Annotated in this window: 53 protein-coding genes and 4 pseudogenes (1 of these 57 only partly in view); 35 read left to right on the top strand and 22 right to left on the bottom strand. The window is 70.4% G+C overall.

Annotation, left to right across the window (positions count from 1 at the left end):
* Both OG393_RS26880 and OG393_RS26885 read left to right on the top strand, forming a co-directional pair.
* Window positions 1–320: the 3' portion of a hypothetical protein gene (locus tag OG393_RS26880; protein ID WP_327378562.1), read on the top strand. It extends 253 nt beyond the left edge of the window; 320 of the gene's 573 nt are visible here — the last part of the coding sequence; its start codon lies beyond the left edge, outside the window; the stop codon is at window positions 318–320.
* Window positions 310–2007 (top strand): annotated as a pseudogene (locus OG393_RS26885) (relaxase/mobilization nuclease domain-containing protein). Before OG393_RS26880 ends, OG393_RS26885 begins: the two are co-directional and overlap by 11 nt.
* A 49-nt stretch (window positions 2008–2056) precedes the next feature.
* Here the strand turns inward: OG393_RS26885 and OG393_RS26890 are convergent.
* Complete coding sequence (locus OG393_RS26890; protein ID WP_199570992.1) at window positions 2057–2590, bottom strand: SMI1/KNR4 family protein; 534 nt, start codon at window positions 2588–2590, stop codon at window positions 2057–2059.
* Window positions 2591–2680: 90 nt separating this feature from the next.
* Between OG393_RS26890 and OG393_RS26895 the strand changes: the two genes are divergently transcribed.
* Window positions 2681–3184 (top strand): hypothetical protein, encoded by a 504-nt coding sequence (locus tag OG393_RS26895; RefSeq protein WP_234392680.1) that lies wholly within the window; start codon window positions 2681–2683, stop codon window positions 3182–3184.
* 66 nt (window positions 3185–3250) lie between these two features.
* On the opposite strand, the gene OG393_RS26900 is transcribed toward OG393_RS26895, so the two are convergent.
* The 4 genes from OG393_RS26900 to OG393_RS26915 form a co-directional block, all read right to left on the bottom strand.
* Complete coding sequence (locus OG393_RS26900) at window positions 3251–3796, bottom strand: HAD domain-containing protein (protein WP_327377276.1); 546 nt, start codon at window positions 3794–3796, stop codon at window positions 3251–3253.
* A 34-nt stretch (window positions 3797–3830) separates the two neighbouring features.
* Complete coding sequence (locus OG393_RS26905) at window positions 3831–4523, bottom strand: class I SAM-dependent methyltransferase (protein WP_327377277.1); 693 nt, start codon at window positions 4521–4523, stop codon at window positions 3831–3833.
* A gap of 1 nt (window position 4524) precedes the next feature.
* The gene (locus OG393_RS26910) at window positions 4525–5436 is read right to left on the bottom strand and encodes a phosphotransferase family protein (protein ID WP_327377278.1); all 912 of its coding nucleotides are present in this window, start codon (window positions 5434–5436) and stop codon (window positions 4525–4527) included.
* Between the two features lie 77 nt (window positions 5437–5513).
* A complete protein-coding gene (locus tag OG393_RS26915; protein ID WP_327377279.1) occupies window positions 5514–6263 on the bottom strand; it encodes a hypothetical protein in 750 nt (249 codons plus the stop codon).
* Between the two features lie 224 nt (window positions 6264–6487).
* Between OG393_RS26915 and OG393_RS26920 the strand changes: the two genes are divergently transcribed.
* Window positions 6488–7843, top strand: a complete 1356-nt coding sequence (locus OG393_RS26920; protein ID WP_015036116.1) for a hypothetical protein — start codon at window positions 6488–6490, stop codon at window positions 7841–7843.
* 1 nt (window position 7844) lies between these two features.
* A complete protein-coding gene (locus OG393_RS26925; RefSeq protein ID WP_327377280.1) occupies window positions 7845–8375 on the top strand; it encodes an NUDIX domain-containing protein in 531 nt (176 codons plus the stop codon).
* Window positions 8376–8833: 458 nt separating this feature from the next.
* Here the strand turns inward: OG393_RS26925 and OG393_RS26930 are convergent, their stop codons facing one another.
* The 4 genes and pseudogenes from OG393_RS26930 to OG393_RS26945 form a co-directional block, all read right to left on the bottom strand.
* Window positions 8834–11350 carry an ATP-binding protein gene (locus OG393_RS26930; protein WP_327377281.1) on the bottom strand — a complete coding sequence of 839 codons (2517 nt, stop codon included), beginning with the start codon at window positions 11348–11350 and terminating at the stop codon, window positions 8834–8836.
* A 415-nt stretch (window positions 11351–11765) separates the two neighbouring features.
* Window positions 11766–12751: pseudogene (locus OG393_RS26935) on the bottom strand (IS5 family transposase).
* A 224-nt stretch (window positions 12752–12975) separates the two neighbouring features.
* Window positions 12976–13647: a response regulator transcription factor gene (locus tag OG393_RS26940; RefSeq protein WP_327377282.1), complete on the bottom strand. Its 672-nt coding sequence runs from the start codon at window positions 13645–13647 to the stop codon at window positions 12976–12978.
* 10 nt (window positions 13648–13657) lie between these two features.
* A complete protein-coding gene (locus OG393_RS26945; RefSeq protein ID WP_327377283.1) occupies window positions 13658–14560 on the bottom strand; it encodes a RecB family exonuclease in 903 nt (300 codons plus the stop codon).
* On the opposite strand from OG393_RS26945, the gene OG393_RS26950 reads away from it, so the two are divergent.
* From OG393_RS26950 to OG393_RS26960, 3 genes are all read left to right on the top strand, one after another.
* The gene (locus tag OG393_RS26950) at window positions 14484–15974 is read left to right on the top strand and encodes a site-2 protease family protein (protein ID WP_442817365.1); all 1491 of its coding nucleotides are present in this window, start codon (window positions 14484–14486) and stop codon (window positions 15972–15974) included. The two genes, OG393_RS26945 and OG393_RS26950, sit on opposite strands and share 77 nt — an antisense overlap.
* Window positions 15975–15995: 21 nt before the next feature.
* Window positions 15996–16883 (top strand): tRNA (adenine-N1)-methyltransferase, encoded by an 888-nt coding sequence (locus OG393_RS26955; RefSeq protein WP_019884997.1) that lies wholly within the window; start codon window positions 15996–15998, stop codon window positions 16881–16883.
* Between the two features lie 232 nt (window positions 16884–17115).
* Window positions 17116–17697 (top strand): hypothetical protein, encoded by a 582-nt coding sequence (locus OG393_RS26960; protein WP_327377285.1) that lies wholly within the window; start codon window positions 17116–17118, stop codon window positions 17695–17697.
* Window positions 17698–17754: 57 nt separating this feature from the next.
* Here the strand turns inward: OG393_RS26960 and OG393_RS26965 are convergent, their stop codons facing one another.
* Window positions 17755–18066 carry a ferredoxin gene (locus OG393_RS26965; protein ID WP_327377286.1) on the bottom strand — a complete coding sequence of 104 codons (312 nt, stop codon included), beginning with the start codon at window positions 18064–18066 and terminating at the stop codon, window positions 17755–17757.
* 241 nt (window positions 18067–18307) lie between these two features.
* Here OG393_RS26965 and arc point away from each other — a divergent pair, with 241 nt between their 5' ends.
* From arc to prcA, 5 genes are all read left to right on the top strand, one after another.
* Window positions 18308–20074 (top strand): proteasome ATPase, encoded by a 1767-nt coding sequence (arc, locus tag OG393_RS26970; protein ID WP_327377287.1) that lies wholly within the window; start codon window positions 18308–18310, stop codon window positions 20072–20074.
* Between the two features lie 224 nt (window positions 20075–20298).
* Window positions 20299–21810, top strand: coding sequence for a depupylase/deamidase Dop (dop, locus tag OG393_RS26975; protein ID WP_327377288.1), 1512 nt, complete (start codon window positions 20299–20301; stop codon window positions 21808–21810).
* A gap of 143 nt (window positions 21811–21953) precedes the next feature.
* Window positions 21954–22166 carry a ubiquitin-like protein Pup gene (locus tag OG393_RS26980; RefSeq protein ID WP_327377289.1) on the top strand — a complete coding sequence of 71 codons (213 nt, stop codon included), beginning with the start codon at window positions 21954–21956 and terminating at the stop codon, window positions 22164–22166.
* 264 nt (window positions 22167–22430) lie between these two features.
* The gene (gene prcB / locus OG393_RS26985; RefSeq protein WP_327377290.1) at window positions 22431–23270 is read left to right on the top strand and encodes a proteasome subunit beta; all 840 of its coding nucleotides are present in this window, start codon (window positions 22431–22433) and stop codon (window positions 23268–23270) included.
* A gap of 69 nt (window positions 23271–23339) precedes the next feature.
* Complete coding sequence (gene prcA / locus OG393_RS26990; RefSeq protein ID WP_327377291.1) at window positions 23340–24101, top strand: proteasome subunit alpha; 762 nt, start codon at window positions 23340–23342, stop codon at window positions 24099–24101.
* 261 nt (window positions 24102–24362) lie between these two features.
* On the opposite strand, the gene OG393_RS26995 is transcribed toward prcA, so the two are convergent.
* A complete protein-coding gene (locus tag OG393_RS26995; protein ID WP_327377292.1) occupies window positions 24363–25382 on the bottom strand; it encodes a LacI family DNA-binding transcriptional regulator in 1020 nt (339 codons plus the stop codon).
* A gap of 134 nt (window positions 25383–25516) precedes the next feature.
* Between OG393_RS26995 and OG393_RS27000 the strand changes: the two genes are divergently transcribed.
* The 12 genes and pseudogenes from OG393_RS27000 to OG393_RS27060 all read left to right on the top strand — a co-directional run.
* Window positions 25517–26839, top strand: a complete 1323-nt coding sequence (locus tag OG393_RS27000; protein WP_327377293.1) for an MFS transporter — start codon at window positions 25517–25519, stop codon at window positions 26837–26839.
* A 9-nt stretch (window positions 26840–26848) separates the two neighbouring features.
* Window positions 26849–28210, top strand: a complete 1362-nt coding sequence (pafA, locus tag OG393_RS27005; protein WP_327377294.1) for a Pup--protein ligase — start codon at window positions 26849–26851, stop codon at window positions 28208–28210.
* 145 nt (window positions 28211–28355) lie between these two features.
* Complete coding sequence (locus tag OG393_RS27010) at window positions 28356–29294, top strand: FKBP-type peptidyl-prolyl cis-trans isomerase (protein WP_327377295.1); 939 nt, start codon at window positions 28356–28358, stop codon at window positions 29292–29294.
* 43 nt (window positions 29295–29337) lie between these two features.
* Window positions 29338–29709: an FKBP-type peptidyl-prolyl cis-trans isomerase gene (locus OG393_RS27015; RefSeq protein ID WP_327377296.1), complete on the top strand. Its 372-nt coding sequence runs from the start codon at window positions 29338–29340 to the stop codon at window positions 29707–29709.
* Window positions 29710–29848: 139 nt separating this feature from the next.
* The gene (locus OG393_RS27020; RefSeq protein WP_327377297.1) at window positions 29849–30805 is read left to right on the top strand and encodes a helix-turn-helix transcriptional regulator; all 957 of its coding nucleotides are present in this window, start codon (window positions 29849–29851) and stop codon (window positions 30803–30805) included.
* 13 nt (window positions 30806–30818) lie between these two features.
* Window positions 30819–31787 (top strand): helix-turn-helix transcriptional regulator, encoded by a 969-nt coding sequence (locus OG393_RS27025; RefSeq protein WP_327377298.1) that lies wholly within the window; start codon window positions 30819–30821, stop codon window positions 31785–31787.
* 127 nt (window positions 31788–31914) lie between these two features.
* Window positions 31915–32178, top strand: coding sequence for a hypothetical protein (locus OG393_RS27030; protein WP_327377299.1), 264 nt, complete (start codon window positions 31915–31917; stop codon window positions 32176–32178).
* Window positions 32179–32268: 90 nt separating this feature from the next.
* Window positions 32269–32466 (top strand): hypothetical protein, encoded by a 198-nt coding sequence (locus tag OG393_RS27035; RefSeq protein WP_327377300.1) that lies wholly within the window; start codon window positions 32269–32271, stop codon window positions 32464–32466.
* 184 nt (window positions 32467–32650) lie between these two features.
* On the top strand, window positions 32651–32935 hold the full coding sequence (tatA, locus tag OG393_RS27040) for a Sec-independent protein translocase subunit TatA (RefSeq protein ID WP_327377301.1): 285 nt from the start codon (window positions 32651–32653) through the stop codon (window positions 32933–32935).
* A 105-nt stretch (window positions 32936–33040) separates the two neighbouring features.
* Entirely contained in the window at window positions 33041–33943 is a 903-nt protein-coding gene (gene tatC, locus OG393_RS27045; protein WP_327378563.1) for a twin-arginine translocase subunit TatC, read from the top strand.
* Between the two features lie 318 nt (window positions 33944–34261).
* Window positions 34262–37090, top strand: a complete 2829-nt coding sequence (locus OG393_RS27055; protein WP_327377302.1) for a DEAD/DEAH box helicase — start codon at window positions 34262–34264, stop codon at window positions 37088–37090.
* A 267-nt stretch (window positions 37091–37357) separates the two neighbouring features.
* Window positions 37358–38725: pseudogene (locus OG393_RS27060) on the top strand (cytochrome P450); the annotation flags it as partial.
* A 201-nt stretch (window positions 38726–38926) separates the two neighbouring features.
* On the opposite strand, the gene OG393_RS27065 reads toward OG393_RS27060, so the two are convergent.
* The 3 genes from OG393_RS27065 to OG393_RS27075 form a co-directional block, all read right to left on the bottom strand.
* A complete protein-coding gene (locus OG393_RS27065) occupies window positions 38927–39850 on the bottom strand; it encodes an ADP-ribosylglycohydrolase family protein (protein WP_327377303.1) in 924 nt (307 codons plus the stop codon).
* Between the two features lie 75 nt (window positions 39851–39925).
* Complete coding sequence (locus OG393_RS27070; RefSeq protein ID WP_327377304.1) at window positions 39926–40411, bottom strand: ABA4-like family protein; 486 nt, start codon at window positions 40409–40411, stop codon at window positions 39926–39928.
* Window positions 40408–41367: a hypothetical protein gene (locus tag OG393_RS27075; RefSeq protein WP_327377305.1), complete on the bottom strand. Its 960-nt coding sequence runs from the start codon at window positions 41365–41367 to the stop codon at window positions 40408–40410. The genes OG393_RS27070 and OG393_RS27075 overlap by 4 nt, the downstream gene beginning before the upstream one ends.
* A gap of 127 nt (window positions 41368–41494) precedes the next feature.
* On the opposite strand from OG393_RS27075, the gene OG393_RS27080 reads away from it, so the two are divergent.
* Window positions 41495–42127: a MerR family transcriptional regulator gene (locus OG393_RS27080; RefSeq protein ID WP_327377306.1), complete on the top strand. Its 633-nt coding sequence runs from the start codon at window positions 41495–41497 to the stop codon at window positions 42125–42127.
* Window positions 42128–42318: 191 nt separating this feature from the next.
* Here OG393_RS27080 and OG393_RS27085 read toward each other — a convergent pair whose 3' ends face one another.
* Together OG393_RS27085 and OG393_RS27090 are read right to left on the bottom strand one after the other, a co-directional pair.
* Window positions 42319–43155 carry a siderophore-interacting protein gene (locus OG393_RS27085; RefSeq protein ID WP_327377307.1) on the bottom strand — a complete coding sequence of 279 codons (837 nt, stop codon included), beginning with the start codon at window positions 43153–43155 and terminating at the stop codon, window positions 42319–42321.
* A gap of 48 nt (window positions 43156–43203) precedes the next feature.
* Window positions 43204–44109, bottom strand: a complete 906-nt coding sequence (locus OG393_RS27090; protein WP_327378564.1) for a 5'-3' exonuclease — start codon at window positions 44107–44109, stop codon at window positions 43204–43206.
* 24 nt (window positions 44110–44133) lie between these two features.
* Here OG393_RS27090 and OG393_RS27095 point away from each other — a divergent pair, with 24 nt between their 5' ends.
* From OG393_RS27095 to OG393_RS27105, 3 genes are all read left to right on the top strand, one after another.
* Window positions 44134–44484 (top strand): hypothetical protein, encoded by a 351-nt coding sequence (locus OG393_RS27095; RefSeq protein WP_327377308.1) that lies wholly within the window; start codon window positions 44134–44136, stop codon window positions 44482–44484.
* Window positions 44485–44654: 170 nt separating this feature from the next.
* On the top strand, window positions 44655–45230 hold the full coding sequence (locus OG393_RS27100) for a helix-turn-helix domain-containing protein (protein ID WP_327377309.1): 576 nt from the start codon (window positions 44655–44657) through the stop codon (window positions 45228–45230).
* Window positions 45227–45946, top strand: a complete 720-nt coding sequence (locus tag OG393_RS27105; RefSeq protein ID WP_327377310.1) for a helical backbone metal receptor — start codon at window positions 45227–45229, stop codon at window positions 45944–45946. The genes OG393_RS27100 and OG393_RS27105 overlap by 4 nt, the downstream gene beginning before the upstream one ends.
* Here the strand turns inward: OG393_RS27105 and OG393_RS27110 are convergent.
* Window positions 45873–47030 (bottom strand): TDT family transporter, encoded by a 1158-nt coding sequence (locus OG393_RS27110; RefSeq protein ID WP_327377311.1) that lies wholly within the window; start codon window positions 47028–47030, stop codon window positions 45873–45875. The genes OG393_RS27105 and OG393_RS27110 overlap by 74 nt on opposite strands.
* A gap of 70 nt (window positions 47031–47100) precedes the next feature.
* Here OG393_RS27110 and OG393_RS27115 point away from each other — a divergent pair, with 70 nt between their 5' ends.
* Complete coding sequence (locus tag OG393_RS27115; RefSeq protein WP_327377312.1) at window positions 47101–48030, top strand: LysR family transcriptional regulator; 930 nt, start codon at window positions 47101–47103, stop codon at window positions 48028–48030.
* A 91-nt stretch (window positions 48031–48121) separates the two neighbouring features.
* On the opposite strand, the gene OG393_RS27120 is transcribed toward OG393_RS27115, so the two are convergent.
* On the bottom strand, window positions 48122–48739 hold the full coding sequence (locus tag OG393_RS27120; RefSeq protein ID WP_327377313.1) for a LysE family translocator: 618 nt from the start codon (window positions 48737–48739) through the stop codon (window positions 48122–48124).
* 111 nt (window positions 48740–48850) lie between these two features.
* Here OG393_RS27120 and OG393_RS27125 point away from each other — a divergent pair, with 111 nt between their 5' ends.
* Complete coding sequence (locus OG393_RS27125) at window positions 48851–49303, top strand: Lrp/AsnC family transcriptional regulator (protein ID WP_327377314.1); 453 nt, start codon at window positions 48851–48853, stop codon at window positions 49301–49303.
* Between the two features lie 90 nt (window positions 49304–49393).
* On the opposite strand, the gene OG393_RS27130 is transcribed toward OG393_RS27125, so the two are convergent.
* The 3 genes from OG393_RS27130 to OG393_RS27140 all read right to left on the bottom strand — a co-directional run bounded on the left by OG393_RS27130 (window position 49394) and on the right by OG393_RS27140 (window position 52440).
* Window positions 49394–50080 carry a gamma-glutamyl-gamma-aminobutyrate hydrolase family protein gene (locus OG393_RS27130; protein WP_327377315.1) on the bottom strand — a complete coding sequence of 229 codons (687 nt, stop codon included), beginning with the start codon at window positions 50078–50080 and terminating at the stop codon, window positions 49394–49396.
* Window positions 50081–50121: 41 nt separating this feature from the next.
* Window positions 50122–51570, bottom strand: a complete 1449-nt coding sequence (eat, locus tag OG393_RS27135; protein ID WP_327377316.1) for an ethanolamine permease — start codon at window positions 51568–51570, stop codon at window positions 50122–50124.
* Between the two features lie 120 nt (window positions 51571–51690).
* A complete protein-coding gene (locus tag OG393_RS27140) occupies window positions 51691–52440 on the bottom strand; it encodes a FadR/GntR family transcriptional regulator (RefSeq protein ID WP_442817366.1) in 750 nt (249 codons plus the stop codon).
* Window positions 52441–52518: 78 nt separating this feature from the next.
* Between OG393_RS27140 and OG393_RS27145 the strand changes: the two genes are divergently transcribed.
* The 4 genes and pseudogenes from OG393_RS27145 to OG393_RS27160 all read left to right on the top strand — a co-directional run.
* Entirely contained in the window at window positions 52519–53889 is a 1371-nt protein-coding gene (locus OG393_RS27145; protein WP_327377317.1) for a glutamine synthetase family protein, read from the top strand.
* An 8-nt stretch (window positions 53890–53897) separates the two neighbouring features.
* Window positions 53898–55262: an aldehyde dehydrogenase family protein gene (locus OG393_RS27150; RefSeq protein ID WP_327377318.1), complete on the top strand. Its 1365-nt coding sequence runs from the start codon at window positions 53898–53900 to the stop codon at window positions 55260–55262.
* Between the two features lie 5 nt (window positions 55263–55267).
* Complete coding sequence (locus tag OG393_RS27155) at window positions 55268–56050, top strand: 3-oxoacyl-ACP reductase (protein ID WP_442817367.1); 783 nt, start codon at window positions 55268–55270, stop codon at window positions 56048–56050.
* Between the two features lie 93 nt (window positions 56051–56143).
* A pseudogene (locus OG393_RS27160) lies at window positions 56144–56239 on the top strand (DUF2510 domain-containing protein); the annotation flags it as partial.
* Between the two features lie 184 nt (window positions 56240–56423).
* On the opposite strand, the gene OG393_RS27165 reads toward OG393_RS27160, so the two are convergent.
* Window positions 56424–57626, bottom strand: coding sequence for an amino acid deaminase/aldolase (locus OG393_RS27165; protein ID WP_327377320.1), 1203 nt, complete (start codon window positions 57624–57626; stop codon window positions 56424–56426).
* Window positions 57627–57671 lie beyond the last annotated feature (45 nt).

Below are 57671 nucleotides of genomic sequence, written 5' to 3' on the forward strand. Positions count from 1 at the left end.
TCAGCGCCGCCGCTCACCAGCGCGGCCAGAAGTTCGCCGGATTCGTCGGGGACGCCGCCCTCGCCGTGGCCCTCGGCAAGGCAGGGCTGGTCGGCAGCCCGGAGGACGATCCCGTCCGCCCGCTGATCGAGGCCATCGAGGCACACACGGTCGCGCTGAACCGCATCGGCGGCAACCTCAACCAGATCACCGCAGCCATCCACCGAGGAACAGTGCCCGAGCGTGCCGAGGCGGTGCTGGACCGCGTCGAGCAAGCAGCCGACTCCAGCTACCGACTGATAGACCAGCTCCTGGCGGAAGGCACCGCGCATGGTTCCTGACGTCTCCACCGGCTCCGACACCCGCGGACTGATCGTCTACCTCTTCGGCCCAGGCCGCCGCGACGAACACACCGACCCGCACATCGTCGCCGCCTGGGACATGGCCGGCGCCCCCGACCCCGGCCGCGACCCGACAGCCACCTACACCCAGCTCGCCAAGCGCCTCGACCACCACGTCGACCTGCGCACCCGCGAACTGGGCGGCAAGAAACCACCCCAGCACGTCTGGCACTGCCCGGTCCGCACCGCGCCCGGCGACCGCTACCTCACCGACGCCGAGTGGGCCGAGGTCGCCCGCCGCATCGTTCACGCCGCTGGCATTGCCCCCGAAGGCGACGAGAAGGCATGTCGGTGGATCGCGGTGCGCCACGCCGACGACCACATCCACATCATGGCCACCACCGTCCGCGCCGACGGACGCCGCCCCCGCACCCACCGTGACGGACAGCAGGCCCAGGCGGAGTGCCGCAAGATCGAGGCGGAGTTCGGTCTGCGCCGCCTGAAGTCCGGCGACCTCACCGCGCCCCGCACCCCCACCGGCGCCGAACGCGCCTAGGCCGAACGCCAAGGCCAGACGGTCACAGCACGGCAGTGGCTCCGTGAGCAGGCGTACGCGGTCGCCGCCGCCGTACAAACCGAAGCCGACTACTTCACCGTGCTGCAGTCCCTCGGCATCAAGGTCAAAACGCGCCTCGGCCCCGAGACAGGCGACGTCATCGGCTACAGCCTCGCCGCCCCCGGCGACACCAACGCGGCCGGCGAACCCGTCTGGTACGGCGGCTCGAAACTCGCCCCCGACCTCTCCATCAACCGCCTACGCGAACGCCTCCCCGACCAGGGTCTGGCCGACCGCCCCCGGTATGTGGCGGACCTCGCCGATCCATGGCGCCACACCACCACCGCCATACACGCGGCACGCACCGTCCTCGACTCCGGTGACGATGCAGCCGCCCAGGGCCACCTGGCCGCCTTCGGCGACGCCCTGTACAACATCGCCAACGCCGCGACCGGCCCACACCGGGCGGAGTTGCGGGCGGCAGCAGTGGCGTTCAACCGCGCCCGCCGCTCCGCCACCCGCGCCGATCACCAGGCCGCCACCGCCCTGCGCAAGGCCGCCAAGGAACTCGCCTACGCCTCCAACGAGCCGGGCGGACTCGCCATCGCCCTGCTCTTCGCTACCGTGCACCTGGCCCGCGCCGCCGCCAAGTGGCACGAACAGCGCGGCCACGAACAGCAGGCCGCCACGGCCGAAGAAGCCCTCCGCCACCTCCAGGCGGGCTACCAGCAGGCCGCCACCCCCGTCCTGGCGGACCTGGCCCGCCGCGCACCACGAGCCGCAACCGCCCGTCGCTTCGAGCAGGACGTTCGCGTGGCCCTCCCCGACCACGCCGACCGGATCCTCGCCGACCCCGCTTGGGCCGCCCTGACCACAACCCTCGCCCACGCCGAGACCGCCGGCCACAACCCCCGACGCCTCCTGGCCGAGCTGGGCGCCCAGCGAGAGCTCGACAGCGCCGAGCGCCCTGCGGAGGTCCTCAACTGGCGCATCACGGCTCAGCCGAACCGGCGCACGCAAGCAGCTCGCAGGCGAAGCACCACCAGCGGCACCTCGGTTATGTCCGCCACGCCACACCCTCCGGCCACACCAGTGGCCATGAGGCCCGAAGAGCGCAGTCGGCACCGCTGACCCCGCCCCGATGCCCCGCCACGCCTCGTGGCGGGGCGTCGGGTCCGGCTCAACGGCAGAGCTTCATGATGGTGTCGTCGAAGTCGGGAAACTCCTGTGTGGCCTGCGCGATGATCGCCGTTGCCGACGCGCGGCGGTCCGGGGCGAATTGCTCCGCGATGGCCGCCAGGTCGCGATTGGCCTGGGGAGCCCAATCCGGCTCGGGCTCGTATGAGGTGGCTGCTTCCCACGGGCCGAAGCCGTCAGCTAGCAGCCACAAGAAGGCACCCAGGTCGCGAGCGACAACGCCTGTCTCCCCCTCGGAGCCCAGGAAGACAACGGGCTGCTCTACCAGTTCCCGACCTTCACGGACCAGCCATAGCGCTGCGTACCCGCCGGTGCCGTCCTGGCCAAAAACGCGGAAGTCGTCGCCGTTCAGCTCGCCGTTGCCGGTCCACGCGCGGAACCACTCAGTGGTCTCATCGGCGGTCAGGAAGGACTCGTAAGGTTCGAAGTCGACACCATCCTCGCCAATGCACTCGAGCCTGACTGCCATGGCAGCGGCGAGCGCGGCGGGGAACTGGCGATCTCCGTTCACGGTCATGCGAACAGAGTAGCGATCGGCTTGGGCTGCCAAGCTGCTGATAGTGCTGGCGGATCTCCAGCCGAGGCACGCGTGGGGCATGCTGTCACGGTGAGTGAATCCTCAAACGAGTGGCAGGCTTGGTTGAACAGTCTGGACGCGCGTGGAAGGGCGGCAGCGGAGTCGCTGCGCGCCCGATTCGAAGCACTCGGCGCAGCCGATGCTGGCGACTGGGCCAAGTCGGAGATCTGTGAGGACCTTCCACACCTCGCGCGGTTCATGCTGCTGCGAAGTCTGTGGCGCGGTCCGATCGGCGGTTGGGCCGATCCGGATGCCATCGATCAGCTTCCTGTTGCCCAGCGGCTCCTTGCTGCTGGGGCGAACAAGGAGGATCTCGTTCGCCTGGCGCGAGCGGTCGCCTATGAGGCAGTGATCGCAACACTCGACGAGCTCGACACCGGGAGTGATGTGAACGTATCGGGCATCGATGTCGGCTGGCTCGTCATGGAGTCAGCCGAAGACGGCGCCCCGACTGGTCGAGCCCTCTCGGGCCTGCACGAAGATCTCTTGGCCATGGACCCGAGTGGGCGCGATGGAGCGGACTTGTGGCAGTAGCCCTGGTGCAGGGCCCGCAGCGCACCCTGATGCCCTCGCTGCTCGTGGCAGCGAGGGCATCAGTCGTCAGGCGGCGCGGGCTGTGCGTAACTGCGCGACCCACCTCGTGACCTCGGTCAGGTGCTCGGGCTGTAGACCGAGGTGCGGGGCGGGCTGAATGAGGAGGGTTGCCGTTCCCTTCGCAGTGCGTTCCACCGCCCATTCATGGTCGAGGCTGGTGAAGTCGTCGTCTATCCAGACGGCGGGGGCGTCGCCCAGCCATGCGTCGACGTGGTCGCGTTTCCACAGGTAGCCGTTGGGGTGGCTGGTGGTGATCTGCGGACGCGGGAGATCGACGTACGGCAGGGTCGGAAGGTCGAGGAGCGGGCCGATAAGGGCGGTGGCGTCCTGGCGCCAGCTGGTGCACCAGGCCGGGGTGACCAGGCCGGTGCGGATCACGTCCATGAGCAGGTGGCCGTGGTCGGGGTTGAGCCAGACGGTGACCGGGTTGTCGGCGCTCCGGCCGGTGGGGACGACGTCGTGACGGGCGTGGGTGGCCGGGGTCGAGCCGTCCGCGTTGGGGAAGGGTATGAGGACGCCGTCGATGTCGAGGAGCAGGTAGGGCGGGCGCATCGGTTCCTCCAAGGGAAGCCGGGCGAATGGCTGATCAGAGTTTGCGGGCGCGGATCAGCAGGGTGGTGGGCCAGTGGCCCATGCGGAGGTCGTGGAACTCCTGGGCTGAGGTGAGCCAGAAGCCCGCCTGACTGAGGTGCTTCTCCCACCGGTCCGTGGAGAACTCCCAGCGGGCGATGGGTAGGCGGGTGTGGTCGGGAAGGGTGACGAAGTCCCGGCGCGGACGGTCGTCGCCGGAGGGGCTACGGCCGCCGCGCTGCGGGTGCGGGACGGAGAAGACGAGCACCCGGCCGGGCGTGAGGCGTTGGGCGATGGCCGGGAGCAGGAGCTCGGGGGCGACGAGACCGATGGCTCCGAAGACGGAGTAGATTGCGTCGAACTGCTCGTCGGAGGCGTGCAGGTAGTGCAGGGCGTGGCCGGCGACGAAGGTGAGGCTGTTCAGCCGTCCGTAGTGGGAGCGGGCGCGGCGGACCTGGAGGCCGACCAGGTCGACGCCGGTGACGTGGGCGCCGTGGCGGGTGGCGAGGTGGGCGGCGTTGTGGCCGGGGCCGCAGCCGAGTTCCAGGAGTCGCTTGCCGCGCAGGTCGGGGCCGAGGATCTCGGCGCCGGGACCTTGGCCAGGTCGGGTAGTCCATTCCATCCGGGCGGGTACAGCAAGCGGTTCGGCGAGTCCGGCGGCCGTGCGCTGGGCGGCGTGGGCGTGCCAGGGGGATGCCTGGGCGAGCACGTCAGATCTCCAGGAGGTGGAGGACGTCGGTGAGGTGGCGGCGGACGGCCTTGATGTAGGCGGGGTCGGTGGCCGGGTCGTTGATCCAGCGGATGGACTGCTCCATGAACCACTCGACGGCCCACATGCGGTGCCAGCCCAGGGCCCAGTGTTCGGCGGTGAGCCCGCCGCGTCGGGCGAGGGCGTCGGGGGTGCCGCCGGCGGTGACGTACTGCTCCAGGAAGACGCGCAGGCGCACGGGGTGCGGGGGCTCGATGGTGCCGTGCCAGCTGGCGAGGTCGAGCAGGCCGGGGCCCGTGAAGGCGCGGGCGAAGTCGAGCAGCCTCCAGCCGCGCTCGCCGATGTGGAGGCTGGTGGGGTGGAACTCGGAGTGCACCCAGCCGAACGGCTCCAGCGTCGCTCCGGCCGAGCGGGCCTCGGCGGCCTGGGCGATCCGGTCGAGCGCGTCCTCGACGTCGTCGGCCCCCTGCCATCGGTCGGCCTTGCGCAGCCGTTCGAGGTGCTCCAGCGCCCGGGCCGGGAGCGTCCGCAGCCGCTCCTGGTCGAGGACGGGCAAGGGCGGAGCCGTACGGGTTCCGTGCAGGATTACGGCCGCGGCGACGCCGTCGAGGTCGTTGGCCTCGCGGACGGACGGTCCGAGGTCCTCCATGAGCATGCCGAGCCAGCCGTCCAGGACGGCGGAGGCGTGGACCTGGGGGACGGGTACGCCGAGGGTGTGGGCCAGGCGGAGGGCCTGGTCCTCGCTGTCGAAGGGCTTCTTGGCGTACTTGAAGATGGCCGTGGAGCCGTCGGGGAAGGTCACGCGCTCGACGCCGGACATGGACCACACGCGCACCTCCTCCCGTACGGCGGTGGTCTGGCCGGTCGCGGTGAGCAGGTTGTCGAGGAGTTCGGCGCTGGGGTTCGTGGTCACGTGGGGCTCCGGGGAGGGGTGGTGGCGTCCGGGGCGGGCGAGGGATGCCGGCCCGCCCCGGAGCCTGATCGGGTGGGTTAAGCGGCGGAGTTCACGCGGTGGGCGTAGACCTGCTCGATCCAGCCCGCCTTGAACGCGGCGAGGTCGTCGCGGAAGTTCGCCATCGAGGCACCGTAGGGCGCGACCACGCCGCCGGACTGGTCCGGCACGGACTGGCAGCCGTGCACGAGCCGGCCGCCGAGCGCGGCGTGCGCCTTGATGGACTCGATGCGGCGGTGCTCGTTGAACCAGCCGCCGTGGTAGACCTCGTCGAGCATCTCGCCCATCTCGTCGTCCAGGTCGAAGACGACGGAGGTGGCGGCGGGGAAGAACCAGCACGGGCCGACGTTGGAGATGTGCCCGTCCAGCTCGACCTTGTTGAGCGCCATGAGCGTGGCCGCCTCGCGCAGCATCCGCAAATGGTCAGCGGTGATCTGCGGCAGACCGAGGCCGGCCAGGTGCTCGTCGCGGAAGAGGTACGCGTACACCTCGTACGCGGTGGCCAGGACGCGGGCCGCGTCGGACGTGGACTCGCTGTGCTGCTTGATGAAGTCGAGCGCGAGCTGCTCGACCGCGCTCTCGGTCGTCTCGTCCGCGTCCAGGAGCTGGGACTTGACCAGCTCCCAGTCGGCGACGAGCCAGGTGTTCGACTCGAAGCGGAAGAAGTACTCGGCCGGGTCGATGGTGATGCGCCGGCCGTCGACCTGGATGCCGGGCAGGCGGCTCCAGCGCGGGTCGAACGCCTCGGGCAGCTCGACCGTGATGGCCGTGGTGTCGATGGTGGTCACCGTGTCTCCGTCTCTGATTGGCCGGTCTCGGGCACAGGAATGCCCGAGCCTGGTGTGGGCGTACGGAACTTCGGGGTGCCACCCGGACCCAAGGGGGAGTCTGGATCACGGTCGCGCCGTTCCGGGCGGCTGCTGATAAGTGAACCGGTGGTCACGCTCGGTGGGTACGGTGGAAGGCAGTTGAAGCGGTATACGCGGTTTACAGGTCCGGAGTGGAGGCGATCGTGGCGGCGCAGAGAGACCCCAATTCCCGTCTGCGCGACGTCATCGCGGCGGTCGACTGCACCTACGAGGCCCTCGCCAGAGACGTGCGGCGCATCGCGGCCGAGAACGGCGAGATCCTCCAGACCAACAAGTCGGCCATCTCGCACTGGGTGAACGGCACCCGCGCCCCGTCGGGCCGGGTAGGTCAGTACCTGGCCGAGGCGCTGTCCCGCCGAGCGGGACGCATGGTCTCCCAGACCGAGATCGGCCTCCAGGCCAGCGATGACGAAGCGCCGGCGGAATCCGACCCTGTCCTCGCCGCCACCGACCTGGGCCGCGCCGACGTCGAGCGCCGCCGCTTCCTCGCCATCGCGGCCTTCACCACCGCCGGCGTCGCCATGCCGCTCGGATACGACCACGAAGCCACTGCCCGCATGCTCCGCGCCCGCACCGGCACGTCCCTGGTCGGCGCGGAGGACGTGGACGTCGTACGGCAGATCACCGCGGCCTTCAGCGCCGCCGACGAGCGCCTCGGCGGCGGGCACGGCCTGACCACCGTCACCGCGTACCTCGCCGACACCGCCGCCCCCATGCTGCGCGGACGCTTCCCCAGCGAAGCCTTACGCCGGGCCGCCTTCGGCGCCGTCGCCGAACTCGCCTACCTCGCAGGATGGAAGCACCACGACCTCGGCCAAGAAGGCGCCGCCCAGCGCTACTACCAGGTCGGCTACAAGCTCGCCTGCGAAGCCGACCCCCACGGCCACGCCGCCTGGATGATGCGCGCCCTCGCCCACCAGGCCCTCAGCCTCAAGCGGCCCCACCACTGCGTCGACCTCGTCGAAGGCGCCCTCCGCACAGGTCTCGGCCACGTCGACGGCCAGACCGAAGCGCTCCTCCATATCACGCACGCCCGCGCCTACGCCGCGGTCAACGAGAACCCCTTGGCCGCGCGCGCCCTACTCGCCGCCGAGGACGCCCTCCTACGAGACGACGGCCCCCAGCCCAGCTACTCCCGCGTGAGCGGCCCCGCCGCCGGCACCGTGGCCAGCCACACCGCCCGCACCCTGACAGACCTCGCCGACCACATCGGCACGGAGCAGCAGCACCGGGACGCCCTCACACGCTGGGACCCCCAGAAGTACAAGCGCGTCCACGCCCTCACCCACGCCGACCTCGGCGACAGCCTCGCCGCCCAGGCCCGCGCCGACGAAGCCGTCGCCGCCTGGACCCAGGCCCTCGTGCTCATGGAGGGCATGACCTCCGACCGGACGCGCAAGGCGATCACCTCGATCCGTTCCACTCTGGCGATCTACCAGAGGCGCAAGGTACCCGGTGCCGCCGATCTCGCCCGCCGTGCTCGTGAGGCCCTCGCCTAACATGCCCAACAACCCGCCCGACGAAGGGAACACCGTGACCCAGCAGACCGACGACCAGCCCAAGGCCCTGAAGCCGGCGCTCGAATCCATGACCCTGCTGGTCGCCGCCGTCATCGTCCACGACAAGGCGACCAACCGCGTCGTCCTCCTCCAGCGCAGCGAGAACGCCAAGTTCGCCCAGGGCCTGTGGGACCTCCCCGTCGGCAAGAGCGAACCGGGCGAACCCATCACGGAGACGGCAGTCCGCGAGCTCTACGAGGAGACGGGCCTCACGGTGAAGCCCGAGTCCCTCAAGGTCGCCCACGTCATCCACGGCGCCTGGGGCGTCGAGGCCCCCAACGGCTTCCTCACCATCGTCTTCGCCGCCCACGACTGGTCCGGCAAACCAGAGAACCGCGAACCGCGCAAGCACGCCCAAGTCCGCTGGGTTGACGCCGACACCATCCCCGAAAACTTCGTGGACACCACCGCCAGCGCGCTCCGCCGCTATCTCTCCGACGGTCCCGAAGTATCCCTCGACGGCTGGCGCTAGACCTACCGGAGCCAATCTCCCGGTCTCGGTCCTCACGTCCGGCTCGCCGCAACAGCGGTTCTGAACGGCCAAAACCAACTCCGCACCTCTCAGAGCAGAGCGCGTTCAGTTCGAGTCCTCTGCTGTCCGCACGCCGGCTAGTGTTTCCAGTCTCTCAACAATGCTGCGCCATTCATCGATAATCACGGCTGGGGCATCCACCATGCTCGACCTGCCATGCAGAATGTCCGATGCCCGACCATAAACATGCCTAACTAGACGCACCAAGCCGACCGCTTCCAGTACATTTTCTGGAGGGACTAGGGCGATCACCATAGAGAGCCGCCCCGTCACGTTATTAATGTACAGAAGTGGATTCTCTGGCCGGCATACCCGATGGTATGCCTCGATAGTTGCCAACTCGATGCGAAGCCTCAACTCAAAAACTTCAATGCGCCGCCGAGATGCACCGTCAAGCTTCATGAGAAGACCCAGCCAGTGATCAATGCGCACCCTTCTCGCGCCTTATCGATTTCCAAGTTCAGATCCGCTTTCGCGCCATCCGATCCGTGGACTGCCTTGTTCCAACCACGCAGGTACGGTCCACAAATCCCGTTGAATTCATCGATCGGGTTTTTGCCAGCATGGGTCGCATTAATCAACCCTTCTGCGAAAGCCACCCTTTTCAAGGTGTTATCGAGCAGATCGATCGATTCGAGGTTGCGCGCCACATCCTGCCCCCGCGCCAACGAGTAGCGGACAACGCAGGAATGCAGGGCATGGTCAACCGCCTGCCTACACAGCCCTCTCACAACCTGACCTTCAGTCAAATAGGCAGTGGGAGACGACCGTGGCGCCCAAGTGACGATGTTTCGGGCATCATCCAGCAATACTCTCCACATCTCGTCCGTCGACTCGATGTCGATTTCGCCTTTCTCGACATCACGGCTCACTCTCCAAGCTTGTCCGTTTACCGCCCGAGCAAGGAGATGCTGCTTCAAGCGCTCATCATGAGTAAAAACTATCACTCGTCGCTCGGAACTGAGATCGACCAAAACCGACGCCAGACGGTCAACTCGAATCTCATCAAAAGCATGAACAGGGTCATCCAGAATCAAGAAAGAGAACGGCCCAGACTCGGCAGTAGAGAGCAACGGAGCAAGGAGAAAAGCGTTTCTCTGCCCAGCGCTCAGCATTGACAGCTGCAATTCTTGACCACTCGAATTGCTTACGCTTACATCAGCCCGGGTTGTCGTCAGGTGAATTCCGTTCAAGTAGATCCCAACATCCTCCAGCAGCTGCCTGACTCGCTTATCCGCCCTCTCCTTGAAGCGTTCAGTCCGCTCTTTGCGCAGCTTGTCGGCCAGAGTCGTAGAGCACTTCTTAGTCTCTTGCCACAGAGCGCTTTCCTTAGCTGTTTCCTGCTCCGTCCGCCACACATGCAGGAAGTTTTCAAGAGCCCCCCTGCGCTCACGAAGCCACTTACGTGTCACCTCGCTTGCTTCGACCGCCACGCCACTCGCCTCACCCCAGCCAGCGGTATTAGTGGAGTTCCTCAAGGCCAGGAATGCGTCCCGTACCTCCAATGCAGGCCGACTCCCGTGGTAACTCATTGCAGTGCGAAGGCGCTCTGCAACTGCCGCTGCACTCGCCGATGCAGTCCTGTGAGCGCCGCTTGACGAATGGATCAACTCAAGAACTTCTGCGACGTGACTCACAACAGCAGAAGCATCCCTGAGTTCACTCAATGCATCACGCATCTCTTCGTGGATTGGCGCCAGTTCAGCGTGCCGCTCCACATTCTCATGCAGAGTCTGCACCCAATTATCAACTGCCGAATTACAAACGGGGCATGCTGAGCCCGGTGCAACCTCAACAGCATCTTTGTAAAGCGCGTCCAAATGCTGAGAGATTCTCGGACTCGTCAGCTCAGGGACGCCCTCCAGCTTCTGGAATGCAGCATCCACGGACGACAGTGACAACCTCAGGCGTTCCACGTCTACACTGGTGACTTCTACCGTCGGCAAACCACCGTCTACGAGCTTGTGACTAATCAGCCAGCCCTCGATGCTGTCGGTAATTTCCGGCCAGGAGACATCTTCTATATCGACCGCCGGCTCCTTGAGACGAAATAGACGGTCAACTTCGGCGACTCGAACCTTTCCATCCCTGAGGGCGACATCGATCTTCTTCTTACTAGTAGAGGCAGCCTCACTCAGCTCGGAAACCAGCGCCTCCAGATGCGTGAAAGCCCCGCCCAGCGCGAGAAGATTGGCAATGTAACGCTGCAAATCATTGCTCTGCTGGACTCGCCTTTCCACCTCTGCGTAGGAAAAGACGGGCGGATGCCCTTCCAGTGCGTGACGCCATGTGCTTCCCATGTCAACACGGCGCACTTCCGCAGAGGAGGTCTTCCATTCGCCGTAGGCGTCGCTAACTTCACCGCCGTCGGTGAGTACGCACTTCAAGGTCAGCTCTTCACCCGTTCGTACGAGTGTGACCTCCGCCCACGATTTCGAACTGTCACGGGCCCGATTAATCTTTTCCCAGAGCGGATCGAACTTGCTTCGCCCCGTAGGCGCGGCTACCTCAGTCCACCATCCTGTCTTGCCTGACATCGCGGTACGAATCCCATCAGCAATGGTCGACTTGCCGGATCCGTTCGGGCCGTGATAAATGCTGATTCCAGGAGAAGGATCGATCGTCATGGAGAGCTCAGACGTAGTCCCCTGGAACCCACAGAGACGCAACCCCTTGATACTCCAGGCTTCGCCCTGAGTAGGATCGAGTGCGCCTGAGTTTTCACCCTGAAGTTGGTTAAGCAACGCCCGAAGGTTTTCCCATCCCGCCTTCGTCTTTGTAGCGCCGGCCTGCATCCTCGCGGCAGCTTCAGAAAGGTCGGCATAGGTGAGCAGAGAAAGCTTGTGCCCCGCACCACTGCGCTTCCTGCTCTCCGGAACTGCCGCATCAGGGGTTTGGTTGTTCATGACGGTCATGCCGACTCCACTGCATGGTGCTCGTGCCGCATGTAGGGACGTAATGCTAGCTGTGTGCCGGGGCAGAAGTATGGGGTTTTTGGAGCCCCTCAGCATCCACGACGCATTTATGCCTTTAGCTGGCTACGTTCCTATTTCTTACGTTATGACCAATATGATGCTGGTCGTTCCACTCGCCGGGTTCACATCAGACAGCGGAGGATCGCCTTGAGGGTGCGGGCGCCTGGCTCAGGATGCATCGACGTCGCTGCTATTTCGTGAGCGCTCGGAGTCCGCACACAGTCCGCAGGACACCCGATCAGGACCGTCGCACCCCATCGCCAGTCAACAGCAAAAGGCCAGGTCAGCGACCTACAGGAGAGATCCCCGCAGGTCACCGACCCGGCCCGTTACTAGGTCCTGTCTGAAGTTCGGATCATGAGGGCGGTGTGATGCTGCGGAGCCAGAGCATCGCACCGCACAGGTGCAGTCCGGCTTCGTAGCTGGTTGGGGTCTTGTCGTAGCGGGTGGCGATGCCCCGCCAGTTTCGGAGACGGTTGATGCACCGCTCGACGGTGTTTCTCTTCTTGTAGAGCGCGGAGTCGTGGCTGACGGGGCGGCCTCCCTTGCGGCCTTTCTTCTTCCGGTTGGCGGCCTGGTCCTTCTTCTCCGGGATGACGGCCTTGATGTTGCGTTTGCGCAGGTGAGCACGGTTGCTGCGGGACGAGTACGCCTTGTCGCCGGCTATGGCGTCCGGCCGGGTCCTCGGGCGCCCGACCGGCCCGCGGACCTTCACCTTCTCCAGCACCGGGACGAACTGCGGACTGTCACCGCACTGCCCGGGCGTGAGCACGAACGCCAGCGGACGGCAGCGCCGGTCAGCCGCCAGATGAATCTTGCTGGTCAGCCCACCCCTCGAACGCCCCAGGTCAGCGGCGGTCAAGCGGATCCGGTACCGTCGGCGAACCCGGCGTCGCTCCTCGCGGGCGGGGTCCTCTTCCTGCCGGTCTTGCGGCTGTTGTCCTTCCGCCGGGCCCCCTTTTCGGCCTCGACAGCCGCCTCCAGGGCTGCCAGCTGCTCCGGATCCAGGATCATCCCGGCGGCATGGTGGTGTGCCCGTGCTGTCGCCGAGTCCACGCTGACCAGCCCCAGGTCGACCTGGTCGCGGGCGGCAGCTTCCGCGATCACCATCTCCATCAGATTCTGGAAGATGCCCTGCTTCGCCCAGACCTGGAAGCGGTCGTAGGAACTCTGCCAGGGGCCGAACTCCTCCGGCAGGTCGCGCCACGGGCTGCCGGTCCGAAAGCGCCACATCGCCGCGTTGAAGTATTTCCGCAGGTCGGGGATAGGCCCGACCGCGGCGATCGGGAGATGGGGCTCAATCAGGGACCACTGCTCGTCGGTGAGATCGCCTCGCGCCATGGCCACTTGACTACCAAGGACACCCCGTCGCGCGCAGGCGATCCCACACATTCGTGATCTGGACTTCAGACAGGACCTAGGAGACCAAGAAGAACTGACCCGCCGCCCCGGCCGCCGCGCGCCCCGTCCGGAGAGCGCGGCGCCACGACGGTGGCACGCGAGAAGGGTTCGGCACGCGACGAGCGCGCCGGACCCTCCGCCGTACGTCCTCCGGGGCGGCGCCGCTACTGCGCGCCCGGCCGCACCAGGCCGCTCTCGTACGCGTACACCGCCGCCTGCACCCGGTCGCGCAGGCCCAGCTTCGTCAGCACGTGGCCCACGTGCGTCTTCACCGTCGTCTCGCTGACGAACAGATCCGCCGCGATCTCCGCGTTCGACAGCCCCCGCGCGACCAGCTTCAGCACCTCGACCTCACGCTCGGTCAGCGTGTTCAGCGTCTGCGGCACCTGTTCCTCACCCGAGGGCAGATGCGCCGAGTACTTGTCGAGCAGCCGCCGGGTGATCGACGGAGCCAGCATCGCCTCGCCCGCCGCCACCACCCGGATCGCCTGCACCAGCTCGGCGGCCGGAGCGTCCTTCAGCAGGAACCCGCTGGCCCCGGCCCGCAGAGCCTCCACGACGTACTCGTCCAGATCGAAGGTCGTCAGCACCAGCACCTTCGCCGGACCGTCGCGTCCCGGACCGGTGATCTGCCGGGTCGCCTCCACGCCGTCCATCCTCGGCATCCGGATGTCCATCAGCACCACGTCGGGCTGCAGCGCCCGCACCTGCTCCAGCGCCTGCAGGCCGTCCCCGGCCTCACCGACGACCGCGATGTCCTGCTCCGCCTCCAGAATCATCCGGAAACCGGTGCGCAGCAGCGGCTGGTCGTCGACCAGAAGGACGCGGATGGCCACAGGAACTCCTCTACGGGGCGGGCGGGACCGGCCCCATTCTGCCCTGCCCCGATTCGTCCGGCTCCGGCGGGCGTGCGGAGACGATCTCCAGCGGGTACACCGGGGGAGTGCCGCCGAACTCCGGGCACACCGCCTGGTGGTCGCACCAGCCGCACAGCTTCGTCGGCCGGGGCCGCCACTCCCCGGTCTCCGTCGCCAGCCGGATCGCCTCCCACAGCGCCAGCAGCTTCCGCTCCACCCGGAGCAGGTCGGCCTCCACCGGGTCGTACGTCAGCACGTCCCCGCTGCCCAGATAGACCAGCTGCAGGCGCCGCGGCACCACCCGCTTCAGCCGCCAGATCACCAGCGCGTAGAACTTCATCTGGAACAGGGCACCCTCGCTGTACTCCGGCCGCGGCGCCTTGCCCGTCTTGTAGTCGACGATCCGCACCTCGCCCGTCGGGGCCACGTCGACCCGGTCGATCACCCCTCGCAGCCGCAGCCCCGAATCCAGCTCCGTCTCGACGAACAGCTCGCGCTCCGCCGGCTCCAGCCGCGTCGGGTCCTCCAGCGTGAACCACCGCTCGACCAGCTGCTCCGCCTCGCCGAGCCAGTGGGCCAGACGCTCGCCCTCGGCGTCTTCCGCGAACAGCCCGGCCAGCTCCGGTCTCGACTCCAGAAGCCGGTCCCACTGCCCCGGAACCAGCGACTTCGCCCGCGGCGCCGTCCGCTCCACCGCCGGGGCGTCGAAGAGTCGCTCCAGCACCGCGTGCACCAGCGTGCCCCGGGTCGCCGCCTCGCTCGGCTTCTCCGGCAGCCTGTCGATCACCCGGAACCGGTACAGCAGGGGACACTGCATGAAGTCGCTCGCCCGCGAGGGCGACAGCGACACGGGGGCGCGGGGCCCCGCCGGCGGCTGCTCGCTCGTACTCATGACCCAGACCCTACGACCCGCCACCGACAGCGAGCGGCATACCATCGACGACAGACCCCTCACACCGCATGATCGAGACGCGACGCGGTACCGCGACGGAGCGGATCACACAGTTCGGCCACGAAAGGAACCCGTGAACCAGGACGACGAGCGCGGCGAGAACGACCGGCCGCGGTCCGGCGCATCGGAACCCGGGCCAGACGAACCGCGGCGGCCCGGCGGTCCCGCCGGCGGCGGAGGCGACAAGCCGCGACGTGCCGAGGAGCCCGGCGGCGGCATCCTCATGGGCCGGCCCTTCGGCGTGCCCGTCTACGTCGCCCCCAGCTGGTTCCTCGTCGCCGCCCTCATCACCTGGGTCTTCGGCGACCAGATCCAGCGCGTACTGCCCGACCTCGGAGCCGCCCGCTACCTGGTCTCCCTGTTCTTCGCGGTCGCCTTCTACGCGTCCGTCCTGGTCCACGAACTGGCCCACACCGTCGCCGCGCTCCGGTTCAAACTCCCCGTGCGCCGTATCCAGCTCCAGTTCTTCGGCGGCGTCTCCGAGATCGAGAAGGAGACCGAGACCCCCGGGCGTGAATTCGTGCTCGCCTTCGTCGGTCCGCTGCTCTCCCTCGTCCTCGCCGGTGTCTTCTACCTCACCCTCTACGCCGTCGAACCCGGCACCGTCCCCGGTGTCCTCCTCGGCGGCCTGATGATCTCCAACCTGATCGTGGCGGTCTTCAACCTGCTGCCCGGGCTTCCGCTGGACGGCGGCCGGATGCTGCGCGCCGTGGTCTGGAAGATCACCGGCAAGCCGATGAGCGGCACCGTCGCCGCCGCCTGGGTCGGCCGCGCGCTCGCCGTCGCCGTCCTCATCGGCCTGCCGCTGCTCACCCGCACGGGTCTCCTCGGGAACGAGACCGACGAGATCAGCGGCATGGACACCGTCACCGACGCCCTGCTGGCCGCGATCCTCGCCGCGATCATCTGGACCGGCGCCGGCAACAGCCTGCGCATGGCCCGCCTGCGCGAACACCTCCCCGAACTGGGTGCCCGCAGCCTCACCCGCCGCGCCATCCCGGTGGAACCGGCCACCCCGCTCTCCGAGGCGCTGCGCCGCGCCAACGAGGCCGGCGCCCGCGCCCTCGTCGTCGTCGACGGCCAGGGCACCCCCACCGGACTGGTCCGCGAGACCGCCATCGCCGGAGTCCCGCAGCACCGTCGCCCCTGGGTGGCCGTCAGCGGCCTGGCCCAGGACCTCACCGAGGGCATGCGGGTGCCGGCCGAGCTGTCCGGCCAGCCCCTCCTGGACCACCTGCGCGCCAGCCCCGCCACCGAGTACCTCGTCGTCGAGGACACCGGGGAGATCTACGGAGTGCTCTCCACCGCGGACGTGGAACGCGCCTTCGTCCGGGCCATGGCAAGACCCTCCTGATAACCCCGGTACTCTGGTCACATGTCCGAACCGACCGGTGCCGCCCGCCGACGCGGGCCCTTCAAGGTCGGGGACCAGGTCCAGCTCACCGACCCCAAGGGACGCCACTACACGTTCACGCTCGAGGCCGGGAAGAACTTCCACACCCACAAGGGTTCCTTCCCCCACGACGAGCTGATCGGTGCTCCCGAGGGCAGTGTTGTCCGTACCACGGGAAACGTCGCCTACCTTGCGCTGCGCCCCCTGCTCCCCGACTACGTCCTGTCCATGCCCCGCGGCGCCGCCGTGGTCTACCCCAAGGACGCGGGGCAGATCCTGGCCTTCGCCGACATCTTCCCCGGCGCGCGCGTCGTGGAAGCCGGGGTCGGCTCGGGCTCGCTCAGCAGCTTCCTGCTCCGCGCCATCGGCGACAGCGGAATGCTGCACTCCTACGAGCGCCGTGAGGACTTCGCGGAGATCGCCAAGGGCAACGTCGAGCGCTACTTCGGCGGGCCCCACCCCGCCTGGCAGCTGACCGTCGGCGACCTCCAGGACAACCTGTCCGACACCGACGTCGACCGCGTCATCCTGGACATGCTCGCTCCCTGGGAATGCCTCGAGGCCGTCTCCAAGGCGCTCGTGCCCGGCGGCATCCTCTGCTGCTACGTGGCCACCACCACCCAGCTCGCCCGCACCGTGGAGTCCATCCGTGAGTTCGGCTGCTACGCCGAGCCGCAGCCCTGGGAGTCCATGATCCGCAACTGGCACGTCGAGGGCCTGGCCGTCCGCCCGGACCACCGGATGATCGGCCACACCGGCTTCCTGGTCACCGCGCGCCGCCTGGCCGACGGGGTCGAGCCGCCGATGCGCCGCCGCCGTCCGGCCAAGGGCGCCTACGGCGAGGACTACGAAGGTCCCAACAAGGGCTGACGTCCCTCGGGCCTGACGTCCCGACAACGACGCCGTGCCGCCGTACACTTCCCGCCCCGCGTGTGGAAGTGCACGGCGGCACATCGACGTTCGGGCGTGTGCGGGTTCGCTTTCGGCATCGCCGTGCGCGGGCTTCCCGCGGTCCCCGTACCCCGGCTGTTCCGCCCGGCTGTGACCTGTGGCACGATGCCCGACAACTCCTTCCGCGCCACCTTCACAGGAGACTTCTCGCGTGCAGCCCTCCGCGGTCCCGGACCTCGCGCACACCCACGCCCGGCCGGTGCACTGGCTGGCCACCGCCACCGCGATGGCCGCGGTCGTCGCCCTGGCCGGCCTGATGCAGCCCGCGCCCGCGACCGCGATCACCGAGGCGGGCCCGAGGACGGCTCCGGCCGCCGTCCCCGCGGCGGCATCCGCTCCGGACTCCGCCACGGCCGAGTACCCCCTCCGGTGCGCCGGCGCGCCCACCAGGGTCGTCCGGCAGGGCCAGGGGGACCTGGACGGCGACGGCATCCCCGAGACCGTTGCGGTCGTGCACTGCGAAGCGGGATCCGGGACCCCGCCCAGCGGCATATACGTGCTCACCCGGGGTGAGCACGGCACCGCGCGTGTGGTGGCCACGCTGGTGGACCCGGCCCTGCGGAGGAGCGTCGCCGACTTCGCGGTGCGCGACGGCGCGGTCACCGCGACCCTGCTCGGCTACTCGTCCCCCGACGTGCCCAGCTGCTGCCCCGACGAGCGGGAGCGGTTCAAGTGGCGCTGGCAGGGTGGCGTGTTCGTACGCACCACTCCGGACGGCGCCCTCGCCCGGTGAACCGCGGCACACCCCTCCCGGAAGACCACGGAGCGTGAGAGTCGGGCGCCGTTCCCGTCACTCCGCGTCAGGCCCGTAGACCTCGGTCCCGTCCGAGACCCGGCGCACGTGGATGCAGTCGCCGGGGCACTCCTTCGCGGAGTCCGCCACGTCCCGGAGCAGCGGCAGCGGCACCGGTGTGGTGGCCCCCGCGTCCTGGAGCAGTTCGTCGTCGGCGCTCTTGACGTACGCCAGCCCGTCGATGTCGAGCTCGAAGACCTCGGGCGCGTACTGCACGCAGATCCCGTCCCCGGTGCAGAGGTCCTGGTCGATCCAGACCTCCAGCGCCTCGCCGGCGCCCGCCGTCGGGGCCTCGTGCTGCACGGTCATATTCCCTGCCGTTTCTGCGTCGCGTTCCTAAGTCCGGTCAAGCCTGACGGGTGTTGACCACTCACGACGATACAACCGCCCGCTTTCCGATGTTGATGGGTGGGTATTCACCTGGCGTGAGGGGAAGCGCAAGGGTGAAGATCGGACACACCCGACAGTCTTTGTGATCTAGGGGTTTCAATCACCACCCACGCAGGTAGGGTCAGGAAGCGTCCAGCTCCCCTTGGAGGAGGTGAGGACCGTGGCAGCCCACGACGACGACATCAACCGCGGCATCCGGCCGGGGCGGGGGTCTGAAGACCCCGCCGGCCAGGTTGCCTATCTCGAGCAGGAAATCGCCGTCCTGCGCCGCAAGCTCGCCGACTCTCCGCGCCATACGAGGATTCTCGAAGAGCGGATCGTCGAGCTGCAGACAAACCTGGCCGGCGTGTCCGCGCAGAACGAGCGGCTCGCCCATACTCTCCGCGAGGCCCGCGACCAGATCGTGGCACTCAAGGAGGAGGTCGACCGGCTCGCACAGCCACCGGCCGGCTTCGGTGTCTTCCTGCAGTCCAACGAGGACGGCACCTGCGACATCTTCACCGGGGGCCGCAAGCTCCGGGTGAACGTCAGTCCCAGCGTCGAGCTCGAGGAGCTCCGGCGTGGCCAGGAGGTCATGCTCAACGAAGCGCTCAACGTGGTCGAGGCCATGGAGTTCGAGCGGGCCGGGGACATCGTCACCCTCAAGGAGATCCTCGAGGACGGCGAGCGCGCCCTGGTGATCGGGCACACCGACGAGGAGAGGGTGGTGAGGCTCGCGGACACCCTGCTGGACATCACCATCCGCCCCGGCGACGCCCTGCTGCTCGAACCCAGGTCCGGATACGTCTACGAGGTGATCCCCAAGAGCGAGGTCGAGGAGCTCGTCCTCGAAGAGGTCCCCGACGTCGACTACGACAAGATCGGCGGTCTGGGCGGCCAGATCGAGATGATCCGCGACGCGGTCGAACTCCCGTACCTCTACCCGGACCTCTTCAAGGAGCACGAACTGCGTCCGCCGAAGGGCATCCTGCTCTACGGACCGCCCGGATGCGGCAAGACGCTCATCGCCAAGGCGGTGGCCAACTCCCTTGCCAAGAAGGTCGCCGAGGTGACCGGACAGCCCGCGGGGAAGTCCTACTTCCTGAACATCAAGGGCCCGGAGCTCCTCAACAAGTACGTCGGCGAGACCGAGCGGCACATCCGCCTCGTCTTCCAGCGTGCCCGGGAGAAGGCGAGCGAGGGGACCCCCGTCATCGTCTTCTTCGACGAGATGGAGTCCCTCTTCCGCACCCGCGGGTCCGGGGTCAGCTCGGATGTGGAGAACACCATCGTCCCGCAGCTGCTCGCCGAGATCGACGGCGTGGAGGGGCTGGAGAACGTCATCGTCATCGGTGCCTCCAACCGCGAGGACATGATCGACCCCGCGATCCTTCGGCCCGGCCGGCTGGACGTCAAGATCAAGATCGAGCGTCCGGACGCGGAGGCCGCCAAGGACATCTTCGCCAAGTACCTCACTCCCACCCTGCCGCTGCACTCGGACGACCTGTCCGAGCACCAGGGCTCGCGGGAGGCCGCCGCGCACGGAATGATCCAGTCCGTCGTGGAGCAGATGTACGCGGAATCCGAGGAGAACCGCTTCCTGGAGGTCACGTACGCCAACGGCGACAAGGAAGTCCTCTACTTCAAGGACTTCAACTCCGGAGCGATGATCCAGAACATCGTCGACCGGGCGAAGAAGATGGCCATCAAGGCATTCCTCGACCACAACCAGAAGGGCATTCGCGTCTCCCACCTCCTCCAGGCGTGCGTGGACGAGTTCAAGGAGAACGAGGACCTGCCCAACACCACCAACCCCGACGACTGGGCCCGGATCTCCGGAAAGAAGGGCGAGCGGATCGTCTTCATCCGCACGCTCGTCACCGGAAAGCAAGGCGCGGACACGGGACGCTCCATCGACACGGTGGCGAACACCGGTCAGTACCTGTAGGTCGCAACCGGCTGCGGATGTCCGGACCACGGGCATCCGCAGCCGGCTGTTTTTCCCCCGCAGCAAAGACGTAATCGATCTCCCCACCGGCGCGGAGTCGCTCTAGGCTCTTCGGTACCGCCGAGTCGCGCTCAGTGCGGGGACGGGCACCGCACCAGCATCGGCAGAGAGCGGTACTTGAGCGCCGCGCCCGAAGGGGAGCGCCGCCGGGCAAGGAGGGCCGCATGACCGTACGGCGAGTAATGGGCATCGAGACGGAGTACGGGATCTCCGTCCCGGGGCACCCGAACGCCAATGCCATGCTCACCTCGTCCCAGATCGTCAACGCCTACGCGGCGGCGATGCACCGGGCGCGACGCGCCCGCTGGGACTTCGAGGAGGAGAATCCGCTGCGGGACGCCCGCGGCTTCGACCTCGCCCGCGAGGCCGCGGACTCGAGCCAGCTCACCGACGAGGACATCGGCCTCGCCAACGTGATCCTCACCAACGGAGCCCGTCTCTACGTCGACCACGCCCACCCCGAGTACAGCGCTCCCGAGGTGACCAACCCCCGCGACGCCGTGCTCTGGGACAAGGCCGGCGAGCGGATCATGGCCGAGGCCGCCGAGCGCGCCGCCCAGCTGCCCGGGGCCCAGCCGATCCACCTGTACAAGAACAACACCGACAACAAGGGCGCCTCCTACGGCACGCACGAGAACTACCTCATGAAGCGGGAGACCCCGTTCTCCGACATCGTGCGCCACCTGACCCCGTTCTTCGTGTCCCGGCAGGTCGTGACCGGCGCGGGCCGGGTCGGCATCGGGCAGGACGGCCGCGACCACGGCTTCCAGATCAGTCAGCGCGCCGACTACTTCGAGGTCGAGGTCGGCCTGGAGACCACCCTCAAACGGCCCATCATCAACACCCGCGACGAACCGCACGCGGACGCCGAGAAGTACCGGCGGCTCCACGTGATCATCGGCGACGCCAATCTGTCCGAGATCTCGACCTACCTCAAGCTCGGCACCACGGCCCTGGTCCTGTCGATGATCGAGGACGGCTTCATCAACGTCGACCTCGCCGTGGACCAGCCGGTCCGTACCCTGCACCAGGTCTCCCACGACCCGGCCCTCCAGCACCTGATCACGCTCCGCAGCGGCCGGACGCTGACGGCCGTCCAGCTCCAGATGGAGTATTTCGAGCTGGCCAGGAAGTACGTGGAGGAGCGCTTCGGGGCGGACGCCGACGAGCAGACCAAGGACGTCCTGAGCCGCTGGGAGGACACCCTCAACCGGCTCGAGAACGATCCGATGAGCCTGGCCGGCGAGCTGGACTGGATCGCCAAGCGGGAGCTCATGGAGGGGTACCGGCGGCGGGACGGCCTGGACTGGGACGCGGCCCGGCTGCACCTGGTCGACCTCCAGTACGCCGACGTACGGCCCGAGAAGGGCCTGTACAACCGTCTGGTGGCCCGCGGCCGCATGAAGAGGCTCCTGGACGAGAACGAGGTCGTACGGGCCGAGACGAAGCCCCCGGAGGACACCAGGGCCTATTTCCGGGGCCGCTGCCTGGAGCAGTACGCGGACGACGTCGCCGCGGCCTCCTGGGACTCGGTCATCTTCGACCTGCCGGGGCGGGACTCCCTGCAACGGGTACCGACCCTGGAGCCCCTGCGGGGGACCAGGAACCACGTCAAGGAACTGCTGGACCGGTGCAGGACGGCCGAGGAACTGGTCCAGGTCCTGTCCGGCGCCTGAAGCCTGAAATACCCGGGCACTGGGAATCATGGGACTAGTGCCCGGGCGTTGTACCAAACTGCGGGGCCGATGTCAGACCTGGCTTGTAGGGTCTGATCTTGAGAGACCCAACCGAGCGGGCCGATTCGAGCGGGGTGAGGGATATGGCGACCAAGGACACCGGCGGCGGACAGCAGAAGGCGACGCGTTCCACGGAGGAGGTCGAGGAGACGACCGCGGAGGAGAGCTCCGACCTCAAGGAACGCCAGGAGAAGCTGAGCGACGACGTCGACTCCGTGCTGGACGAGATCGACGACGTGCTCGAGGAGAACGCCGAGGACTTCGTACGCTCGTTCGTGCAGAAGGGTGGCGAGTAGCGCGCTCGCGCCCCTCGCCCACGGGGCTCCGGCCCGCGCGCCGCGCCGCGGCGCGCGGAGACGGGCCACGTCCGTCCGGCGGGGACGCCGCACCGCTGAGTGCCTCGCCGATCCGCGGAACCTCCCCCGCGGTACATGTGGATCACGGCCACGAGACGGGTAGGGTCCGTGACGTACGGTGCATCAACTGCAATACGGCCACCGGCTCGTTGGGAGAGATCCCGACACGACGCGCCGGGCCGACTCATACCTGGAGGGACACGCGTGGAAGCCAACACTCGGAGCACCGGGCGTCTACCCGCTGCCTTCCTGACGCCGGGATCGTCCTCCTTCATGGACTTCCTCTCCGACCACTCGCCGGACCTGCTCCCGGGTCACCGGAAGCTGCCCGAGGGGGTCGTCGAGGCACCGCACGGCACCACGATCGTCGCCGCCACCTTCCCCGGTGGCGTGGTGCTCGCCGGCGACCGGCGGGCGACGATGGGCAACATGATCGCCCAGCGGGACATCGAGAAGGTCTTCCCGGCCGACGAGTACTCCGCCGTGGGCATCGCCGGTACGGCCGGTCTCGCCGTGGAGATGGTCAAGCTGTTCCAGCTGGAGCTGGAGCACTTCGAGAAGGTGGAGGGGGCGACCCTCTCCCTGGAGGGCAAGGCCAACCGCCTCTCCACCATGATCCGCGGCAATCTCGGCATGGCGATGCAGGGCCTCGCGGTCGTGCCGCTCTTCGCCGGCTGGGACGAGGGCAAGGAGAAGGGCCGGATCTTCTCCTACGACGTCACCGGCGGCCGTTCCGAGGAACACGGCTTCGCCGCCACGGGCTCCGGATCGATCTTCGCCCGGGGGTCGATGAAGAAGCTCTTCCGCCCCGACCTGACGGAGCAGCAGGCCACCACGCTCGTCGTGCAGGCGCTGTACGACGCGGCCGACGACGACTCGGCGACCGGTGGACCGGACCTCTACCGGCACATCTACCCGATCGTCACCGTCATCACCGACGAGGGCTTCCGCAGACTCAGCGAGGAGGAGTCCTCGGCGCTCGCCCGCTCGGTCACCGATCGGCGCCTGGAGCAGCCCGACGGCCCGCGCGCCGCCCTGCTCTGACCATCCGCCGCCTCTCCCGGACCACGTCCGGGGGACCCCCAGCGCCCAGCAGAAAGGGACGGATACCCGGTGTCGACTCCGTTCTACGTCTCACCCCAGCAGGCCATGGCCGACCGGGCCGAGTACGCCCGCAAGGGCATCGCCCGGGGCCGCAGCCTCGTCGTCCTCCAGTACACCGACGGCATCGTCTTCGTCGGCGAGAACCCGTCCCGGGCTCTCCACAAGTTCAGTGAGATCTACGACCGGATCGGCTTCGCCGCGGCCGGCAAGTACAACGAGTACGAGAACCTCCGCATCGGCGGTGTCCGCTACGCCGACCTGCGCGGCTACACCTACGACCGGGACGACGTGACCGCCCGCGGTCTGGCCAACGTCTACGCCCAGACGCTCGGCACGATCTTCTCCAGCGCGGGCGAGAAGCCCTACGAGGTGGAGCTGGTCGTCGCCGAGGTAGGCACCGAGCCGGCGGGCGACCAGATCTACCGGCTCCCGCACGACGGGTCGATCGTCGACGAGCACGGCTCGGTCGCGGTCGGCGGCAACGCCGAACAGATCGGCAGCTTCCTCGACCAGCGGCACCGCGACGGCATGTCCCTGGCGGAGGCGCTGAAGCTGGCCGTGCAGGCGCTCTCGCGCGACACGAACGGCAGCGAGCGGGAGATTCCCGCCGAGCGCCTGGAGGTGGCGGTCCTGGACCGTACGCGTCCGCAGCAGCGCAAGTTCAAGCGGATCGTCGGACGTCAGCTGGTGCGTCTCCTGGAGGCGGACAACGCCGCGATCGCGAAGACGGACGACCCCTCGGACGAGATTCCGGAGGAGTCGGCGGAGTAGGTCCTCCGGGGTCCTCCGTACGGCTCTTCTGCCGGCCCCCGGTACCCGCGAGCGGGCACCGGGGGCCGCGCCGTGCCGGACGACGCCGGGTCCCGCGGCGGGTCGCTTCCGCGGCCCGAAGGGGCGCGCGGCGCCGCCGGACGCGCCCGGCGGAAAGCCCGCCGCAGGCCCGGCGCGCGTTCGCCGCCCGGCCCCGTGCCGAACCCCTCGGTACGGCCCGGACGTGGCGCGGCAGCCGCCGCCGGCTTGCCCGGACGGCGGTCAGAGCCGTGGCGGCGGACCCGAGGAGGCGCGGGGAACCAGTGTGACGGGCAGGTCGCCCGCCTCCGGCCGCTCACCCGCCAGCACCGCGAGGAGCGCGGCCATGCCGCGTTCCCCGATGGACTCGGCGGGAAGCCGGACCGTGGTCAGTTCGGGCTCCAGCGCCGTGGCGAGGGCCAGGTCGTCGAAGCCGGTGACCGAGACGTCCTCGGGCACGCGCAGGCCGAGCCGCCGCACCGCCTTGCAGGCGCCCGCCGCCAGGATGTCGTCGTCACAGATCAGCGCGGTGGGCCGGGGCCCCGGCCCGGTCAGCGCGCGCACCGTCGCGGCGCGCGCTCCGTCGACGTGCAGGGGGGCCCGCACGGTGCGGACGGTCCTGCCTCGAAGCGCCTCCGTCAGCGCCGCGGCGCGCACGTCGAAGGTCCAGGACGGCACGGCCGAGGCGAGATGGACGAAGTCGCGGTGGCCGAGGCCGAGCAGATGCCGGGTGACCTGGCGCATGCCGTCGGCCACGTCGAGGTTCACCTGCGCGGCGGTCCCGGTGTCAGCGGGGTCGCTGTCGAGCATGACGAGCGGCAGGTCCGTCCCCCGGAACGCCCCCAGGGCGTCGGAGGCCATCGAGGAGGCGATCACACCGTCCAGGGCGGCGCGGGCCGAGGCGAACGGGTCCCTGGCCGGCCCCACGCCGTCCGGGGAGGGGTAGAGGACCACGCCGAAGCCGTGCCGGGCGGCGACCGTGGCGGCCCCGGTGTAGACGCGGGCGAAGAACTCGTTGGTCAGGGCCGGAACCACCAGCAGAGCGGTCCTGGTGTGCCCGAGCCGGAGGTTGCGGGCGGCGAGGTTCGGCCGGTACCCGAGCCCCGCCGCGGCCTCCCGCACGGACTCCGCCGTCCGCTCCGAGACACGGCCGCGCCACTTGTCGCCCAGCACCAGGGAGACGGTGGCCTGCGAGACCCCGACGGCCCTGGCCACGTCCCGACTGGTCGGCCGCGGTCCGCCGAGCGGCTCCGGGGTGTGCACATGCGCCTCCGCGATGACGGTCCTGGCTCTTCCGTGGTCCGCGGGCTGGACCCCCGGACTGCCGTCATGGTACGTATGACGGCAGACGTTATACGTAAAACCTCGGGGTGGGTGCCGGGGGAGAGGAGACCGGCATGGCCATCGAGGCCCAGGCGACGGGCGGCTATCGCGACATCCTCAGGGCGCCGCACGCCCTGCGGCTGCTCGTCGGAACGCTCGTCGGACGACTCCCCAACGGCACCGGCCCCCTCGCCCTCGTGCTCTTCACCCGGTCCGAGGGCGGCAGCTACAGCCTGGCCGGCGGCCTCACCGCCGCGTACGGCGTCGCCACGGCCGTCGGGCAGCCCCTGCTGGGCAGGGCCGTCGACCTCAAGGGCCAGCCGCGCGTCCAGCTTCCGGCAGCCCTCGTCTCCGCCCTCGGCATGACCGTCCTGGCCGTCTGCGGCATCGGCCACCTCGTCCTCGCCTATGCGGCGGTCCTCGTCGCCGGACTGTTCACCCCACCCCTCGAAGGAGGGCTGCGCGCCCTCTGGCCGAGCGTGCTGGGCCGCGAGGACCGGGTCCACCGGGCCTACGCGCTGGACGCCGTCGCCCAGGAGGTCATGTTCACCCTCGGCCCCCTGCTGCTCACCCTCCTCGTCGCCCTGAGGTCGCCTGCCGTCGCCCTCGTCGTCATCAACGTCCTCGGCGTCCTCGGCGCGCTCTCCGTCGTGCTCAGCGAGCCCTCGCGCGTCTGGCGCTCCGAGCCGCGCGAGGCCCACTGGCTCGGCGCCCTGCGCTCGCCCGGACTGCTCGCCCTGCTCGGCTCCTTCTTCTTCGTCGGCCTCGCGCTCGGCTCCATCACCGTCGCCGCCCTGGCGTACGCGGACGATCGGGGCGACGGACCGGCCTACGGCTGGCTGATGGCGGCGCTCGGCCTCGGCGCCCTCGTCGGCGGTGTCCTCTACGGCGCGCGCCAGTGGGCCGGGGCGCCAGAGCGGCGGCTGCGGGTGATCGTCGGACTGCTCGCGCTGGGATACCTGCCGCTGACGCTCACGCCGGGTGTGCCGGCGATGACCGGGCTCGCCGCGCTCTCCGGCGTGTTCCTCGCCCCCGCCCTCGCCTGCGGGTTCATCGTGGTGGACCGGCACGCGCCGAGCGGTACCGTGACCGAGGCGTTCTCGTGGCTGGTGACCACCTTCGGCGTCGGGGCCGCCCTCGGCTCCGCCGTCGCCGGGCCCGTCGTCGAACTCTCCGGCACCGCGGCGGGTTTCGGCGTCGCCGGAGCGGGCGGCACCGCGGCCCTCCTGGTCCTCCTGGCCACCGGCCGGGTCCTCGCGGCCCCCGGCCGCACGGCACGACACGCCGTCGCGGCCGGCGGCGGGAACCCCGGACAGGCCGAAAAGAACACGCACGCATCGGAAATTGATCGAAACGGGGCCGCCGAACCCGGTTTCAGCACACGCCGTCAGGCGTAATGTTCAGTCATGGACCGCCGCATTTTCGGGCTGGAGAACGAGTACGGCGTCACGTGCACGTTCAGGGGACAGCGCCGACTGTCTCCTGACGAAGTGGCGCGCTACCTCTTCCGCCGTGTCGTGTCATGGGGCCGCAGCAGCAATGTCTTCCTGCGGAACGGCGCCCGCCTGTACCTCGACGTGGGTTCGCATCCGGAATACGCAACTCCCGAATGCGACAACGTGACCGAACTGGTCACGCACGACAAGGCCGGGGAGCGCATTCTCGAGGGCCTGCTCGTCGACGCCGAACGCCGCCTGCACGAGGAGGGAATCGCGGGCGACGTCTATCTCTTCAAGAACAACACCGATTCGGCGGGAAACTCCTACGGTTGCCACGAGAACTATCTCGTCGCCCGTCACGGAGAGTTCTCCCGGCTCGCGGACATCCTCATTCCCTTCCTCGTCACCCGACAGCTCATCTGCGGCGCCGGGAAGGTCCTCCAGACCCCACGAGGCGCCGTCTTCTGCGTCTCCCAGCGGGCCGAGCACATCTGGGAGGGCGTCAGCTCCGCGACCACCCGTTCCCGGCCCATCATCAACACCCGCGACGAACCGCACGCGGACGCCGAGCGGTACCGCCGGCTCCACGTCATCGTCGGCGACTCGAACATGTCCGAGACGACCATGCTGCTCAAGGTCGGCGCGACCGACCTCGTCCTGCGCATGATCGAGGCGGGCACCGTGATGCGCGACCTGACGCTGGAGAACCCCATCCGGGCCATCCGCGAGGTCAGCCACGACATCACCGGACAGCGCAAGGTCCGCCTCGCCAGCGGCCGCGAGGCATCCGCCCTGGAGGTCCAGCGCGAGTACTACGAGAAGGCCGCGGACTTCGTCGACCGCCGCGGCATCCGCACCGGCACCGTCGCCCAGGTCCTGGAGCTGTGGGGCCGCACGCTCGACGCCATCGAGGCGGAGGACCTCGACCGCATCGGCACCGAGATCGACTGGGTCATGAAGCACAAGCTCATCGAGCGGTACCGGGCGAAGAACAACATGACCATGTCGCACCCGCGGGTCGCGCAGATAGACCTCGCCTACCACGACATCCACCGCCGCCGAGGGCTCTACTACCTCCTGGAGCGGAAGGGCCAGGCCGCCCGGATCTGCAACGACATGAAGATCTTCGAGGGCAAGTCCGTGCCCCCGCAGACCACCAGGGCCCGGCTGCGCGGCGACTTCATCCGTCGCGCCCAGGAACAGCGGCGGGACTTCACCGTCGACTGGGTCCACCTCAAGCTCAACGACCAGGCACAGCGCACGGTGTTGTGCAAGGACCCCTTCCGGTCGGTCGACGACCGGGTGGAGAAGCTGATCGCCGGCATGTAGGGCGTCGGTCCCACGGCACGTCGAAGGCCCCGCGCGTGCGCGGGGCCTTCGCGTGTCCCGGGCCTCCCGCGGCATCCGGTCTGATCGGGCCGCCACCCTCTAGAGTGTCCGGCAACTACTGTGCCGTCTGAGATCTGAGGAACACGTGCGCCGACTTGCCGGCCTACTGGTCGTCCCACTGCTGCTGCTCTCGACCGCGGCCTGCGGCGGCGACGACAAGGGCTCCGATTCCGCCTCGATGAAGAACGGACTCCCCGCCATCACCGCGGGGGAGAAGTTCGGGGAGAAGCCCACTCTCTCCAAGGGCGAGGGCGACCCGCCCAAGGAGCTCAAGGTCAACGTGATCAGCAAGGGCGACGGCGCGGTCACGAAGAAGGGTGACGCGATCCAGGTGAACTACCTGGGTCAGGCATGGGACTCCACCACCCCCTTCGACAACAGCTTCGACCGGGGCGAGCCCTTCGACCTGACGCTCGGCGCCGGAGCGGTCATCCCGGGCTGGGACCAGGGCCTGGAGGGCCAGACGGTCGGCAGCCGCGTGGAACTCGGCATCCCGCCGGAGCTGGGCTACGGCGAGCAGGGCCAGGGCGACATCAAGCCCAACGCCACCCTCGTGTTCGTGGTGGACATCCTCAAGGCGACCACGATCCCGAAGTCCGCCACCGGTACCGCCGTCGCCCAGGACGACAAGAACCTGCCCCAGGTCGGTACCAACACCGACGGGAAGGCGCCTTCCCTGACCGTGCCCAAGGCCGACCCGCCGGCCAAGCTCGTCTCGGACTACGTCCTCGAGTCCGGGGGCGAGGTCGTGAAGGACACCGACACGGTCGTCGTCAACTACGTGGCGGCACTGTGGAAGGACGGAAAGGTCTTCGACTCCACCTACGCGCGGGGCAAGACCGAGAACTTCCCGCTCGCCAAGCTGACCCTGAAGGGCCTCAAGGACGGCATCACCGGCAAGAAGGTCGGCAGCCGCATCCTGATCGTCGCCCCGCCGTCCCAGGCGTTCGGCGACCAGGAGAAGGAAGGCATCCCGAAGGACTCCACGCTGGTGTTCGCCCTCGACATCCTGGCGAAGGTGTAAGACTGTCCCGCACGCGCAGTACATCGGTATGAGGAGCAGTTCAGTGAGCATCGAGAAGCCCGAGGTCGACTTCCCCGGCGGCGAGCCGCCGAAGGATCTGGAGATCAAGGACATCTGGGAGGGCGATGGTCCGGAGGCCAAGGCCGGCGCCACCGTCTCCGTCCACTACGTGGGCGTCTCCTTCTCCACCGGCGAGGAGTTCGACTCCTCCTGGAACCGCGGCACCCCGCTGCAGTTCCAGCTCGGTCTGGGCCAGGTCATCCAGGGCTGGGACAAGGGCGTCCAGGGCATGAAGGTCGGCGGCCGCCGCCAGCTGATCATCCCCGCGCACCTCGCCTACGGAGACCGCGGCGCCGGTGGCAAGATCGCCCCGGGTGAGACGCTGATCTTCGTCTGCGACCTGGTCGCCGTCTGATCGGTCGTACCCGGCCGGAAACGGTCAGGACGAGGGCCCATGCCGTAAGGCGTGGGCCCTCGGCTTTTGTCTCGACACCCCGGGGCGGTACGGTCGGACGTCCGAGAAGTGGATCCGGCGGAAGAGGTGCAGGGCGTCGATGGCGATTGCCAAGGCCGAGCGACTGATGAATCTGGCGCTCTGTCTGCTCGGGACCCGTCGTCCGCTCTGCAAGCGTGAGCTGCGTGGTTCCATCGAGGCGTACATGGAAGCGGGCACCGACGACTCGTTCAACCGGATGTTCGAGCGCGACAAGGACGATCTGCGCGAACTCGGCCTGGTCATCGCGACCGTCGAGAATCTGGAGGGTGAGACGGGCTACCTCGCCCGGCGCGACTCCAACCGTCTCCCGCCCGTCACCCTGGACGCCGAAGAGGCCGCCGCCCTCGGTCTCGCCGCGAAGGTGTGGCAGCAGGCCCGCCTCGCCGGAGCCGCCAGTGGCGCCCTGCAGAAGCTCCGCGCCGCCGGCATGCCCGAGACCGAGGGCACCGACGAGGTGCAGCACGGCGCGCTCGAACCGCGCATCCCCGTGCACGAGGCGGCCTTCGAGCCGCTGATGCTCGCCTGCCGTGACCGCCGGCCGGTCGTCTTCGACTACCGCAAGGCCACCGCCGCCCGCCCCGAGACCCGCCAGGTCGAACCCTGGACGCTGGAATGCTGGCGCGGCCACTGGTATCTGGCCGGCTGGGACCGCGACCGTGGCGCCGAGCGGGTCTTCCGTCTCTCCCGCATCACGGGCAGGGTCCGTTCCCGGGTCGGCGCCTTCACCGCGCCCGTGCCCGACGTCGTCACCGTCCGGGAGACCGTCGAGCGCTGGTCCGGCGAGATCGCCACCCGCTCGGCCCGCATCCGGCTGCGCACCGGCTGCGGCTACCCGCTGCGGGCGCGCGCCCGCTCGGTCCGGGAGGGCGACGACGGCTGGGACGAGCTGGAGATTCCGTACGGGCACGGCCTGGACGCCTGGCTCGTCGAGTTCGGCCCCGATGTCGTCGTACTGGAGCCCGCCGACCTGCGGGCCGACGTGATGGACCGGCTGCGCGCCGTGGCCAAGGGCTGAGGGGACGGACGGCATGGCTGCGAACGCGATCGACCAGACGAGGCGGATGCTCTCCCTCGTCACCTACCTCCGGGAGCGCCCCGGCGCGCATGTCGCCGACGTTGCGCGCGCCTTCGGCATCACCGAGGACGAGCTGATCTCCGACCTCGACGTGCTGCCGATGTGCGGGACCAGTTTCCGCGGCGGCGATCTTCTCGACATCGACACCGACGGCGACCGCATCTGGTGGCGCAACCCGGGCGCGCTCGGTGCGGAGGCGGCCGAACCGCTCCGGCTCGCGGCGGACGAGGCGACCGCGCTGCTGGTCGCGGCACGCGCCGTGGCCACCCTGCCCGGTCTGCGCGAGAGCGACCGGGACGCGCTGCTGCGGGCCACCGCCAAACTGGAGACCGCGGCCGGCGAGACCGCCGGGCCCAGCTCCCGACTCTCGGTGACCTTCGAGTCCGAGGGCGGGGTCTTCGCCGAGGTGGACCGCGCGATCTCGGAGCGCCGCCGGCTGTGGGTGCGGTACTACTCGCCCGCACGCGACGAGCTCACCGAGCGCGAGGTCGACCCGATCCGGCTCTTCGCGGTGGGGCACACCTACATGGAGGCGTGGTGCCGCCTCTCCGAGGCCCGCCGCACCTTCCGGCTCGACCGGGTCGCCGAGATCAGGATCCTCGACGAACAGTCGGCGCCGCCGGAGATCGAACTGCGCGACCTGTCCGAGGGGCTCGTCCAGCCTTCGGCCGAGGACCCCGAGGTCGTGGTGGAGGTCGGGCCCGGTGGCCGCTGGGTCGCCGAGTACTACCCCCACGACCGGGCCGAGGAGCTCCCCGAAGGAGGACTACGCATCACCTTGCGTACGCCCGCCCCGGCCTCGTTGCGCCGGCTCGCGCTCAGGTTGGGCAGCGACGGACGGATCGTCGCGCCGCGGGAGCTGGCCGCCAGTGCCCGCCAGGCCGCGGCCGACGCCCTGGCCGCCTATGAGGACGGCGTGTGAGGAGGGCTTCCTCCACGGGCCGGGGCCCGTGGAGGCAACGGGGGGAGGCGACGTTCCCCGCGCCGGGGACGCCGCTGCCTCATCCGATGGAGTCGCGCGAACGCGCGCGTGCAGCAAGCCGAGAGAGATGAGTGGAATGTCCGTGATGCACGGAATGACGACATCGATCGCGCCGGTCTACTTCAAGGCCGCCTGCCCCGACTGCCGCTCCCGCTTCGAGCTCGCCGCGAGCGCCCTGCGCCTCGCCATCGGCGCCAGCCGCCGCACCACCTTCTACTCCTTCACCTGCCCCGAGTGCGGCAGCGCCGTCCGCAAGCCCGCGGGTGACCGGATCGTCGAACTCCTCACCGGAGGCGGCGTGCGTACCCTGCGACTGCACTCCACCGTCTGACCCCGCGGCGAGCGTGCGGAGGAGACGGTACGGGGCCGGACGCCGCCCTCGACGGGCGGATATCGCCTGACGCGGCACTAGGCTCGGCGCATGTTCTGGCCCATGCTCTCCATCGCTCTCGGATTCCTCGGCGTCGCCGTCCTCGGTGTCCTCGGCATCAAGGTCTTCCTGGAGGCCCAGCGGCTCGGCCGTCAGGTCGCCCATACCACGGACCGCATCAACCGCGCCGCCGAAGACCTCGAAAGAGCCGCCGACGGCTTGGCCCGCACTGGCGAGGCGCTCCACTGAAGCGGTGCCGTACGCTGCGCTGAGCGGCCCCGGCGGGGCCGCCCGGTCGGCAAGCAGGAGTATCCACAGGCATTGCCCTGCGTTTACTCGTGCGGGTTACGATCGCAGGCAGCACGGTGGCCGGACGCCTGTCCGACCGGCCGGGCACGCACACCCTGTCGCCTCGGTGAAGAAGGTAAAAGCTATGGGTAGGCTCGGCCCCACCGAGATCATTCTCATCCTCGTCGTCGTCATCCTGCTGTTCGGTGCCAAGAAGCTCCCGGACATGGCCCGCTCGCTGGGCAAGTCGGCCCGCATCCTCAAGAGCGAGGCCAAGGCGATGAAGTCGGACGACCAGCAGAACGCCCCCGCCGACCCGCCCCAGCCCGGCACCCCGGAGCAGGCCGCACCCCGCACCATCCAGGCCGCGCCCGGCGACGTCAGCAGCTCGCGTCCCGTGACCGAGCCTACGGACACCACCAAGCGCTGACCCGGTCCGCCGCGGCCGTCGCGCCGAGCGGCGGCCTGCCGCACGAGATGAGGACGTGGGTTGCTCAAGTCTGCCCGCAAGCAGGAGAAGGACCCCGAGGGCCGCATGCCCCTCGTGGAACACCTGCGTGAACTTCGCAACCGCATGACGAAGGGCCTGCTGGCCATCGCCGCGGTCACCGTCGTGGCCCTCGTGTACAGCGAGGACCTGATGCAGTTCCTGACGAAGTCGGTGCCCAAGTGCCCCCCCGGCGTCACCAGCGACGGCGGCAACTGCGCGATCGTCTCCTTCAACACGCTGATCGCCCCCTTCAGCACGACGATCCAGGTCAGCCTCGTGACCGGCCTCGTCGTCGCCAGCCCCATCTGGCTCTACCAGCTGTGGGCCTTCATCGCGCCGGGCCTCCACAGGAACGAGAAGAGGTACACGTACGCCTTCGTCGGCGCCGCGGTGCCGCTGTTCACCGCCGGCGCCTACCTCGCCTACCTCATCCTCCCCATCAGCGTGAAGGTGCTCATCAGCCTCACGCCCGGTGGCTCCGCGAACATCCTGTCCCTCGGTGACGTCCTCGACTTCACCCTGCGCATGGTGCTCGTCTTCGGTCTCGCCTTCGAGCTCCCGCTCGTGCTCGTGATGCTCAATCTCACCGGCATCCTGAGCGGCCGGCGCATGGCCGGCTGGTGGCGCGGCGTGATCATGGGCGTCTTCGTCTTCGGCGCCGTGATCACCCCCACCACGGACCCGATCGGCATGCTGGCCCTGGCCGGTCCGATCACCGTCCTGTACCTCGGCGCCGTCGCCTTCTCGCTCCTGAACGACCGGCGCCGCAACCGCCGAAACCCCGACGCCGAGCTCGGCGACGACGAGGCGTCCGCCCTGGACCTCACGCCCGAGGCCGTCACCGACGTCGAGCCGGTCGGCGCGAGCCGGTCCCTGCCCGAGCAGTCCACCGGCGAGGCCGACGGAGCCCGCGCCCACCGCCACGGCGGTTACGACGACATCACCTGATCTTGCGGGGTCGGGTCCCCCCGGACGGATTCCGGGGGGACCCACGACCGGTGAGATCACGCTCGTCGTCGATCCCACCGTGCGACGCGGCCGGGGCGCACACACCGCGCAGCCGGCCGCTCGTGCGTTCAGGGAGGCCGGCTGCGCCGTCCGTACGGCCCTCGGCACGGACCCCGGTGACACGTTGCGCCACGCCCGCGAGCCCTCGGCTTCCGTCCGCCCGGCGGCTCGGCCCGTTCCCGCCTCCACGCCGTTCCCCGGGGCGCTCAAACAAAGATCGCGTCACTGTCCGAGGCGGCGGGTAGGCTCGACAACAAGATGACAGAGGACCTCACACCCGCCGAAGCGTACGCAGCTGCCCGGGCCCGCAACGCCGAGCAGGCCACCGCGCTGGCCCCGTTCCGCGAGATGTACGAGTTCGGTCTCGACCCCTTCCAGATCGAGGCGTGCCAGGCTCTCGAAGCCGGCAAGGGCGTGCTCGTCGCCGCGCCCACGGGCTCCGGCAAGACCATCGTCGGTGAATTCGCCGTCCACCTCGCCCTGCTCCAGGGGCGGAAGTGCTTCTACACCACGCCCATCAAGGCGCTGTCGAACCAGAAGTACGCCGACCTCGTCAAACGGTACGGAGCCGACAAGGTCGGACTCCTCACCGGCGACAACAGCGTCAACTCCGAGGCTCCCGTCGTCGTCATGACCACCGAGGTCCTGCGCAACATGCTCTACGCGGGATCGCGGACCCTCAGCGGTCTCGGGTACGTCGTCATGGACGAGGTCCACTACCTCTCGGACCGCTTCCGCGGCGCCGTCTGGGAGGAAGTGATCATCCACCTCCCGGAGTCCGTCACCCTGGTGTCTCTCTCCGCGACCGTCTCCAACGCCGAGGAGTTCGGCGACTGGCTCGACACCGTCCGCGGGGACACCGAGGTCATCGTCTCCGAGAGCCGCCCCGTGCCGCTCTGGCAGCACGTCCTCGCCGGACGCCGTATGTACGACCTCTTCGAGGAGGAGACCGACCACGGCGGGCGCGCCTCCTCCCGTCGCGAGGTCAACCCCGACCTGCTGCGCCTGGCCCGGACCGAGAACACCCGGACGTACAATCCGCGCGAGCGCCGCCGCGGCAAGATGATCCGTGAGGCCGACCGCGAGCGCGAGCGCCGTCAGCGGTCCCGGATCTGGACGCCCGGCCGGCCCGAGGTCATCGAGCGGCTGGACGCCGAAGGGCTCCTGCCCGCCATCACCTTCATCTTCAGCCGGGCCGGCTGCGAGGCCGCCGTCCAGCAGTGCCTCTACGCCGGACTGCGCCTCAACAACGACGAAGCTCGCCTTCGGGTCCGTGAGATCACCGAGGCACGGACCGCGTCGATCCCCTCCGAGGACCTGCACGTTCTCGGCTACTACGAGTGGCTCGAAGCCCTGGAGCGCGGTATCGCCGCCCACCACGCGGGCATGCTCCCCACCTTCAAGGAAGTCGTCGAGGAACTCTTCGTACGCGGGCTGGTCAAGGCCGTGTTCGCCACCGAGACCCTCGCCCTCGGCATCAACATGCCCGCCCGGTCCGTGGTCCTGGAAAAGCTCGTCAAGTGGAACGGCGAGCAGCACGCCGACATCACCCCCGGTGAGTACACACAGCTCACCGGCCGCGCCGGACGACGCGGCATCGACGTCGAGGGGCACGCCGTGGTGCTCTGGCAGCGCGGGCTCGACCCCGGCCACCTCGCAGGACTCGCCGGCACCCGGACGTACCCGCTGCGTTCCAGCTTCAAGCCGTCGTACAACATGGCCGTCAATCTCGTCGACCAGTTCGGCCGACGCCGCTCCCGTGAACTGCTCGAGACCTCCTTCGCGCAGTTCCAGGCCGACCGATCGGTGGTCGGCATCTCCCGCCAGGTCCAGAAGAACGAGGAGGGTCTGGCGGGCTACCGCGAGGGCATGACCTGCCACCTCGGCGACTTCGAGGAGTACGCGCGTCTGCGCCGCGACCTCAAGGACCGCGAGACCGAACTGGCCAAGCAGGGCGCCGCCCAGCGCCGGGCCCAGGCCGCGGCGTCGCTGGAGCGGCTGAAGCCCGGCGACGTCATCCACGTCCCCACCGGCAAGTTCGCCGGACTCGCCCTGGTAATCGACCCGGGCATCCCCGCCGGACGCACCAACGGGCACCGCGGCTTCGAACACCACGACGGGCCCAGGCCGCTCGTGCTGACGGCGGAGCGGCAGGTCAAACGACTGGCCTCGATCGACTTCCCGGTCCCGGTCGAGGCCCTGGAGCGGATGCGGATTCCGCGATCCTTCAACCCCCGCTCCCCGCAGTCCCGGCGCGACCTCGCCTCCGCCCTGCGCACCAAGGCGGGACACATCAACCCCGAGCGGCACCGCAAGGACCGTTCGCCGGCCGCCGACGACCGCGAGATCGCCCGGCTCCGCGGGGAACTGCGCGCTCACCCGTGCCATGGGTGTGACGAGCGCGAGGACCACGCCCGCTGGGCCGAGCGCCACCACCGGCTCCAGCGTGACACCAGACAGCTGGAGCGGCGCATCGAAGGCCGCACCAACACCATCGCCCGCACCTTCGACCGGATCGTCGCGCTCCTCACCGAGCTCGACTATCTGCGCGGGGACGCGGTCACGGACAACGGCAAACGGCTCGCCCGGCTCTACGGCGAACTCGACCTGCTCGCGAGCGAGTGCCTGCGTGACGGCGTCTGGGAGGGGCTCACCCCGCCCGAACTCGCCGCCTGCGTCTCGGCGCTGGTCTTCGAGGCACGCCAGTCCGATGACGCCGTCGCGCCGAAGCTGCCCACCGGCAACGCCAAGGCCGCGCTCGGCGAGATGGTGCGGATCTGGGGGCGACTCGACGCCCTGGAGGAAGACTTCAAGATCAACCAGGCGGAGGGTGTCGGCCAGCGCGAACCCGATCTCGGTTTCGCCTGGGCCGCCTACCAGTGGGCCTCCGACAAGAGCCTCGACGAAGTGCTGCGCGAGGCGGAGATGCCCGCCGGGGACTTCGTGCGCTGGTGCAAGCAGGTCATCGACGTGCTCGGGCAGATCGCGGCAGCGGCGCCCAAGGAGAACAGCAGTGTCGCGAAGAACGCCCGCAAGGCCGTGGACTCCCTCCTCAGAGGTGTCGTCGCCTACAGCTCCGTGGGCTGACCTCGATCTGACTTCCCGTCATCCGAGCCGTGCCGCAACGTGGTTGCCGGAGGACCCGTGGCTGGTGCCGCGGGTCCTTCCGCATTCCACCGGATGTCGCGGTCGCCCGCGGGCGTTGTCCACAGGGCGTTGTCCACAGGGGTGGCGCGTCGGCGCGCGCTTCCGATTCCATGGACCCGTACGCGGATCAACACCGCTGGGAGGGAACACGTGACCACGCACGCCGGTCCGCAGGCCGCCGCGGAGGCAGCCGACGGTCAGAGGATCATGCCAGGGCCCCGGGGCATGCCCCTGCTCGGGAACATGCCGGAATTCGGCAAGGACCCGCTCGCCTTCTTCGAGAGGCTGCGCGACCGGGGCGACTTCGTCAGCTGGCGGTTCGGTCCCGGTCCCGCCCTCTTCATCGCCCACCCCGACGCGATCGGTGAACTCCTCACCGAAGTGGAGCGGACCTTCGACCAGCCCGACCTCGGCATCGCCTTCCGTACCCTGCTGGGCAACGGAGTGGTCGTCTCCAAGGGCGCCGACTGGCGTCGGCGGCGCTCGCTCGTCCAGCCCTCCGTGCGACCGAAGCAGGTCCGCTCGTACGCCGCCACGATGGCGGAGTGCGCCGTCGCCCTCGCCGACCGCTGGAGCGACGGGCAGCGCGTCGACGTCAAGAAGGAGATGGCCGCCCTCACCCAGCTCATCGCCGTCCGCACCATCTTCGGCGTCGACACCGCGGCCGACGCCGAGGTCATCGGCCGGGCCATGGACGTCGCCCAGCGCGAGATCGGCGCGGAGTTCAGCGGGCTCGGCGCCATCCTCCCCGACTGGGTGCCCACGCCCGGCCGCACCCGCATCAAGAAGGCCACCGCCGTCATCGACGCGGAGGTCGGCCGGGTCGTCGCCCGGCACCGGGACGGTGAGGCCGACCGGCCCGATCTGCTCAGCCGTCTGCTCACGGCGCGCGACGAGACCGGTGCCCGCCTCTCCGACCGGGAGATCCGCGACGAGACCGTCACCCTCTACATCGGTGGACACGAGACGACCAGTTCGACCCTGGTGTGGGCCTGGCACCTGCTCTCGCGCAACCCGCGGGTGCGCGAGGCGCTCGCCGAGGAGCTGGACCGGGTCCTCGGGGACCGCGAACCCGGTTTCGAGGACTACGCCCGGCTGACGTACACCCAGGCCGTGGTGAAGGAGACGCTGCGGCTCTACCCGACCATCTGGCTTCTGACGGGCATCGCCAAGGAGGGCGCGACCCTCGGGGGCATGTCCATACCGCCCGGCACACGGGTGTGGAGCAGCCAGTGGGCGACCCACCGCGACCGCCGGTGGTTCGTCGATCCGGAGGAGTTCAGGCCGGAGCGCTGGGGGCCGGCTCCGGGCGGCGCCGAGGGCGGCCCGGACGGCGCCGAGGGGGAGGCCGCCGGGAGTGGGGCGGCCGAGGAGATACCCGAGTACGCCTGGTTCCCCTTCGGCGGGGGGCCGCGGGTCTGCCTCGGGACACGCTTCGCGATGGTCGAGTCCGTCCTGGTCCTCGCGGTACTCGCCCGGCGTTTCCATTTGGACCTCGACCCCGGCGAGATACGTCCGGTGCCGAGCCTGACGCTCCAGCCGGACCGTGACGTCCTGGGGACGGTACGGGCCCGGCCCGGCCGGCCTGTCCCCGGCGGGGACGTCGCGGTCGCGAAGGCGTCCGGGGAGGTGCCCGGGGCTGGGAGAGAGACCGGATAGGCCGGGTGCGGTGGAGGGAGCGCGGCGGGATCTCCCGTCCCGCCTTCTCCCCGCGGCTCGGTGCGCCGTACGGAAGACCCTGTCACCTCGTGGCGGCTTCGGGGGCACGGGGGCGGGTCAGGTGACCAGGGCGGTCGCCAGGTCCCGCAGGTCGTCGGCGCGCAGCGTGCGCTGGCCGTGGCCGGGCAGGGGCACGTGCAGAGGAGCCGTCCAGCGGGCGGGGATCGCCGCGGCGCCGTGGACCGCGCCCGCGAGCAGACCGGTGACCGCGGCCACCGTGTCCGTGTCGCCGCCCAGGTCGAGCGCGGCCGCCAGTGACTCCTCGAAGGACCCGGTGGTGCGCAGCGCCCAGACCGCCGAGCCCAGACACGGCCAGACCGCGCCGTTGAACTCGGTGGCGTCGTCCGGGTGCCAGTCGGGAGCCAGGACGGTCGCCCAGCGCGCCCGCTGCGCCGTGGAGACGGCGGCGAGCGCGTCCGGCAGAGCGGCCAGGGGGTCCTCGCCCAGCAGAGCGACGCGCACGAGTTCGTGCAGGACGGCCGTACCCTCCCAGGCGGCGGGGTCGCCATGCGTCAGTGCCGCGATCCGGCGGGCGGCGTCCCGGGTGGCCTCCGGGCCGGCGGCGGCGAAGCGGACCGCGGCGGTGGAGGCCCGCATCAGCGAACCGTTTCCCGCGGCACGTCCGTTGACCTGGAAGTGGAGGGCGGCGGCGGTGTCCCACGGGTCACCGCTCGTCAGGACGTCCTCGGTCTGGAGGCCGATGTCCTTGGGCTCCGCCGCGGCCCAGGACCGGAAGCGACGGAAGACGTCCGGAAGGTCGAGGCGGCCCCGTTCGAGGAGCGACTCCCCGACGAGGACGGCCATCTGGGTGTCATCGGTCGCCTCGCCGGGGTCCCAGCCACCGCCCCCGCACATCTCTCCGGTGCCGTCGGGGAAGCGCGCCCGGAAGTCACCCGGCAGCCCGAACTCGAAGGGTGCGCCCAGCGCGTCTCCCACGGCGGAGCCGAGCACCGCCCCGACGGCCCGTTCGCTCACTCGCATCCGGAAAGGCTAAGGGCTGCCTCGCGACTCCCCGGTGTGGTGGATGGCGAGGGGCCGGCCGGTCTCGTGGCCGGTCTAATCGCCCGGTTCGCCGAGGCGATGTGGCAGGGCTCCCTCGGCTCCGTCGGGGAGAGCATGCTCGGCCGCGGGCTTCCGCAGCGCGCGCAGGACCAGGAACAGCAGCAGGCCGAAGGGGGAGAGGAGGATCGTCAGCACCAGCAGCGGCCCCATCAGGAGGGGTGACAGTCCCCGCCTGCGGCCCTCCCGGTACATCCACTGGCCGATCAGCAGATCCCATGCCAGTACCTGCGCCCAGAGCGCTCCCGCGCCGCCCGCGAGTGCCGTCAGCTCGCGGAAGGCGTCGATGTCCGGCTTGCTGACGGCGGCCCAGAGCTCCGGGAAGACGGGGAACACCAGCACCAGATAGACCGTCAGCACCGGAAGCACCGTCAGCGGTGAGGCCGCGAGCCGGTCCGTGACACGCCGCCCGGGAGCCAGGATCATCAACAGCCAGACGGGAGCGACCAGATAGAAGGACAGGGCGAAAAGGAAGCCGGTCATGCGGCGAACTCCTCACGGACGGCACTGGATTCCGGCCCGGTGGGGGAGGGACAGAGGGCCGACCAGGCCGCCGACGCGATCGTCAGGACGACGATCGCGCCGCCGGCGGACAGGGTCACGGCGTCAGGTTCCAGGAGCGGTTGGCCGCGCGACGCCTGCCAGGTCAGCAGGCCGAACGTGGCCGCGTACGTCCCTGAGGCGACGAGCGTCAGCCGCAGCCGCACCCGCTCGTCGCTTAGCCGGGCGAACCGCGGCGCGAGCGTGACCAGGGCGAGCAGGACGAGCGGTATCACCTGAAGGGCGTGCATTCCGAAGAAGTGAGGAATCCGCAGGTCGCCTCCGGTCGTGGACCAGCCGGTCAGGGGCATGGACGGCCCACCGTCCGGTACACCGACGCTGTGCGCGCCCGTGAGGGGGGAGTCGACCCCGACGGCCCGCTGCTCGGGGGTCGGGGTGACCATCGCGAAGCCCACCGCCGCTCCCGCCAGAGCGATCAGGGAGCCCAGCCGTACGGCCCACGCGGTGGCGTGGTCCAGGAACCGGGCGCGCAGCAGCAGGATCGCGATGACGAGCGCGGCGAGCCACAGGACGAGGATGGTGACGCCCATGATCTGGAACAGGGCCGCGTCGAGGGGCAACCCGGTGTTGAAGTGGCTCTGCCTGCCGCGGATCACCTGGACTGTGATGATCACCATCTCGACGGCGCTGGCGACGGCCAGCACGGTGCCGGCCCACCACCCGGCGCGGCGGCCCCGGGGGAGCAGGGTGAGCATCCAGGACAGCGTCAGCGCGTAGGCGGCGAACGAGACGGAGAACTTGAACGGCTTGGCCCAGATCGGGACGCCGACGAGGACGCGGTCGTCGAGGACCAGTCCTGCGGCACTGACGAGAGCGAGCAGGGCCATGGAGCCGGAGAACCACGCCAGAGGGCGATGGAGATCACGGATCCGAGGCATCGACAAGGACATAGAGAACCCCCGCAATAATGGATAGTGGTACTCGCTACTATCTGATAGCTCCACTATCTATGATGGGAAGGTCGGTCGGCAAGGCCGGAGCGGGAAGCGGGAAGGTGAATGGACTGTGCGTGTAGGAGAGTTGAGTCGCAGGGCCGGGGTCTCGGTGCCGACGATCAAGTACTACGTACGGGAGGGGCTGCTGCCGGCCGGCCAGTTGACGAGCCCGAACCAGGCTTCGTACGACGAGACGCACGTCAGGCGCCTCCGTTTGATCCGGGCGCTGCTGGACGTGGGCGGACTGTCGGTGGCGGGCATCCGTGAGGTGATCACGGCGATCGAGGACCCCGAACGGCCGGTGCACTCGGTGCTGGGCGAGGCGGCGGACCAGGTCGTGCCGCTCGGCGACGACGACCCGGGGGAGGGTGTCGTCGCCGCGCGCGAGGCGGTGGCCGAACTCGTGGAGAGGTGTGGATGGCACACGTATCCGGACTGCCCCGCGGCGGAGGCCCTGGCGACCGCCCTGGCGGCGCTCGAGGGTGTGGGGCACGGAGGCTTCGCGGAGGTGCTCGACGTGTACGCGGCCGCGGCGGAGCGGGTGGCGGCGGCCGACCTGGAGTACGTCGCGCGCAACGTCGTCCGTGAGGAGCTCGTGGAGAGCGCCGTGGTGGGAACGGTGCTGGGTGACGCGGTGTTCGCCGCGCTGCGCAGGCTCGCGCACATCGACGCGTCGAAGAGGGTCTTCGGTACGGACGTCTGACTCCGGGCGGCGTCCGGGGTGACATGGCGGCCCGCCCCGGACCCCCGGGAGGGGCGCCCCGGGCGCCGTCCCCGCCCGCGGGTGGCCGACGGGAGGCCCGGCGCCGGACCGCTGCGGCGCGCCCGCCGGCCCCCGCCCCGGTCACGGCCCCGGTCACGGGCGGCCGGCCCTGCGGCCCCGGGTCGGTCCGGTCAGGACTCCTGTTCGCGCTCCACGCGGTCGTTCCACTCCCGCTTGATCGCGCGCCATGCCTCGTCCGTCTTGCCCGTGCGCCAGTAGCCCGAGATCGACAGCCGCTCCCGCGGGATTCCGCGTTCCAGGCGCAGGTGCCGCCGCAGGTCCTTCACGAAGCCCGCCTCGCCGTGGACGAAGGCGTGCACGTCACCGGCCGGGAAACCAAGGGTCCGCACCGCTTCCAGCACGGCCTCGCCGGCCGGGCGCGCGCCCCGGTGCAGCCAGGTCACGTCGATCCCGGCGGCCGTGGCGAACTTCTGCTCCTCGCCCGCGTCGGCGACCTCGACGAACGCGTGGACCGTGGACCCCGCGGGCAGGCTCTCCAGGGCGACGGCGATGGCCGGCAGGGCGCTCTCGTCCCCCGCCAGCAGATGCCAGTCCGCGGCCTGGTCCGGCGCGTAGTCGCCCCCCGGGCCCAGGAAGCGCATGATGTCGCCGGGCCGGGCGCCCGCCGCCCACGGACCGGCCAGGCCCTCGTCGCCGTGCACCACGAAGTCCACGGTCAGCTCGCGGTGGACCGCGTCCCAGCCGCGTACCGTGTACGTCCGCGTCGTCGGCCACTGCTCGCGCGGGAACTCCTCGCGGATCCGTTCCATGGAGAACGGCTCCGGGTAGCTCACCCCCTCGGGGGCGAAGAGCAGCTTCACGTAGTGGTCGGTGTACTCGTCCACGTCGAAGGCGGCGAGTCCGTCACCGCCCAGCACCACGCGGACCATGTGCGGGGTGATTCGCTCTGTGCGCACCACCCGTGCCTCGTGCGCCTTCGGTCCCCTGCGCGCCGGCTGCTCTGCCACGACGGTCTCCCCTGACTCCTGGAACTTAGGTTTACCTAAGCTAGCACCTCAGTGGGAGAGGACGCCGAGGAGCCGCCCCACCGCGCCGCCCAGGCCCCATCGGGCCACCAGCTCCTCCAGCGCCGCCGGGTCCCGAGGCGCGCTCGGAAGCCGCGGGTCGAAGTCCGGCAGCGGTACGTCCCCGGCGACCCGCACGACCTTGGGGGCCACGTCCAGATAGGACGCCGCCTCCACGATGCCCCTCCGCTTGGCCGGCGTCAGCCGCGACGTGCGGTCCTCGGCCGCCGCCCGCACTCCCGCCAGGTCGCCGTACTCGGTGATCAGCTGCGCGGCGGTCTTCTCGCCGATGCCCTTGACTCCCGGCAGTCCGTCGCTCGCGTCGCCGCGCAGCGCCGCGAAATCGGCGTACTGGTCGGCCCGCACCCCGTACTTCGTCCTGATCAGCTCTCCGTCGACCAGGTCGCAGTCGCCGACGCCCTTGCGCGGATACAGCACACGCACCCCCCGCGCGTCGTCCACCAGCTGGAAGAGGTCGCGGTCCCCGGTCACGATGTCCACCGGTCCCGCGGCCCGGCCGGCGAGCGTCCCGATGACGTCGTCCGCCTCGTACGGCGCGACCCCGACCCGGGCGATGCCCAGGGCGTCCAGGACGTCCTCGATCACCGGCACCTGCGGGGCGAGCGTGTCCGGGATCTCCTCCTCGTCGGGCCCGGCCGGGGTCTCCTCGGCCACCCGGTGGGCCTTGTACGAGGGGATCAGGTCCACTCGCCACTGTGGGCGCCAGTCGGCGTCCATACAGGCCACCAGGTCCTCCGGGTGGTGGTCCTGGACGAGCCGGGCGATGAAGTCCAGCAGACCGCGCACGGCGTTGACCGGAGTGCCGTCCGGGGCCCTGACCGAGTCCGGCACGCCGAAGTACGCGCGGAAGTAGAGAGAGGCGGTGTCGAGGAGCATCAGGCGTCGCGTCACACCCCGATCATGCCGCACCCCACCGACAGCGGCCCCGCGCCGCCCGCATCGCCCCCGCCTCCGCCGGTGCCCTCATCGCCTCCGCGTCGCCTTCGTCGCCCCGTCGATGCCTGCGTCGTCGCCACCGTCGTCTTCGCGCCGCCGCCCGGCATCCCCCAGGCCGACGGCGAACTCGTAGGGGCGCCCGAGTCGTTCGGCACCGCCCCGCGGTCACGCTGGTGCGCGGGCAACCGCCGCTCGCCCTTCCGGCGGTCGTGGCCGGTGTCGACCGGGCCGAAGTGGGCGTACGGCGAGCGGGATTCGGACCGAGTCCTGCCGGTGTGGGACCCCGGCCCCGCGGGCGGGCTGGAGCCCCAGTAATCGCTCACGGACGGAGAGTTGTCGACTCCGTACCGAAAAGGGGTGGTCGCCGAACGTGTTCGGCGACCACCCCTTTTCGCCACGACGCGAAACCCCGCACCAAAGCTGCGTAAGGTTCAGGTAACCGATCAGTACGCCCGGACGCACGCGACACGAGGGAGGGTGCGGTCATGGACGACAAGGAATCACTCCGCGTGGGCGCGGCCGTCAAGAGGCGCCGACGGGCCCTCCACCTCACCCTGGCCGTCGTGGCCTCGCGCAGCGGGCTGTCCGTGCCGTTCCTCAGCCAGGTCGAGAACGAGCGGGCCCGCCCCAGCATGCGCTCGCTCCAGCTGGTAGCCGAGGCACTGGAGACCACGGCCGCCGATCTGCTCGCCGCCGCGGAGTCGGCGCGCACCGTCGATGTCGTACGGGCCGGGGAGATCCTGGACGACGCGCTGGAGGACGAACCGGGGATCCGGCCCACCGGGGTACGCCCTCTGCTGCGCGGCCGGCACCAGCTGCACGCGCGGGAGTTCACCGGCGAGCGGGACGCGGGCCGTGAGTTCACCCACCGCAACGACGAGTTGCTGTACGTCGCCGACGGCGCCGCCGAGGTCGAGGCCGAAGGGCGGGCGTACCGGCTCGAACGCGGTGACACGCTCTTCGTCTCCGGTGGCGTACGGCACCGGTGGCGCGCCACCGAGCCGGGCACCCGCCTCCTGGTCGTCGCGGTCGCCGAGCACATCGTGGCCGGCGACGCGTGAGGGTCGTCTCGCTGGTCCCCTCGCTCACCGAGGCCGTCGCGGTGAGCGCACCGGGCGTGCTGACGGGCGCCACCGACTGGTGTACCCACCCGCCCGGCCTCGACGTCGCCCGGGTGGGAGGGACCAAGAACCCCGACGTCACCGCGATCACGGCTCTGCGGCCCGGCCTCGTGATCGCCAACGAGGAGGAGAACCGCGCCCCCGACCTCGCCGCGCTGCGCGCGGCCGGGCTGGACGTGCTGGTCACCGAGGTGCGCACGCTGGACCAGGCGTTCCCGGAACTGGACCGGGTGCTGCGGGCCTGTGGTGTGGCGTCCCGCCCCCGCTGGCTGGACGAGGCGGAGGCCGCCTGGCGGGCCGTGGAGCCGGCCGGGCCGCCGCGCACGGCGATCGTCCCGGTCTGGCGCCGTCCCTGGATGGTGCTGGGCCGCGACACCTTCGCCGGTGACCTGCTCGCCCGGCTCGGCGTCCGTCACCTCTACGCGGACCATGCCGAGCGCTACCCGCGCGTCCCCCTCGACGAACTGAACGCCGCCTGTGCCGACCTCGTCGTGTTGCCCGACGAGCCCTACCGGTTCACCGCCGACGACGGCCCCGAGGCATTCCCCGGGACACCGGCCGCGCTGGTGGACGGTCGACTCCTCACCTGGTACGGGCCATCGCTGGCCGAGGCGCCGGCGGCGCTGGGGCGGGCGCTGCGAGCAGCGCGCCGCTGACCAGCCCGCGCACGGTGTGCCGGGCGGCCACCAGCCAGGCCACGACCAGGAGCAGGTACAGGCCGACCGTGAGCCACCGCGCCGCCGCCAGGTCCGTGTGCCGCGCGAGTCCTCCGGCGCCCGTCACGCAGGTCCCGACGGGGAACGTGAAAGCCCACCAGGTCATCGCGAAGCGCATGCCGCGCCGACGCGCCCGCAGCACCATCGCCCCGGCCAGCACCAGCCACAGCAGGGCGAATCCCGTCACCGGCACGCCGTACAGGACGGCGAAGGCCGAGAGACCGTCGGCGTAGGGCGCGGGCAGCACACCCGGGGCGGCGTCGGCGAAGTGGGCCGCGGCGGTGGTCGACTGGCCCAGTGGCCCGAGGACCAGGAAGAGGGTGGGCGTCAGGGCGAGGGGGAGGGGGCCGCCGGTCACGAGACGCCCGAAGACCAGCGGGAGCATCAGGAGGGTGGCCAGCAGGCTCAGGCCGAACAGGGCGTGGCAGGCGATCAGCAGCGACTGCCGTGCCTGCCCGGCGGGCAGATGGGGCAGCAGCAGCGGGCCGAGCGCGGCGGAGACCATCGGTGCCACGACCGGCAGCAGCCACACCGGCGACGCGCCCTCGATCCGGTGGCGCACCACCATGAGGTAGGGCACGGCGACGGCGGCGGCCAGGCCGGTCGCCGTCCCGGCGGTGAACAGGATGGTGTCGACCGCGACGGCGGCGGGCAGCCCGATCCAGTCCCGTCCGACCAGCAGTGTGGCACCGCCGACCGCGAGCAGAGCCATCGACAGACAGCCGTAGAACGGGGCGACGGACGGGTCCAGGAGGTGGGTTCGGGCCTGGTCGCGGTGGTACGCCCAGTGCGCCGCGCGGGCCGCGAGCAGGGCCAGGAGCATCACCAGGGACAGGGACCAGACGGCCGTGCAGGCGGTGCGCAGGCCGGGGACCGCGATGGGGAGGCCGGCTCCCGCGCTTGCCACGATGGCGGTTCCCATCACCGGCGCGTACCACTGGGGGCCGAGGTGACGGACCGGGGCCGCCCGTACGCCGGGGGTGGTGGCGCGGGGGACCGGAGGAGACGGTGCGAGGGTTGCCATGCCCCCACCGTCGTCCGGCTTCCGCCGCCCCACCAGGGATCACCGGGCTATGACGCCATAAGCTGGCTTTATGAGCAGTGAGCCGTCGTCCGTTCCCACCGTCCCGCTGTCCCACCGGGTCCCCGACCTGGGCGCGCTGGAACTGCTCCTGGCCGTCGCCCGTCACGGGAGCCTGGGGCGGGCCGCCCGCGAGGTGGGAATCACCCAGCCCGCCGCGAGCAGCCGGATCCGGTCGATGGAGCGGCAACTCGGCGTGGCACTGGTGGACCGCTCACCTCGGGGCTCGCGGCTCACCGACGCCGGGGCGCTGGTGACGGACTGGGCGCGGCGGATCGTCGAGGCGGCCGAGGCGTTCGACGCGGGGGCGCAGGCCCTGCGCGGCCGGCGGGATTCACGGCTGCGGGTGGCCGCGTCCATGACGATCGCCGAGTACCTGCTGCCGGGGTGGCTGATCGCGCTGCGCGCGGGGCGGCCCGGCACCGCGGTGTCCCTGCTGGCCGGGAACTCGGCGGCGGTCGCCGAACGGCTGCTGACCGACGAGGCGGACCTGGGGTTCGTGGAGGGTCTCGCGGTGCCCGAGGGGCTGGACGGGACGGTCGTCGCCCACGACCGGCTCGCCGTGGTCACCGCGCCCTCCCACCCGTGGGCCCGGCGCCGTGCGCCACTGGACCCCGGCGAACTGGCCGCCACCCCCCTGATCCTGCGGGAACGCGGCTCGGGTACCCGTCAGGTCCTCGACTCGGCGCTCGCGGCCCACGGCGGGCTGGCGCAGCCGCTGCTCGAACTCGCCTCCACCACGGCGGTGAAGGCGGCCGCGGTCAGCGCCGCGGGTCCCGCGGTCCTGAGCGAACTGGCCGTCGCGGAGGAACTCGCCTCGCGCCGCCTGGTCGAGGTCCCGGTCGCCGGCGTCGAGCTGCGCCGTGACCTGCGTGCCGTCTGGCCCGTCGGCCACCGCCCCACCGGCCCGGCACGTGACCTGCTCTCGCTGACCCGCGGCTGAGAGGCTGTCGGGTGGCCCGCGGGCCGGGGCGTGACGGACCGGCCGGAGGGGCCGCCAGGGAGGCCGGTCCTCGTGCGACGACCGGTACCCGTCAGCCGGCCAGGCGCTCCGCCAGCAGGAACCCGCCGATGGCGAGCATCATGACACCCGAGACGCGGGTGACGGCCCTGGCCGCGGAGGGCCGGGTCGTCAGTACCGTGCGGGCGAGGACGCCGACGGCGAGGTAGACCAGGGCGCAGGTGGTCATGTGGAGCGTGCCGAGCAGTCCGGTCTGCGCGGCGACGGGCCAGCCGCCCGTGGGGTCGACGAACTGCGGGAAGAGCGAGAAGTACAGCAGCAGTGCCTTGGGGTTCAGGCCGCTGGTCCCGGCTCCCCTCAGGATGATCCGCCCGCGCGACGGGGCGAGGGGCTCCGCGGGCGTGCCCAGGGCGACGGGGCGGCGCAGGACGTCCCAGCCCAGCCACATCAGATAGGCGGCTCCGGCGACGGTCAGGACGGTGAGCACGGTCCCCGAACTCGCCACGATCACCACCAGGCCGGCCACGGCGAGCAGGGTGTAGCCCGCGTACCCGGCCGTCAGTCCGGCGACGGCCGGGACGACCGACCGGTCGCGCAGACCGGCGGATATCGCATAGGCCCAGTCGGCCCCCGGGGTGAACACCAGCAGCAGGTCCACGGCCAGGAAGGCCGCCAGTGTGGTCGTGTCCACGGATCGATCCCTCTCACGTCGCGCGTTGCGTGAGGAAGGCTAGATGGGATACGTCCGAATGTGTTCCCGTATTTTCCCCAGGTGTGCCAGTCTTGGGGGAGAATCTTCTCTATGGATGCCATGGACCGGAAGATTCTTGCCGAACTCCAGCTGGACGGCCGGCTGACGGTCACCGAGCTGGCCGCCCGCGTGCGGCTGAGTGTCTCGCCCTGCCACCGCCGCCTGCGCGACCTGGAACGCCAAGGGGCGATCCGCGGCTACCGCGCCGTCGTCGACCCGGCCGCCCTCGGTCTCACCTTCGAGGCCCTCGTCTTCGCCACCCTGCGCTGGGAGGACCCCGGCACCGTCGACGCCTTCGAGGAGGCGGTGACGGCCGTGCCGCACGTGCTCCAGGCCCAGCGGCTGTTCGGCGAACCCGACTACCTCCTGCGCGTGGCCACCGCCGACCTGGCGGCCTTCCAGGAGCTGTACGACCAGCGGCTCGCGCGGCTGCCCGGCGTCCAGCGTCTGACGTCCACCCTCGTCATGAAGAACGTCGTCGACGACCGCCCGCTGCCCGAGTAGCGGGCCGGAGGCGACCCGCGGTACGGCTCCACCGGTACGACGCCGCCCGCGCCCGGCGTCCTCAGAGCCTGTCCTCAGGCGTGCGTGTCCTCAGGCGGGTGCGGTCGCCGCCCGGACCAGGCCCTCCATCACGCGCAGGTCCTCGCCCATCTCCGGATGCCACTGGACGCCCAGCGCCCAGGGCGCGTCGGCCGCCTCCACCGCCTCGACCGTGCCGTCCTCCGCGTACGCGGAGGGGATCAGCCCGCGCCCCAGGCGGTCCACCGCCTGGTGGTGATAGGTCGGCACGTCCGTGAGCTCCGGTGCCAGTGAGGCGTAGAGCGTGCCCGGGACCGGTTTCACCGCGTGGCGGCCGATCACGCCGACCGCCTCGACATGGCCGTCCAGGTGCTGGAGCAGGGTCCCGCCGCGCGCCACGTTCAGCAGCTGCATGCCCCGGCAGATGCCGAGCAGGGGGGTTCCCGAGGCCAGCGCCGCCTCGATGAGAGCCAGTTCCCAGGCATCCCTGGCTCGCGCCGGCGGGCCGGTGCGGGGGTCGGCCTCGGCGCCGTACCGTACCGGCTCGACGTCGGCTCCGCCCGCCACCACCAGGCCGTCCAGGCGGGCCACCAGTTCCGCCGCGGTGTCCGGGGGGCCCGGCGGCAGCATCGTCGCGAGGCCGCCGCTCTCCTGGACGAGCCGGGGGTAGGGAGCCGGCAGCAGCGCGGCCCGCATGTCCCACACGCCCCAGCGTGCCTGGTCCAGATAGGTCGTCACGCCGATGAGCGGTTTGGTCACGGGACTTCCTCCGGTCGGAGCGTCGGGGGGATACGGGAGCGTCAGTCGCGTTCGAGTTCGGCCTCGGCCGCCGCCAGCGCCGCGAACTCCTCCTCCGGCGCCTTGGCCACCAGATGATGTCGACTGTAGAACGCGAAGTAGGCGAGGGCGATCACATAGACGCCCAGCGCCATGAGCGCCGCGTCCTGGTCCACCAGGAAGGTCGCCACCAGGGCCGACAGGGCGAGCGCGAAGGCGACGGACGAGGTCACCACACCGCCCGGCGTCCGGTACGGCCGGTGCAGGTCCGGCTCGCGGCGCCGCAGCACGATGTGCGAGAGCGCCATCAGGGCGTACGAGATGGTGGCGCCGAACACGGCGATGTTCAGCATCCGCGCGCCGTTCCCGGTTCCGGCGGCCAGGGCGAAGCCGATCGCCCCGGGGATCAGCAACCCGAGGTACGGCGACTTGCGGCGGCTGGTCAGGGACAGGAACCGGGGCAGGTAGCCCGCCCGGGAGAGCGCGAAGAGCTGCCGGGAACCGGCGTAGATCAGGGAGAAGAAGGAGGCGACCAGTCCGGCGAGACCCGCGTAGTTCACGAAGCGGCTGAGCGCGGTCGGCTCGCCGTCGCCCTGGAGCGCCACCACCAGCGGGTTGCCCGCCTCCTGGATCGCCGCCGCGCCGCGCGACCCGGTCGCGGCGAAGAAGGTCACCACGGCCAGCAGTGCCAGGATGGCCATCGACAGGGCGAGCGCCTTCGGCATCGAGCGGACCGGGTCCTTGGCCTCCTCGGCCGCGAGCGGCACGCCCTCGACCCCGAGGAAGAACCACATGCCGAAGGGGAACGCCGCCCAGATCCCGAGCAGGCCGAACGGCAGCCAGGAGTTCGAGCCGAGCGCCTCGCCGTCGACCGGGATGTCGTTCAGCCCGTCGACGTGGAAGTCGGTGAGCGCGCCGCAGGCGAAGATGACCAGTGCCGCGACCGCGATGGCCGTCACGATCAGGCTGAACCGCAGTGCCTCGCCCACACCCCACAGGTGGATGCCGATGAAGACGACGAAGCAGGCGAGGTAGACCGGCCAGCCCGACTCCAGGCCGAACAGCCCCAGGGATTCGACGTAGTCGCCGATGAAGATGGAGATCGCGGCGGGAGCCAGTACGTACTCGATCAGGATCGCGGTTCCGGTGAGGAAGCCGCCCCAGGTGCCGAGCGCCCTGCGGGCGAACCCGTAGCCGCCGCCCGCCGTGGGGAGGATGGCGGAGAGTTCGGCCAGGGCGAAGACCAGGCAGGCGTACATCGCGCCCATGAGGACGGTGGCGACGGCGAGTCCGCCGAAACCCGCCTTGGACAGGCCGATGTTCCAGCCGGAGAAGTCGCCGGAGACGACATAGGCGACGCCGAGCCCGGTGAGCAGCAGCCAGCCCGCGCTGCCGCGCCGCAGGGCCCTGCGCTCCAGATAGTCGTCCCGCGGCGGCGCGGTGCTGTTCCCGGTGGTGTCTTCGAGGGTCATGGCAGCGTCAGCTCCCGCGTCGAGCCCAATGGATTGGTCCCATACCTTTGCGCTGGGTCGGCGAGAACGCAACCCCCCTGCGTTACTTTCGGGTTACGCGGTCGCCGCCGGGGCGCCCGCTCAGGTCAGGAATCCGCGCAGCAGCGCCGCCGTGCCCCCGCAGTGCTCCCGCATCACCTCGCGCGCCCCGTCCGCGTCGCCGTCGAGCACCGCCTCCACCAGCGCCGTGTGCTGGTGCTGCGAGTGCTCCAGGTTCCGTACGAGCAGGGGGATGCCGTCCAGCAGGTCGTTCACGGTGGCCCGCACGGCCGCGTACTGCGCCGTGAGCGTCGGTGATCCGGACAGCTCGGCCAGCGTGAGGTGCAGCAGGGTGTCCTGGCGCCGGTAGTCGGCCAGCGGTGCGTCATGCGTCGCCGCGAGGGCCGTCCGCAGCCGGGCCGCGCCCTTCTCCGGCAGCCCGTGCGCCGCACACAGTCCCGCCGCCCCCACCTCCAGGACCTCGCGGAAGCGCAGTGTGTCCTCCATGTCGACCGAGGCGATCCGGCGGCGCAGCTCCGCCTCGTCGGCCGTCTGGGGGCGCTGCCGTACGAACGTTCCGCCGTAACGGCCCCGGCGGCTCTCCACCAGCCCCTGCTCCTGGAGGACCTTCAGGACCTCCCTCAGCGTCACCCGGCTGATCCCCATCCGCTCGGCCAGTTCGCGCTCGGCCGGCAGCCGCTCCCCGCCGGGCACCAGGCCCAGCCGGACCACCTGGAGGATCTGCTCCAGCGCCTCCTCGAAGCCGTTGCCCGCCCGGACCGGCCTCAGCACGGGTGTCAGCCGGTCCGGCACGTCCGCGCCCGCCTCCGTCTCGCCACCGATCTTCGCCACGTCGCGGTTTCCCCTTCCCAAGCAATGGTCTTCGGCAATACCTTATGGCTTCCGGATGGCCAAAGGAGGAGTTGTCCCGTGGCAGACCGCAAAGCCCCGCTCTCCGTCGAGGAGCTACGCGCCCTCGTCGGCAGCGGTGAGATCGACACCGTCGTCCTGGCCTTCCCCGACATGCAGGGGCGTCTCCAGGGCAAGCGGTTCGCCGCCCCGTTCTTCCTGACCGACGTGCTCGACCACGGCACCGAGGGCTGCAACTACCTGCTGGCCGTCGACGCCGAGATGAACACGGTCGACGGCTACGCGATGTCCTCCTGGGACAGCGGCTACGGCGACTTCGCCATGCACCCCGACCTCACCACCCTGCGCCGTGTGCCCTGGAACGAGGGTACGGCGATGCTCATGGCCGACCTCGCCTGGAACGACGGCTCGCCCGTCGTCGCCGCGCCCCGACAGATCCTGCGCCGCCAGCTGGAACGGCTCGCCGCACACGGCTACACCGCCCACGTCGGCACGGAGCTGGAGTTCATCGTCTTCAAGGACACCTACGAGCAGGCATGGGACGCGAACTACCGGAACCTGACCCCGGTCAACCAGTACAACATCGACTACTCCGTCCTCGGCACCGGACGCGTCGAACCGCTGCTGCGCCGCATCCGCAACGAGATGGCCGGGGCGGGCCTGACCGTCGAATCCGCCAAGGGCGAGTGCAACCCGGGACAGCACGAGATCGCGTTCAAGTACGACGAGGCCCTCGTCACCTGCGACCAGCACGCCGTCTACAAGACCGGCGCCAAGGAGATCGCCTCCCAGGAGGGCGTCTCGCTCACCTTCATGGCGAAGTACAACGCACGTGAGGGCAACTCCTGCCACATCCACCTCTCGCTCCAGTCCGTCGACGAGCCGGGCCGCAACATGATGGCCGGTGACGGGCCCGGCGGGATGTCGGAGGTGATGCGCCACTTCCTCGCCGGCCAGCTCGCCGCCCTGCGCGACTTCTCCCTTCTCTACGCCCCGAACATCAACTCGTACAAGCGTTTCCAGTCGGGCTCCTTCGCCCCGACCGCCGTCGCCTGGGGCGTGGACAACCGCACCTGCTCCCTGCGCGTCGTCGGTCACGGCCGCTCGATGCGCTTCGAGAACCGCCTCCCCGGAGGAGACGTCAACCCCTACCTCGCGGTCGCCGGACTCGTCGCGGCCGGCCTGTACGGCATCGAGCAGCGACTCGAACTGCCCCCGGCCTGCGACGGCAACGCCTACACCGCCGAGTACGCCCATGTCCCCACCACGTTGCGCGAGGCCGCGGAGCTCTGGGAGACCAGCCCCGTCGCCAAGGCCGCCTTCGGCGACGAGGTCGTCGCGCACTACCGCAACATGGCCCGCGTGGAACTCGACGCGTACGACGCCGCGGTGACCGACTGGGAGCTGCGCCGCTCCTTCGAACGCATGTGAGGAAAGAGTTGCTCCAGGTACTCAACCCGGCGACCGAAGAGGTCGTCGCGACCGTCCCCGCCGCGAGCCGTGCGGACGTCGACGCCGCCGTCGTCCGCGCCGGCGCCGCCCAGCGAGGCTGGGCCGCCGCGTCCCCCGCCGACCGTGCCCGGCTGCTGCGCCGATTCGCCGCAGTCGTCGACGCCCATGTGGAGGAACTGGCCCTGCTGGAGGTCCGCGAGGCGGGCCACACCCTCGGCAACGCCCGCTGGGAGGCGGGGAACGTCCGGGACCTGCTCGACTTCGCCGCGGGAGGGGTCGAGCGCCTCAGCGGCCGGCAGATCCCGGTGGCCGGTGGCCTCGACATCACGATCCTCGAACCCCTCGGTGTCGTCGGCGTCATCGCGCCGTGGAACTTCCCCATGCCGATCGCCGCCTGGGCCCTCGCCCCGGCGCTCGCCGCCGGCAACGCGGTGATCCTCAAGCCCGCCGAGGTCACCCCCCTCACCGCGCTGCGGCTGGCGGAGCTCGCCCTCGACGCCGGCCTGCCCGAAGGACTCCTCCAAGTCCTGCCGGGGGAGGGCGCCGTCGCGGGCGACGCGCTCGTCCGGCACCCCGGGGTCGCCAAGATCGTCTTCACCGGTTCGACCCGGGTGGGCAAGAGCATCATGGCGACGTGTGCGGACCAGGTGAAGCGCGTGACCCTGGAACTCGGTGGCAAGAGCCCGAACATCGTCTTCGCCGACGCCGACGTCGAAGCGGCGGCGGCGGCGACCCCGATGTCCTTCCTCGACAACAGCGGCCAGGACTGCTGCGCCCGCACCCGCCTCCTCGTCCAGCGCTCCGTCTACGACCGGTTCCTGGAACTGCTCGCCCCGGCTGTCGAGGAGATCGTCGTCGGCGACCCGGCCGACGAGCGCACCCGGATGGGACCGCTGATCTCCCGGGCCCAGCTGGAACGGGTGCGTGCCTACGTCCCCGACTCCCTCCCCGGCATCCGGGGCAAGGCTCCCGAGGGACCCGGCTTCTGGTTCCCGCCGACCGTCCTGACCGGCGTCGCCGAGGACGCGCCCTGTGCCGTGGAAGAGGTCTTCGGCCCGGTCGCCGTCGTGCTGCCGTTCGAGGACGAGGCCGACGCCGTCCGCCTCGCCAACGCCACCGAGTACGGGCTGTCCGGATCGATCTGGACCCGTGACGTGGGCCGCGCCGTCCGCGTCTCCCGCGCCGTCCGGGCCGGCAACCTCTCCGTCAACTCCCATTCCAGCGTCCGCTACTGGACTCCCTTCGGCGGCTACAAGCAGTCCGGCCTCGGCCGGGAGCTCGGCCCCGACGCCCTGACCGCCTTCACCGAGACCAAGAACGTCTTCATCAGCACGGAAAGCACGGAGGCATGACTCACATGACCGACTCGATCGTCTGTCGCCGCCTCGTCGGCCGCACCGCCGTCATCACCGGAGCCGGCAGCGGCATCGGCCTCGCCACCGCACGCCGCCTGGCCTCCGAAGGCGCCCATGTCGTCTGCGGCGACATCGACGAGACCGCGGGAAAGGCCGCCGCGGAGGAGGTCGGCGGCACCTTCGTCCGGGTCGACGTCACCGACCCCGAGCAGGTCGAGGCGCTGTTCAAGACGGCCTTCGACACCTACGGCTCCGTCGACATCGCCTTCAACAACGCCGGAATCTCGCCCCCCGACGACGACTCCATCCTCACCACCGGCCTGGAGGCGTGGAAGCGCGTCCAGGACGTCAACCTCACCTCCGTCTACCTCTGCTGCAAGGCCGCCCTGCCCTACATGCGGCGCCAGGGCCGCGGTTCCATCATCAACACGGCCTCCTTCGTCGCCGTCATGGGCGCCGCCACGAGCCAGATCTCCTACACCGCCTCCAAGGGCGGCGTGCTCGCCATGTCCCGTGAACTGGGGGTCCAGTTCGCCCGCGACGGTATCCGCGTCAACGCGCTCTGCCCGGGGCCCGTCAACACCCCCCTCCTCCAGGAGCTGTTCGCCAAGGACCCGGAGCGCGCCGCCCGCCGTCTGGTGCACATCCCCGTCGGCCGGTTCGCCGAGGCCGAGGAGATCGCCGCGGCCGTGGCCTTCCTGGCCAGCGACGACTCCTCCTTCGTCAACGCCACCGACTTCCTCGTCGACGGCGGGATCTCCGGCGCCTACGTGACCCCCCTGTAGGCCCCCGCGGCCGGGACACACCAGCGCGCCGACCGGCCGGCGGGGAGTCCGTGTACGGCTCACCAACCCGCGCTCCAGGCTGCGCGGACGGCCATGACGACTCCGCCCGGCTGGTACCCGGACCCGGCTCTGCCCACCGTCGAACGCTCGTGGGACGGCACGTCCTGGACCGCGCACACCCGCGCGGCGGGGCCGACGGCGGTGGGGCCCGCGGCCGCCTCGCCGCCGCCCGCCGGGCGTCGCCGGGCCCTCCTGTGGAGCGCGGCGGCGACGCTGACGGCGCCCCAGGGAGCGAAGGGAGCCCCGCTCCCGTCCCGTTCCTCCCGCTTCCGGTCCTGCCGCCCCGTCGCCGGACCGCCGCGCCGCCGGACGGTCAGAGAAAGGTGCGCCCCTCACCCCGGTAGGTGGGCACGGTCGCCGCGATCCGGTCGCCCTCCACCAGCCGCAGGCTGTCGAAGCGTTCGCACAGTTCGCCTGCCTTCGCGTGCCGGAACCACACCTTGTCGCCGATCAGGAGATCGTCCGCGGCGGAACCGAGCAGCGGCGTCTGCACCTCGCCCGGCCCCTCCTGGGGCTCGTAGCGCAGGCCCTCCGGCAGGTAGGGGACGGGCAGCCGGTCCCGTCCGGCGGCGCCGGACGCGGGATAGCCGCCGCCGAGCACGGTCACCACGCCGACGCCGGGGCGGCGCACCACCGGCTGGGCGAACAGGGCCGCCGGGCGCCCGGTGAAGGACGTGTAGTGGTCGAAGAGCCGCGGCATGTACAAGCCGGACCCGGCCGCGATCTCCGTCACCGCGTCCTCGGCGGCCGTGTGCTGCACGCTGCCCGTGCCGCCCCCGTTGACGAACTCCAGATCCGGTGCCACCGCCCGGACGGCGCGGACCACGGCGGCACGCCGGGTCGCGAGCTCCCTGCGGGCCGCGGACTGCATCAGGCGGACCGCGCGCGAACGCAGCGGCCGACCGGCGACGTCGTCTCCCACACCGGCGACGTGCCCCTCGTACGCCATGACGCCGACCAGCCGGAAGCCCGGCCGCCGCACCACCGACCGTGCCAGCTCCGCCAGCTGGGCGGGCTCGCGCAGAGGGGAACGCCGGGAACCGACCCTGACCCGCCCGCCGAGCAGCCGGAGCGAGGTGTCGAGCTCCAGACAGACCCGGACCTCCTCGGAACCGCCCGCACGCGCCTGGTCGACGAGGTCCAGCTGCGCCGGGTCGTCGACCATCACGGTCACGGCCGCCGCCAGTTTGGGATCGGAGGTCAGCTCGCCGAAGGCGGCGCGGTCGGCGGAGGGATAGGCGAGGAGCACGTCCTCGAACCCGGCCCGGACCAGCCAGAGCGATTCGGCCAGTGTGAACGACATGATCCCGGCGAAGCCCTCGCGAGCCAGCACCCGCTCCAGGAGCGCACGGCACCGTACGGACTTGCTCGCGACCCGGATCGGCTTGCCTCCGGCCCGGCGTACCAGGTCGTCGGCGTTGGAGTCGAACGCCTCCAGGTCGACGATCGCCACGGGCGCGTCGAGTGCGGCGGTGGCCCGGTCGTACCGGGCCCGGTCGGCGGCACGGGGAGTCATGGCCCGAGCTTGCCAGACCGGGTTGCGGAGAGGTAGCCCCTGGGT

It is taken from the genome of Streptomyces sp. NBC_01216 (assembly GCF_035994945.1).
In the GTDB taxonomy this organism is placed as follows: Bacteria; Actinomycetota; Actinomycetes; order Streptomycetales; family Streptomycetaceae; genus Streptomyces.

Coding starts and splice junctions, on each gene's coding strand:
- OG393_RS26890 (WP_199570992.1), bottom strand. CDS start 2,590: ATGACCGTGAACGGAGATCGCCAGTTCCCCGCCGCGCTCGCCGCTGCC.
- OG393_RS26900 (WP_327377276.1), bottom strand. CDS start 3,796: ATGCGCCCGCCCTACCTGCTCCTCGACATCGACGGCGTCCTCATACCC.
- OG393_RS26925 (WP_327377280.1), top strand. CDS start 7,845: ATGCCCAACAACCCGCCCGACGAAGGGAACACCGTGACCCAGCAGACC.
- OG393_RS26930 (WP_327377281.1), bottom strand. CDS start 11,350: ATGACCGTCATGAACAACCAAACCCCTGATGCGGCAGTTCCGGAGAGC.
- OG393_RS26950 (WP_442817365.1), top strand. CDS start 14,484: ATGAAGTCGCTCGCCCGCGAGGGCGACAGCGACACGGGGGCGCGGGGC.
- OG393_RS26945 (WP_327377283.1), bottom strand. CDS start 14,560: ATGAGTACGAGCGAGCAGCCGCCGGCGGGGCCCCGCGCCCCCGTGTCG.
- OG393_RS26955 (WP_019884997.1), top strand. CDS start 15,996: ATGTCCGAACCGACCGGTGCCGCCCGCCGACGCGGGCCCTTCAAGGTC.
- OG393_RS26965 (WP_327377286.1), bottom strand. CDS start 18,066: ATGACCGTGCAGCACGAGGCCCCGACGGCGGGCGCCGGCGAGGCGCTG.
- dop (WP_327377288.1), top strand. CDS start 20,299: ATGACCGTACGGCGAGTAATGGGCATCGAGACGGAGTACGGGATCTCC.
- OG393_RS26980 (WP_327377289.1), top strand. CDS start 21,954: ATGGCGACCAAGGACACCGGCGGCGGACAGCAGAAGGCGACGCGTTCC.
- OG393_RS27000 (WP_327377293.1), top strand. CDS start 25,517: ATGGCCATCGAGGCCCAGGCGACGGGCGGCTATCGCGACATCCTCAGG.
- pafA (WP_327377294.1), top strand. CDS start 26,849: ATGGACCGCCGCATTTTCGGGCTGGAGAACGAGTACGGCGTCACGTGC.
- OG393_RS27020 (WP_327377297.1), top strand. CDS start 29,849: ATGGCGATTGCCAAGGCCGAGCGACTGATGAATCTGGCGCTCTGTCTG.
- OG393_RS27025 (WP_327377298.1), top strand. CDS start 30,819: ATGGCTGCGAACGCGATCGACCAGACGAGGCGGATGCTCTCCCTCGTC.
- OG393_RS27030 (WP_327377299.1), top strand. CDS start 31,915: ATGAGTGGAATGTCCGTGATGCACGGAATGACGACATCGATCGCGCCG.
- OG393_RS27035 (WP_327377300.1), top strand. CDS start 32,269: ATGTTCTGGCCCATGCTCTCCATCGCTCTCGGATTCCTCGGCGTCGCC.
- tatA (WP_327377301.1), top strand. CDS start 32,651: ATGGGTAGGCTCGGCCCCACCGAGATCATTCTCATCCTCGTCGTCGTC.
- tatC (WP_327378563.1), top strand. CDS start 33,041: ATGCCCCTCGTGGAACACCTGCGTGAACTTCGCAACCGCATGACGAAG.
- OG393_RS27055 (WP_327377302.1), top strand. CDS start 34,262: ATGACAGAGGACCTCACACCCGCCGAAGCGTACGCAGCTGCCCGGGCC.
- OG393_RS27065 (WP_327377303.1), bottom strand. CDS start 39,850: ATGCGAGTGAGCGAACGGGCCGTCGGGGCGGTGCTCGGCTCCGCCGTG.
- OG393_RS27070 (WP_327377304.1), bottom strand. CDS start 40,411: ATGACCGGCTTCCTTTTCGCCCTGTCCTTCTATCTGGTCGCTCCCGTC.
- OG393_RS27075 (WP_327377305.1), bottom strand. CDS start 41,367: ATGCCTCGGATCCGTGATCTCCATCGCCCTCTGGCGTGGTTCTCCGGC.
- OG393_RS27090 (WP_327378564.1), bottom strand. CDS start 44,109: ATGCTCCTCGACACCGCCTCTCTCTACTTCCGCGCGTACTTCGGCGTG.
- OG393_RS27095 (WP_327377308.1), top strand. CDS start 44,134: ATGCCGCACCCCACCGACAGCGGCCCCGCGCCGCCCGCATCGCCCCCG.
- OG393_RS27100 (WP_327377309.1), top strand. CDS start 44,655: ATGGACGACAAGGAATCACTCCGCGTGGGCGCGGCCGTCAAGAGGCGC.
- OG393_RS27110 (WP_327377311.1), bottom strand. CDS start 47,030: ATGGCAACCCTCGCACCGTCTCCTCCGGTCCCCCGCGCCACCACCCCC.
- OG393_RS27115 (WP_327377312.1), top strand. CDS start 47,101: ATGAGCAGTGAGCCGTCGTCCGTTCCCACCGTCCCGCTGTCCCACCGG.
- OG393_RS27125 (WP_327377314.1), top strand. CDS start 48,851: ATGGATGCCATGGACCGGAAGATTCTTGCCGAACTCCAGCTGGACGGC.
- eat (WP_327377316.1), bottom strand. CDS start 51,570: ATGACCCTCGAAGACACCACCGGGAACAGCACCGCGCCGCCGCGGGAC.
- OG393_RS27155 (WP_442817367.1), top strand. CDS start 55,268: ATGACCGACTCGATCGTCTGTCGCCGCCTCGTCGGCCGCACCGCCGTC.
- OG393_RS27165 (WP_327377320.1), bottom strand. CDS start 57,626: ATGACTCCCCGTGCCGCCGACCGGGCCCGGTACGACCGGGCCACCGCC.